At 71.7% G+C, this 54,799-nt stretch carries 53 protein-coding genes, 1 tRNA gene and 1 riboswitch (1 of these 55 cut by a window edge); of the genes, 23 read left to right on the forward strand and 31 right to left on the reverse strand.

All coding sequences use genetic code 11. The features are described from left to right. Nucleotides 1-110: 110 nt before the first annotated feature. Nucleotides 111-1,199 carry an ABC transporter ATP-binding protein gene (locus ACSLTV_RS13300; protein ID WP_432138864.1) on the reverse strand — a complete coding sequence of 363 codons (1,089 nt, stop codon included), beginning with the start codon at nucleotides 1,197-1,199 and terminating at the stop codon, nucleotides 111-113. 218 nt (nucleotides 1,200-1,417) lie between these two features. Between ACSLTV_RS13300 and ACSLTV_RS13305 the strand changes: the two genes are divergently transcribed. Continuing rightward, nucleotides 1,418-1,491: transfer RNA gene (locus ACSLTV_RS13305), tRNA-Thr, on the forward strand. Nucleotides 1,492-1,568: 77 nt separating this feature from the next. On the opposite strand, the gene ACSLTV_RS13310 is transcribed toward ACSLTV_RS13305, so the two are convergent. From ACSLTV_RS13310 to ACSLTV_RS13370, 13 genes are all read right to left on the reverse strand, one after another. Continuing rightward, complete coding sequence (locus ACSLTV_RS13310) at nucleotides 1,569-2,708, reverse strand: tyrosine-type recombinase/integrase (RefSeq protein ID WP_432158624.1); 1,140 nt, start codon at nucleotides 2,706-2,708, stop codon at nucleotides 1,569-1,571. Beyond that, nucleotides 2,708-2,908 carry a helix-turn-helix domain-containing protein gene (locus ACSLTV_RS13315; RefSeq protein WP_432158625.1) on the reverse strand — a complete coding sequence of 67 codons (201 nt, stop codon included), beginning with the start codon at nucleotides 2,906-2,908 and terminating at the stop codon, nucleotides 2,708-2,710. Before ACSLTV_RS13315 ends, ACSLTV_RS13310 begins: the two co-directional genes overlap by 1 nt. A gap of 176 nt (nucleotides 2,909-3,084) precedes the next feature. After that, complete coding sequence (locus tag ACSLTV_RS13320; RefSeq protein ID WP_435612177.1) at nucleotides 3,085-4,317, reverse strand: DUF3631 domain-containing protein; 1,233 nt, start codon at nucleotides 4,315-4,317, stop codon at nucleotides 3,085-3,087. Continuing rightward, nucleotides 4,314-4,655 (reverse strand): hypothetical protein, encoded by a 342-nt coding sequence (locus tag ACSLTV_RS13325; protein ID WP_435612178.1) that lies wholly within the window; start codon nucleotides 4,653-4,655, stop codon nucleotides 4,314-4,316. Before ACSLTV_RS13325 ends, ACSLTV_RS13320 begins: the two co-directional genes overlap by 4 nt. A gap of 80 nt (nucleotides 4,656-4,735) precedes the next feature. Next, nucleotides 4,736-5,632, reverse strand: coding sequence for a bifunctional DNA primase/polymerase (locus tag ACSLTV_RS13330; RefSeq protein WP_435612179.1), 897 nt, complete (start codon nucleotides 5,630-5,632; stop codon nucleotides 4,736-4,738). Beyond that, nucleotides 5,629-6,315, reverse strand: coding sequence for an SAM-dependent methyltransferase (locus ACSLTV_RS13335; RefSeq protein WP_435612180.1), 687 nt, complete (start codon nucleotides 6,313-6,315; stop codon nucleotides 5,629-5,631). The genes ACSLTV_RS13330 and ACSLTV_RS13335 overlap by 4 nt, the downstream gene beginning before the upstream one ends. Before the next feature lie 85 nt (nucleotides 6,316-6,400). After that, nucleotides 6,401-6,709, reverse strand: a complete 309-nt coding sequence (locus tag ACSLTV_RS13340; protein WP_435612181.1) for a hypothetical protein — start codon at nucleotides 6,707-6,709, stop codon at nucleotides 6,401-6,403. 242 nt (nucleotides 6,710-6,951) lie between these two features. Continuing rightward, a complete protein-coding gene (locus ACSLTV_RS13345) occupies nucleotides 6,952-9,078 on the reverse strand; it encodes a hypothetical protein (protein ID WP_435612182.1) in 2,127 nt (708 codons plus the stop codon). 1 nt (nucleotide 9,079) lies between these two features. Continuing rightward, a complete protein-coding gene (locus ACSLTV_RS13350) occupies nucleotides 9,080-10,639 on the reverse strand; it encodes a hypothetical protein (protein ID WP_435612183.1) in 1,560 nt (519 codons plus the stop codon). 77 nt (nucleotides 10,640-10,716) lie between these two features. Then, nucleotides 10,717-11,055 carry an RRQRL motif-containing zinc-binding protein gene (locus ACSLTV_RS13355; RefSeq protein WP_435612184.1) on the reverse strand — a complete coding sequence of 113 codons (339 nt, stop codon included), beginning with the start codon at nucleotides 11,053-11,055 and terminating at the stop codon, nucleotides 10,717-10,719. Then, entirely contained in the window at nucleotides 11,055-12,065 is a 1,011-nt protein-coding gene (locus tag ACSLTV_RS13360; RefSeq protein WP_435612185.1) for a DUF2637 domain-containing protein, read from the reverse strand. The genes ACSLTV_RS13355 and ACSLTV_RS13360 overlap by 1 nt, the downstream gene beginning before the upstream one ends. Beyond that, complete coding sequence (locus ACSLTV_RS13365) at nucleotides 12,062-12,352, reverse strand: DUF6303 family protein (protein WP_432138853.1); 291 nt, start codon at nucleotides 12,350-12,352, stop codon at nucleotides 12,062-12,064. The genes ACSLTV_RS13360 and ACSLTV_RS13365 overlap by 4 nt, the downstream gene beginning before the upstream one ends. After that, nucleotides 12,352-12,609, reverse strand: a complete 258-nt coding sequence (locus ACSLTV_RS13370; RefSeq protein ID WP_435612186.1) for a DUF6284 family protein — start codon at nucleotides 12,607-12,609, stop codon at nucleotides 12,352-12,354. The genes ACSLTV_RS13365 and ACSLTV_RS13370 overlap by 1 nt, the downstream gene beginning before the upstream one ends. Before the next feature lie 814 nt (nucleotides 12,610-13,423). On the opposite strand from ACSLTV_RS13370, the gene ACSLTV_RS13375 reads away from it, so the two are divergent. Together ACSLTV_RS13375 and ACSLTV_RS13380 are read left to right on the forward strand one after the other, a co-directional pair. Continuing rightward, nucleotides 13,424-14,185, forward strand: a complete 762-nt coding sequence (locus ACSLTV_RS13375) for a GntR family transcriptional regulator (RefSeq protein ID WP_432138851.1) — start codon at nucleotides 13,424-13,426, stop codon at nucleotides 14,183-14,185. Between the two features lie 25 nt (nucleotides 14,186-14,210). Continuing rightward, the gene (locus ACSLTV_RS13380) at nucleotides 14,211-14,879 is read left to right on the forward strand and encodes a histone deacetylase (protein WP_435612187.1); all 669 of its coding nucleotides are present in this window, start codon (nucleotides 14,211-14,213) and stop codon (nucleotides 14,877-14,879) included. 108 nt (nucleotides 14,880-14,987) lie between these two features. Here the strand turns inward: ACSLTV_RS13380 and ACSLTV_RS13385 are convergent, their stop codons facing one another. Together ACSLTV_RS13385 and ACSLTV_RS13390 are read right to left on the reverse strand one after the other, a co-directional pair. Beyond that, nucleotides 14,988-15,830: a hypothetical protein gene (locus ACSLTV_RS13385; RefSeq protein WP_435612188.1), complete on the reverse strand. Its 843-nt coding sequence runs from the start codon at nucleotides 15,828-15,830 to the stop codon at nucleotides 14,988-14,990. Further along, complete coding sequence (locus tag ACSLTV_RS13390) at nucleotides 15,787-16,782, reverse strand: hypothetical protein (RefSeq protein ID WP_435612189.1); 996 nt, start codon at nucleotides 16,780-16,782, stop codon at nucleotides 15,787-15,789. The genes ACSLTV_RS13385 and ACSLTV_RS13390 overlap by 44 nt, the downstream gene beginning before the upstream one ends. Nucleotides 16,783-17,361: 579 nt before the next feature. On the opposite strand from ACSLTV_RS13390, the gene ACSLTV_RS13395 reads away from it, so the two are divergent. Beyond that, entirely contained in the window at nucleotides 17,362-18,030 is a 669-nt protein-coding gene (locus ACSLTV_RS13395) for a histone deacetylase (protein WP_435612190.1), read from the forward strand. Between the two features lie 218 nt (nucleotides 18,031-18,248). Here the strand turns inward: ACSLTV_RS13395 and ACSLTV_RS13400 are convergent, their stop codons facing one another. Beyond that, entirely contained in the window at nucleotides 18,249-19,745 is a 1,497-nt protein-coding gene (locus tag ACSLTV_RS13400) for an NAD(P)/FAD-dependent oxidoreductase (RefSeq protein ID WP_432157560.1), read from the reverse strand. A gap of 105 nt (nucleotides 19,746-19,850) precedes the next feature. Here ACSLTV_RS13400 and ACSLTV_RS13405 point away from each other — a divergent pair, with 105 nt between their 5' ends. Next, the gene (locus ACSLTV_RS13405; protein WP_432138846.1) at nucleotides 19,851-20,321 is read left to right on the forward strand and encodes an N-acetyltransferase family protein; all 471 of its coding nucleotides are present in this window, start codon (nucleotides 19,851-19,853) and stop codon (nucleotides 20,319-20,321) included. Between the two features lie 99 nt (nucleotides 20,322-20,420). On the opposite strand, the gene ACSLTV_RS13410 is transcribed toward ACSLTV_RS13405, so the two are convergent. Further along, complete coding sequence (locus ACSLTV_RS13410; RefSeq protein WP_435612191.1) at nucleotides 20,421-21,923, reverse strand: MFS transporter; 1,503 nt, start codon at nucleotides 21,921-21,923, stop codon at nucleotides 20,421-20,423. A 167-nt stretch (nucleotides 21,924-22,090) separates the two neighbouring features. Beyond that, entirely contained in the window at nucleotides 22,091-23,071 is a 981-nt protein-coding gene (locus tag ACSLTV_RS13415) for a zinc-binding dehydrogenase (protein WP_435612240.1), read from the reverse strand. A gap of 447 nt (nucleotides 23,072-23,518) precedes the next feature. Between ACSLTV_RS13415 and ACSLTV_RS13420 the strand changes: the two genes are divergently transcribed. From ACSLTV_RS13420 to ACSLTV_RS13430, 3 genes are all read left to right on the forward strand, one after another. Next, nucleotides 23,519-24,190 carry a pentapeptide repeat-containing protein gene (locus ACSLTV_RS13420; protein ID WP_432138844.1) on the forward strand — a complete coding sequence of 224 codons (672 nt, stop codon included), beginning with the start codon at nucleotides 23,519-23,521 and terminating at the stop codon, nucleotides 24,188-24,190. A 120-nt stretch (nucleotides 24,191-24,310) separates the two neighbouring features. After that, complete coding sequence (locus ACSLTV_RS13425; protein ID WP_432157558.1) at nucleotides 24,311-24,820, forward strand: HIT family protein; 510 nt, start codon at nucleotides 24,311-24,313, stop codon at nucleotides 24,818-24,820. Nucleotides 24,821-25,497: 677 nt separating this feature from the next. Continuing rightward, nucleotides 25,498-27,069, forward strand: a complete 1,572-nt coding sequence (locus ACSLTV_RS13430) for a M4 family metallopeptidase (RefSeq protein ID WP_432138885.1) — start codon at nucleotides 25,498-25,500, stop codon at nucleotides 27,067-27,069. A 42-nt stretch (nucleotides 27,070-27,111) separates the two neighbouring features. Here the strand turns inward: ACSLTV_RS13430 and ACSLTV_RS13435 are convergent, their stop codons facing one another. Then, complete coding sequence (locus ACSLTV_RS13435) at nucleotides 27,112-28,539, reverse strand: M1 family metallopeptidase (protein ID WP_435612192.1); 1,428 nt, start codon at nucleotides 28,537-28,539, stop codon at nucleotides 27,112-27,114. A gap of 118 nt (nucleotides 28,540-28,657) precedes the next feature. Here ACSLTV_RS13435 and ACSLTV_RS13440 point away from each other — a divergent pair, with 118 nt between their 5' ends. Together ACSLTV_RS13440 and ACSLTV_RS13445 are read left to right on the forward strand one after the other, a co-directional pair. After that, on the forward strand, nucleotides 28,658-29,158 hold the full coding sequence (locus tag ACSLTV_RS13440) for a hypothetical protein (RefSeq protein WP_432138841.1): 501 nt from the start codon (nucleotides 28,658-28,660) through the stop codon (nucleotides 29,156-29,158). Between the two features lie 111 nt (nucleotides 29,159-29,269). After that, nucleotides 29,270-29,923 carry a DUF1326 domain-containing protein gene (locus ACSLTV_RS13445; protein WP_432138840.1) on the forward strand — a complete coding sequence of 218 codons (654 nt, stop codon included), beginning with the start codon at nucleotides 29,270-29,272 and terminating at the stop codon, nucleotides 29,921-29,923. A gap of 299 nt (nucleotides 29,924-30,222) precedes the next feature. Here the strand turns inward: ACSLTV_RS13445 and ACSLTV_RS13450 are convergent, their stop codons facing one another. Next, nucleotides 30,223-30,798: a TerD family protein gene (locus ACSLTV_RS13450; RefSeq protein ID WP_432138839.1), complete on the reverse strand. Its 576-nt coding sequence runs from the start codon at nucleotides 30,796-30,798 to the stop codon at nucleotides 30,223-30,225. Between the two features lie 143 nt (nucleotides 30,799-30,941). On the opposite strand from ACSLTV_RS13450, the gene arfB reads away from it, so the two are divergent. After that, nucleotides 30,942-31,379 (forward strand): alternative ribosome rescue aminoacyl-tRNA hydrolase ArfB, encoded by a 438-nt coding sequence (arfB, locus tag ACSLTV_RS13455; protein WP_432138838.1) that lies wholly within the window; start codon nucleotides 30,942-30,944, stop codon nucleotides 31,377-31,379. Between the two features lie 93 nt (nucleotides 31,380-31,472). Here arfB and ACSLTV_RS13460 read toward each other — a convergent pair whose 3' ends face one another. Further along, the gene (locus ACSLTV_RS13460) at nucleotides 31,473-31,964 is read right to left on the reverse strand and encodes a flavin reductase family protein (RefSeq protein WP_432138884.1); all 492 of its coding nucleotides are present in this window, start codon (nucleotides 31,962-31,964) and stop codon (nucleotides 31,473-31,475) included. A 506-nt stretch (nucleotides 31,965-32,470) separates the two neighbouring features. On the opposite strand from ACSLTV_RS13460, the gene cdgB reads away from it, so the two are divergent. After that, nucleotides 32,471-34,141 (forward strand): diguanylate cyclase CdgB, encoded by a 1,671-nt coding sequence (cdgB, locus tag ACSLTV_RS13465; RefSeq protein ID WP_432138837.1) that lies wholly within the window; start codon nucleotides 32,471-32,473, stop codon nucleotides 34,139-34,141. A 151-nt stretch (nucleotides 34,142-34,292) separates the two neighbouring features. Beyond that, entirely contained in the window at nucleotides 34,293-35,252 is a 960-nt protein-coding gene (locus tag ACSLTV_RS13470) for a carbohydrate-binding protein (protein WP_435612193.1), read from the forward strand. A 12-nt stretch (nucleotides 35,253-35,264) separates the two neighbouring features. Here the strand turns inward: ACSLTV_RS13470 and ACSLTV_RS13475 are convergent, their stop codons facing one another. From ACSLTV_RS13475 to ACSLTV_RS13485, 3 genes are all read right to left on the reverse strand, one after another. Continuing rightward, on the reverse strand, nucleotides 35,265-36,203 hold the full coding sequence (locus tag ACSLTV_RS13475) for a 1-phosphofructokinase family hexose kinase (protein WP_432157553.1): 939 nt from the start codon (nucleotides 36,201-36,203) through the stop codon (nucleotides 35,265-35,267). Between the two features lie 151 nt (nucleotides 36,204-36,354). After that, on the reverse strand, nucleotides 36,355-37,587 hold the full coding sequence (gene nagA, locus ACSLTV_RS13480) for an N-acetylglucosamine-6-phosphate deacetylase (RefSeq protein ID WP_432138834.1): 1,233 nt from the start codon (nucleotides 37,585-37,587) through the stop codon (nucleotides 36,355-36,357). Next, nucleotides 37,587-38,531 carry an ROK family protein gene (locus tag ACSLTV_RS13485; RefSeq protein ID WP_432138833.1) on the reverse strand — a complete coding sequence of 315 codons (945 nt, stop codon included), beginning with the start codon at nucleotides 38,529-38,531 and terminating at the stop codon, nucleotides 37,587-37,589. The genes nagA and ACSLTV_RS13485 overlap by 1 nt, the downstream gene beginning before the upstream one ends. Nucleotides 38,532-38,701: 170 nt before the next feature. Between ACSLTV_RS13485 and ACSLTV_RS13490 the strand changes: the two genes are divergently transcribed. Genes ACSLTV_RS13490 through otsB form a run of 3 tightly spaced genes read left to right on the forward strand, consistent with a single transcriptional unit; the run spans nucleotide 38,702 to nucleotide 41,096 of the window. Next, nucleotides 38,702-39,979: an extracellular solute-binding protein gene (locus tag ACSLTV_RS13490; protein ID WP_435612241.1), complete on the forward strand. Its 1,278-nt coding sequence runs from the start codon at nucleotides 38,702-38,704 to the stop codon at nucleotides 39,977-39,979. Between the two features lie 22 nt (nucleotides 39,980-40,001). Next, on the forward strand, nucleotides 40,002-40,220 hold the full coding sequence (locus ACSLTV_RS13495) for a DUF3263 domain-containing protein (RefSeq protein WP_432138832.1): 219 nt from the start codon (nucleotides 40,002-40,004) through the stop codon (nucleotides 40,218-40,220). An 18-nt stretch (nucleotides 40,221-40,238) separates the two neighbouring features. Continuing rightward, the gene (gene otsB / locus ACSLTV_RS13500) at nucleotides 40,239-41,096 is read left to right on the forward strand and encodes a trehalose-phosphatase (RefSeq protein WP_435612194.1); all 858 of its coding nucleotides are present in this window, start codon (nucleotides 40,239-40,241) and stop codon (nucleotides 41,094-41,096) included. Here the strand turns inward: otsB and ACSLTV_RS13505 are convergent. Further along, nucleotides 41,081-42,481 carry an alpha,alpha-trehalose-phosphate synthase (UDP-forming) gene (locus ACSLTV_RS13505; protein ID WP_435612195.1) on the reverse strand — a complete coding sequence of 467 codons (1,401 nt, stop codon included), beginning with the start codon at nucleotides 42,479-42,481 and terminating at the stop codon, nucleotides 41,081-41,083. The two genes, otsB and ACSLTV_RS13505, sit on opposite strands and share 16 nt — an antisense overlap. A 148-nt stretch (nucleotides 42,482-42,629) precedes the next feature. Between ACSLTV_RS13505 and ACSLTV_RS13510 the strand changes: the two genes are divergently transcribed. Further along, entirely contained in the window at nucleotides 42,630-43,379 is a 750-nt protein-coding gene (locus tag ACSLTV_RS13510) for a hypothetical protein (RefSeq protein ID WP_432138829.1), read from the forward strand. A 92-nt stretch (nucleotides 43,380-43,471) separates the two neighbouring features. On the opposite strand, the gene ACSLTV_RS13515 is transcribed toward ACSLTV_RS13510, so the two are convergent. After that, nucleotides 43,472-44,416, reverse strand: a complete 945-nt coding sequence (locus tag ACSLTV_RS13515; protein ID WP_432138828.1) for a glucosyl-3-phosphoglycerate synthase — start codon at nucleotides 44,414-44,416, stop codon at nucleotides 43,472-43,474. 148 nt (nucleotides 44,417-44,564) lie between these two features. Continuing rightward, nucleotides 44,565-44,712: riboswitch (SAM riboswitch) on the forward strand. An 18-nt stretch (nucleotides 44,713-44,730) separates the two neighbouring features. Between ACSLTV_RS13515 and thrC the strand changes: the two genes are divergently transcribed. The 5 genes from thrC to ACSLTV_RS13540 all read left to right on the forward strand — a co-directional run bounded on the left by thrC (nucleotide 44,731) and on the right by ACSLTV_RS13540 (nucleotide 50,154). Then, entirely contained in the window at nucleotides 44,731-46,014 is a 1,284-nt protein-coding gene (thrC, locus tag ACSLTV_RS13520) for a threonine synthase (RefSeq protein ID WP_432138827.1), read from the forward strand. Beyond that, nucleotides 46,011-46,286, forward strand: a complete 276-nt coding sequence (locus tag ACSLTV_RS13525) for a MoaD/ThiS family protein (RefSeq protein ID WP_432138826.1) — start codon at nucleotides 46,011-46,013, stop codon at nucleotides 46,284-46,286. The genes thrC and ACSLTV_RS13525 overlap by 4 nt, the downstream gene beginning before the upstream one ends. Nucleotides 46,287-46,716: 430 nt before the next feature. Continuing rightward, complete coding sequence (locus tag ACSLTV_RS13530) at nucleotides 46,717-46,920, forward strand: cold-shock protein (RefSeq protein WP_004986573.1); 204 nt, start codon at nucleotides 46,717-46,719, stop codon at nucleotides 46,918-46,920. A gap of 285 nt (nucleotides 46,921-47,205) precedes the next feature. After that, a complete protein-coding gene (groL, locus tag ACSLTV_RS13535) occupies nucleotides 47,206-48,828 on the forward strand; it encodes a chaperonin GroEL (protein WP_432138825.1) in 1,623 nt (540 codons plus the stop codon). Between the two features lie 192 nt (nucleotides 48,829-49,020). After that, nucleotides 49,021-50,154 (forward strand): NADH:flavin oxidoreductase, encoded by a 1,134-nt coding sequence (locus tag ACSLTV_RS13540; protein ID WP_432138824.1) that lies wholly within the window; start codon nucleotides 49,021-49,023, stop codon nucleotides 50,152-50,154. 155 nt (nucleotides 50,155-50,309) lie between these two features. Here the strand turns inward: ACSLTV_RS13540 and ACSLTV_RS13545 are convergent, their stop codons facing one another. The 4 genes from ACSLTV_RS13545 to ACSLTV_RS13560 are packed head-to-tail and all read right to left on the reverse strand — an operon-like array spanning nucleotide 50,310 to nucleotide 54,504. Continuing rightward, on the reverse strand, nucleotides 50,310-50,888 hold the full coding sequence (locus ACSLTV_RS13545) for a hypothetical protein (RefSeq protein ID WP_432138823.1): 579 nt from the start codon (nucleotides 50,886-50,888) through the stop codon (nucleotides 50,310-50,312). A gap of 4 nt (nucleotides 50,889-50,892) precedes the next feature. After that, entirely contained in the window at nucleotides 50,893-52,491 is a 1,599-nt protein-coding gene (locus tag ACSLTV_RS13550; protein ID WP_435612196.1) for a PTS transporter subunit EIIC, read from the reverse strand. A 16-nt stretch (nucleotides 52,492-52,507) separates the two neighbouring features. Continuing rightward, nucleotides 52,508-53,566 (reverse strand): N-acetylmuramic acid 6-phosphate etherase, encoded by a 1,059-nt coding sequence (gene murQ / locus ACSLTV_RS13555; RefSeq protein ID WP_435612197.1) that lies wholly within the window; start codon nucleotides 53,564-53,566, stop codon nucleotides 52,508-52,510. Nucleotides 53,567-53,616: 50 nt separating this feature from the next. Continuing rightward, complete coding sequence (locus tag ACSLTV_RS13560) at nucleotides 53,617-54,504, reverse strand: MurR/RpiR family transcriptional regulator (protein WP_432138820.1); 888 nt, start codon at nucleotides 54,502-54,504, stop codon at nucleotides 53,617-53,619. A 56-nt stretch (nucleotides 54,505-54,560) separates the two neighbouring features. On the opposite strand from ACSLTV_RS13560, the gene ACSLTV_RS13565 reads away from it, so the two are divergent. Next, nucleotides 54,561-54,799, forward strand: the 5' portion of a protein-coding gene (locus ACSLTV_RS13565) for a hypothetical protein (RefSeq protein ID WP_432138819.1). The gene runs 160 nt beyond the window's last position; 239 of the gene's 399 nt are visible here — the first part of the coding sequence; its start codon is at nucleotides 54,561-54,563; its stop codon lies off the right edge, out of view.

The raw sequence follows: 54,799 nt of genomic DNA on the forward strand, positions 1-54,799 counted from the left end.
GTAATGCCGGGGTATTCCGGTGCGTTGAAAAGGGCCCCGCAGTTCTCTGCGGGGCCCTGATCGTCAACCTGGGTGAATTACCCGGGATTCTTCCCGGGGTGTCCCGGTCCTCAGTCGGACAGGCGGGCGCCCGTCGACGTGGCGAACACGTGGGTCTCACCGGCGCGCGGCACGACGTGCAGCGAGCTGCCCTTCTCCGGGACGTCACGGCCGCCGACGCGGACCACGAGGTCCTTGGCCTCGCCGCCGACCTGGGCGGTGCCGTAGATGAACGCGTCGGAGCCCAGCTCCTCCACGACGTTGACGGTGACCTCGACGCCCTGGTCGGAGCCGGCGCCGGCCACGTCGAAGTGCTCGGGGCGGACGCCGACGGTGACCGTCTTGTCGGTGGCGGCGGAGAGCGCCTCACGCTCGACCGGCACGACCGAGTTGCCGAACTTCACGCCGCCGTCGGCGATCGGCACCTCGATCAGGTTCATCGCCGGGGAGCCGATGAAGCCGGCCACGAACAGGTTGGCGGGCTTGTCGTACATGTTGCGCGGAGTGTCGACCTGCTGGAGCAGACCGTCCTTGAGGACCGCGACGCGGTCGCCCATGGTGAGAGCCTCGACCTGGTCGTGGGTGACGTAGACCGTGGTGATGCCGAGGCGGCGCTGCAGCGAGGCGATCTGCGTACGGGTCGAGACGCGGAGCTTGGCGTCCAGGTTGGACAGCGGCTCGTCCATGAGGAAGACCTGCGGCTCACGCACGATGGCGCGGCCCATCGCGACACGCTGGCGCTGACCGCCGGAGAGGGCCTTGGGCTTGCGGTCCAGGTACTCCGTGAGGTCGAGGATCTTCGCGGCCTCCTCGACCTTCTTGCGGATCTCCGCCTTGTTGACGCCGGCGATCTTGAGCGCGAAGCCCATGTTGTCGGCGACCGTCATGTGCGGGTAGAGCGCGTAGTTCTGGAACACCATGGCGATGTCCCGGTCCTTGGGCGGCAGGTGGGTCACGTCGCGGTCGCCGATGCGGATGGCGCCGCCGTTGACGTCCTCCAGGCCCGCGAGCATCCGCAGGGAGGTGGACTTGCCGCAGCCGGACGGGCCGACCAGGACGAGGAACTCGCCGTCCGCGATCTCGATGTCCAGGGCGTCGACGGCGGGCTTCTCGGAACCCGGGTAGATGCGGGTCGCCTTGTCGAACGTAACAGTGGCCATGGTGAATGGGCCCCCTTCTACCGGCAGGAACGTGCCGGACGATCCGTTGTAGGAAGGTGGTTGGTGTAGTCCACACGGGTGAACTCGATCAGGACGGTACCTTCCGTTCACCCGCCCTGTCAGTACCTGGGGGACTGTGAACTTCGCGGAAATTTTCGACGGGACCGACCGGCGACCTGGGTACACTGCTCGGGCGCGCGGGTGACAGACCCGTGCGGGCCTCCTTAGCTCAGCTGGTCAGAGCACCGCTCTTGTAAAGCGAAGGTCGTCGGTTCGAATCCGACAGGGGGCTCTGTGTCTACCTGCATCAGCGTCCCCGCGATCATGGACCGGGGGGATGCTGACGGCAGGATTTGACGGCAGTCGCGCCTATCGGCGCCGCTTGAGCAGGCGATCCATGTGACCCATGGCCTCCCTGCGGTGGTCGTCGCTCACGTGGGTGTACACGTTCATCGTGACCGCGATCTGCGAGTGCCCCAAAATCTCCATCACGGTGCGGGGCGCGACGCCGGCGGCGAAGAGCAGCGACGCGCACCCGTGGCGGGTGTCGTGCAACCGCACCTTCGGCAGGCTGGCGGACTCGGAGATCCGCAGGAACGACCGGTAGAGGTTCCGCGGCTCGATGGGCCGACCGCTGCGCGTCGTGAACACGTGATCGCTTTCGTGCCACTCAGCTCCGGCCGCCGCTCGGCGGTCCGCCTGCCGCAGACGCTGCCACCGGAGCGGCGCCACGCACATCAGCGGAATCGGGACGACGCGGGCCCGCCGGTTCTTCGTCGTGTCCAGGTACAGCTCATTGCCGCCCCGGTGCAGCGTCGTGCGGACCGTGAGGGTGCGCCGGTCAAGGTCGACGTCCTTCCACTGCAACCCCAGGATCTCGCCCCGCCGCAGCCCCAGGGCGACGGCCAGGACGAATGCCGCGTAAAGCCCGTCTGTGCGCGCGGCCTCCAGGAAGGTCAGGGTCTCGTCCAGCGTCCACGGCCGGAGCTCCCGCGGCTCGACGCGCGGCGCCGGCACCAATTGGACGACGTTGCGGCTGATCAGTTCCTCACGGCAGGCAGCGGTGAGGGCGGTGCGCAGCACGCGGTGCGCCTCCTTCGCGGTCGCGGCGGACGCCTGTGCAGTCACCTTGGAGAGCATCTGCCGGACGTTGGCGGTGGTCAGCGACTCCAGCCGACGGCTCCCCAGCAGCGGCACCAGGTACAGCCGGACGTGCATCTCGTACTTCACGTACGTCGTGCGCTTCCGGTGCGGCCGGATGTACTCCTCCAGCCAGTACGGCAGCCACTCGGAGAGCTTGGCCGACCGCGACGGGGTCGGGATGCCCTGCCGGTCGCGGCGCACCAGCTCCTGCCGCTTCTCGTCGCACTCCTCCCAGGTGGCGCCGTAGACCGTCTTGCGCTTGCGGGTGCCGTCGGGCTGCGGGACGTAGACGCGCGCCTCATAGCGTCCGTCCTTGCGCTGCCAGATGCTGCCGGCGCCGTTCGGGTTCCTCTTGCGGGGTGCCATCAGGCTGCGTTCTCCTCCAGTCGGTCTTGCATGTAGCGGCGAACGGCATCGACGGGGATGCGGCGGGCCCGGCCGGACGTGTAGCTCGGGAGCTGTTTCGAGCGGATCAGGTCGTAGACCTTGCTGCGGCTGAGGCGCAGGGCGACCACGACTTCCGCGACGGTGAGGGCTTGAGGCTCTGTCGGGACGACGGTGAGCACGTCGGAACCTCCAAGACGGGGTGGGGCCTTCCTCGGCTTCCTTCTGGGAAATCCGCCACGTCCGCCACGCCGCCACAGCGCAGGTCAAAGCCTTGATCGTGTGGCGGGTAGCGGTTCTGTGGCGGATGGGCGCCGCCACACCGTGGCGGGTGTGGCGGCGAGGGAGGGGCGGTCGGCTATCCGGCGAGGATGGGCTGTGTGGCGCCTTCGGCCGGCGTGTGGCGGATGCCGGTGGCGGTTTCCGCCACGGATTCGCCCCCGCTGACCTGCGGTGTGGCGGACGTGGCGGACGTGGCGGATTCTCCGGAGGGAGGGGGGCAGTACCGGGTCCACGCGTCCGTGAGGTCTTCCGCGTAGTAGCCCTTGGGGAAGCCCGACGGGGTGCGGATACCGCGCGGCTTGATGGGCTTGTTGGCGGGGGTGACGTACTGGCCGAGCAGCTTGGACAGCATCCGGGCGTTGAGCGGCTTGTCGTCCACATCGCCCCACGGGGCGTCGTCCAGGGCGAGCAGCATTTCGAGGATGACGGCGGTGGGCATGCGGTCGGCGCCGCAGAACACCTTGTCGCGCAGGTCGGTCAGGAGACGGACACCGAGGGATGCTTCGTTGCCTTCGTCGCTGGCCGCCTTGATGAGTTCGACGCAGGCGGCGCGGGCGCGGTCGGGCCAGTGGCCGCCGGCCGCGTCGGCGACCGCGAGCAGCGGTTCCCACACGTCTGCGGGCCGGTCCGTGACGCCCTCGGGCATCGCGGGCCAGGCTTCGGCGACCTGGTCGTGAACGGTTGCGGTCCACTCGGCGAGCCGGTCGCGCAGGGCGTGTCCCTGCTTCTCGTGGACGCGTCGGCGGTAGGGCTCGACCGTCTCGTTGGGTGCGCGCTTGCGCATCCGGATGATGACGGAGCGGGTCAGGATGGTGTCGGGCAGGGAGCCGAGCCCGGCCATGGCGACCGCGCAGAACGAGGCGAACCACGCGGCGGTCTGGTTCGAGCCGTCCCCGACGCAGCGCAGGGACTTGGCGCCGCGCCGGTATCCGGAGTTCAGGAACCCGCGGACCTCTTCGTTGCCGCCGGCCTTCGGCCCGAAGACGGTGTCGATCTCGTCGAAGAGGAGCGTGGGCTTGCCTTCCTCGGCTTCCACGAGTCGGAAGAGGGCGTTGGCGGAGGCGTTGACGGTGGTGGCCGCGCGGGGGGTGAGGGTTTCCACGATCTCCAGCGCGCGGGACTTGCCCGACCCCGGCTCCGGGGACAGGAACGCCAGCCGGGCCGTGCCGTCGAACGCGTCGATCAGGTGGGCGTGCGCGTCCCACAGGGTGACGGCGACGTAGGCGGCCTCGGTGGGGAAGACGTTGAAGCGGCGGTGGAAGGCTTCCACCTCGTTGAGCAGCGCAGCCCCGTCGATGGTGGGGGTCATGCGGCGTTCCTCCGTTCGGTGTGCTCGGCGGGGGTGCCGGTGCAGAGGTGCTTGTGGTCGGTGTAGTCGGCGACCAGGGCGGTCACGGCGGCCGGGCCGCGGGCGGTGCGGGCACGGCCGCAGGGGCAGGCGTAGGCGGCGGTGGGGGTCTCGCCGTGCCGCTTGGACCAGCGGGCACCGTCGTCGGGGTGGCGGTAGACCGGCGGGGCGCTGATGCGGATGCCGGGCCGGTCGGGCGTCGGGTCGTCCGTGCGGTGGCGTGCGCTGTCGGCGGGGAACCGGTCAGAGCGAAGGACAGTTCGGACGCCCTGACGGGCGGCGCCTGTCGGCTCGCCCACGGATGCGGTGTCCACAGGCTGTGGAGCGGCCGGCGGCCCGGCGGCGGTGGTGGGCAGGCTCTTAGTAGGCGGTGGGCTGGTCATGCCACCCGCCTGTCGGCCGCGTTGCGGGCGATGGACCAGTCCAGTCCGCGCCGGATCACGTCGTCGTAGTAGCGCTGGGACTGGGTGGCGTTGCCCGCCGCCGCCCTACTAAGAGCCTCCTCGACCTCCCCGCGGGTGAGGTCGCCGGATGCGACCAGCCGACCGAGGGCGCGCGAGGCCCGCAGCAGGGTGGCGTTGCGGGTGCCGTCCGCGGCGGTGGCCACGTTGCGCACCTCGCCGTGCAGCGCTGCTGAGGCGTATCCGCTCGCGCGGGTCGTCACCGGCACGGTGCGGCCGTGGGTGGGCCGCTGGCGGGGTTTGAGGGCGTCGTGCAGCCACTCGGGCAGCACGACGGGCGGGCGGCCGTCGAGAACGGTGTAGGTGCCGTCTGTGGTGGTGCTGCCGGGGGCGACGACGTAGCCGCCCCAGCCCCGGGTGTCGATCTTCTTGGCGAGCCGTCCGGCGGTGTTGTGCAGGCGAGTGCCGGGCGGCTGGGTGAAGTACAGGTGCTCACCGCCGCGCGCGGTCCGCACCCGGTAGGTGTCGGGGACGGGGTGTCCGGCGCGCTCGCAGAGCGCCTGAAAGCTGGTCACGCCGTCAGGCATTCCTTCTCGCTCTTGAGGCTTGAGCGTGTCCAGGTCAATGACCAGCAGCCCGGACGGGCCGGTCGCGATACCAACGTTGTACGGCTTGTGTGCCCACGCTTCGCTCAGCAGGCCGGGGTCGGTGGTGGCGCGTTCCTCCGGGGTCTTGTGACCGTCGGCGCAGCGGCCGGTGCCGGGGCAGTACTGCTCGGCGTGCCCGGCGGGCCGCTTGTCGTGGGGGCGCAGCGGGATGACGTGCCAGCCGCGCGCGGCGGCGTTCAAGGCAGCGCGGAGAAGGTGCTCGTTCACGCCGCCTCCAGCACGGTTGAAGCGGCGAGCCATGCGCGGCCAATCCACTGGGTGTAGGCGGGCGGGATGCATTCGCGGATGCCGTCGCGGTTCATCCAGGGCACGCCCATCGCCTTGCGGGCGAGGTCGACGCCGGAGAAGTTGCCGACGAACTGCCCGTAGTAGCCCGGCGGGACGGGGCGGCCCATCTTTGCCTGCGGCGCGGTGTGGGCGGGGTGGTCCGGCTGGCCGAGGGCGAAGCCGCCGCCGGTCTCGAAGAACCGGTGCCGGTACGTTTCCACGCCGAACATGGGCCCGCACAGCATCACCGGAGCACGCAACTTGGGCACCGCCCCGCCCACGTTCTCGATCACCCACGGCCGCCCCGTCGTCTCCAGGGCGGCGCGGGTGGGGGCGATCAGGTCCGGGTGGGTGTTGCCCTGGATGCGCTGGCAGTCGCTGTCGTGCTGGCACGGCGGCGACGCATGGATGAACTCGAACTGCGCCCCATGCTCCAGCACGAACGCGATCGCGTCCGCCTGAACGAACCGGTAGGGGTAGCGGGGCTGGGGGGCGAGGTCGACGCCGGTCACGTCGAACCCGGCGTCGGCGTAACCCTTGCCGGCGCCGCCCTGGCAGCAGAACAGATCCAGCAGACGCGGTCGACGGCCGCGCACTCGCCGGTTGGCGATGGGATGGGTCATCCTGAAGGTCTCCAGTTCCTTGACGGGTTCTGGCTGACAAGGGCGGCCCCGGACTTTGGCGAGACGGGGGCCGCCCTTGGCGTAGCTAGGCGCCCTTGTGGCGGGCGAGTTTGAGGGTGATGCCGCCGATACCGATGGGTCCGGCGGCGCCGGCGATGACGGTGGCGGTGTGGGCGGCGGTGTCGAGCAGGACGCACAGGGCGGCGACCAGCCCCCAGCCGCCGGCGACGACCGCGCCGGCGATGGCGAAGGGGATGAGCACGCGCCGCCACTCGGTCCGGGCCGGGGCCTGGTCGTGGACGACGATGACGACGGGCTGTCCGGTGGCCTGTGCGCGGTGGAAGGTGTCGGCGGGTATGTGCGGGGCGATATGGCCCGGCGGGGTGTGATTCATCAGGGCTCCCTCGGGGTGAGCCGCGGGCCCGCGCCGGCGGTGGCGCGGGCCCGTGTGGGTGGGTGTGGTGGTGGGGTGTGGCTTGTCGCGTTGCTTGTCGTCTCACTTGTCGTGCTGCTTGTCGTCCTGCTTGTCGCTTGTCTTGTCTTGTCGCTTGTCGCCTTGCAGGTCACAGGCCGTTTTCGGGCCCTCGGGGCGGCCCGGACGCGCATGTGTTCTCGCGGGCGACAAGCGACAAGTGATCAGTTCGCGTCGGGCTGTTCGGGGGCGTGGCGGTGGTGGACGTAGCGGGCTTTGGTGCCCTCCCCGACGCGCACGGCGGTGCCGTCCTGCACCCATGTCTTGAGCCAGCCGACGACGGTCTGCCGGGTGGTGCCGTACTCGTCGGCGAGGGCGCGGGCGATGGCGGATGCTCCGGTGCCCTCCGGGCCGGCGGCGAGCAGCGCGGCGAGCGCGGCCTGCTGCGCGGGGTTGTCCTGCTCGCCCCGCAGCGCCGACAGGTTCAGCCCGATCGTCCCGGTGGCCGGCGGTTCGGCGTCCGGGGTGTGGGGGTCGGGCGTGGTGGCGAACTCGGCGTCGATCTGCTCGCGGAAGCGGCGCAGCATCTCGTCTTCCGGCGAGACCTGTCCGGCCGCCTGCTCGCGCAGCGCGGACAGGTTCAGCCCCGCCCCGGCCTGCCGCCCGCCCGGGCCGCCGTTGTCGTGCTCGGGTGCGGGCTGGTCGCGCATCCAGGCTGTGCGCTCGGCGTCCCACCGTCGCGCGTACGCGGGTCCGGCCGCCTTGGCGGACACGGCGTCCAGGACGGGGTGGCGGTCGGAGGTGGCGGCGATGATCTCGCGGATCTGGTTGGGCAGGATCCGCCACGCCTTGAACAGCGCGGCCGGCGACTCCGGGGTGCCCATGAACCCGGCCCCCTTGTACGGGGCCTGGTCGACGCGCAGTCCGCGCGAGCCGGGGAACATCTTGGACAGGTCCATGCCCTCCGTCTCGCCGCCGGTGAGGGCGACGCGGACCTTGGCTTCCCGGCGGATCATCAGGTTGCCCAGCACCGCCCCGGTGGCGCCGAGGGCGGTCAGGATGGTGCGCAGGCCCATGGCGCGGGCGATCCGGATGACTTCCAGGATCTTCTCCGCGAGCTTGCGCATGGCCCGGTCCGGGCTGGCCAGGATCTCGGCGCCCTCGTCGATGACGAGCATGATCTGAGGGATGCGCGGGCCGACCGGAAGCAGGTCGGTGTTCTCCCGGGCGAGGAGATCCTGGTAGGCCATCTTGCGCTGCTTGGCGACCTTCACGGCGGTGTCGAGCATGGTCAGCGCTTCGTCGTAGGTGCCGGCGAGCCAGTCGACGCCGGGCCGTACCGGCGTGCCGTCGGTGCGGGTGAGGTCGCCGGTCAGGGCGGGCAGCACCCAGGGGAGGCCGGCGGATCCGGCGTTGAGGTCGATGACCCAGGTCAGGACGTCGTCGGCGCGGGCGAACCCGGCAAGGATCGTGTGGACCATGTTGGTCTTGCCTGATCCGGTCGGCCCGACGACCAGCGCGCATTGCTCGCGCAGGTGGGCCAGGACGTGCTCCGCGTTCGTCCGGTACCCCCACGGGATCCCTGCGGTGAGGGAGAGCGGGCCGTAGTCGGTGGGGTAGGTGCGCTGTTCGGCGAGGACGTTGACGGTGGTGACGTCGATGATGACGCGGCCCTGGTCGATGCCGGGGGAGGCGGCGACGGTGCAGCCGTGCGGGAGGCGGGCGTCGGCGGACAGCCGCCCCGACTCGGCGGCGATCTTGGTGTAGGTGGCGCCGCCGGGCGGGAGTTCAGCGTCCAGGGAGAACCCGGCCCCCGTCTCCCACCGCTCCACCCCCACGATGCGCACCGTGATGCCGCACACCCGCTGGATGCGGTCGATCCATTCCGCGGCGATGGCGCGGCGTTCGGCGGACAGCTCCGCTGCGATCTGCCGCTGCTCGACGGCCAGCGTCTCCGCCTCCCGCGCTTCCTCGTAGAGGGCGGTGGAGCGAGCGGCGGCGCCGATCCCGACGCCGATGGTGGCGAGCGATCCGAGCGCGGCCCAGGTCAGCGGGCCGTGGGTCATGGCCCATGTGGTCCAGCCGGCGCCGATGAGCCAGGACGCGGCGCGGGTGGCAAGGGTGCGGCCGGCGTTGCGCACGCGCAGCCCGATCACGGTGTGTCCCAGGGCGCCGGCGGTGCCGACGGCGAGTGCCCAGCCCGGGGGCATGTGGGTGGCGGCGCCGGTGGTGGCGATGGCGAAGGCTCCGGTGGTGGCGGACAGGGCGCCGGTCACGGACCCGTGACCGGCGGCCCAGTCCAGCACCGGGCCACTGCCGGCGTTCTGCTTGGCGGTGGCGGTGCTGCTCATCTCAGACGTTCCAGCCCTTCTCGGCCTCGGTGCCGTTGCGGGGGTCCTCGTGGCGGGCGATGTCCTGCTCGTGGGCCTGCCGGAACAGCGGGCCCATGTCCTCCGCGACGGCGACGGCGCTCATCAGGGCGCCGAAAATGTCGTTGAAGCCGTCCGCAACCTCCTTCTCCAGCGGAAACTCACTGTCGGAGCGCTCGGCGAGAATCTTCATCACGTTCGCGACGCTGGTCAGCGCGGCGGGCAGTCCCTCGACCATGGCCAGGATCTCCATGGCGTTCTCGGGGTCGTACTGGGTGGCGGCCTGCTCCATCTCGGCCGCGACCTCTTCGAACCGGAAACCGGACACACTCTCTCCTTCACTCACAGAGACATTCGGGCTGGTCGGTGCAGGGGTGGCGGGCCGCTCGACGGTTTCGGCGATGCCGTCCGTGCCGTCCGTGGCTGCTTCCGCGTCCGCAGCGGCTTCGGCGTCGCGCTGCTGCTCGCGGATCCCTTCATCGCGCTCGGCGCGCTGCTCGGCCGCCGTACGGGACAGCCGCCGATACAAGCGGCGCCCCGGATGCATCAGCGCCGGGATGCCGAACTTGCGTCCCACCCAGGAGGACAGGCAGCTCAGCAGCCCGACCGGCAGGGCGAGCAGGGCGGCCAGCAGACGGCGCCCGTGGAACCGGGCCGCCGAGCGGCGCAGCGCCTTGCGGGCGGCCCGCCGCGCCGGAGCCTTCCGCACCGCCGCCCGCTGCGCCGCCACGGTCCCGGCGGTCTTGGCGTCGCGCTGGGCACGGCTCCGGGTGACCGCCGCATCCCGCGCACCGCGAGCCTTCCGAGCCGCGCCACTCGACAGGCGGCCCCCGGAACGCCCGCCGCTACCGGGCCTACTGCCAGCGGATCCGGCGCGGGAGGCGCGGCGGGCATCAGCGACCGCCCGCCGGGCCGCAGTCGTCTGCGCCCGCCGCTCAGCACGCGAGCCGGCCGCAGCATGCTGCGCGGACCGCAGCGCCCTGACCTGCCCCACCCGGGCCGCAGCCCTGCCGACAACGCCAGCTGGCCGCGGGGACGCGCTGCGGGAGGCGTTCCCCGGGGTCTTGGTGCGGGTGTTGGTGCTGCCATTCCGCGCGGCCGGGCCGGTGCGCCGGCGGTGCTGAGCGGGCACCCGGTTGGACCGGCCGCCGCTCCGACCGGCGCGGGCGCTCGGCGGGGTGGCTCCGCTGCGGTTCGTGCTGGCCTGGCGGGCCGCCGTACGGCCGGCGGCGCGGGCCGCGGACCGGCGGCCATCGCGGCGCGGGTTGGGCTTGTGAGAGCGGGTGGCGGCGACGGTGCCGAGGACGACGGCGCCGGTCGCGGCCACCATCGCGGCGACCGGGCCGCCGGCCAGGGATGCGGCGGCGAGCATGCCGACGGTGGAGTTGGCGCCCGACAGGGCGAGCGGCAGGACCGGCCAGCCGCCGGGCGTGTGCTCCACCTCCACCGGGGCCGGGGCCGAAGGTGTCGTGGTCGGTGCGGGCGGCGGCTGGGGTGTGGCCGGCGCCTCGACGGTTACCGGCTCGATGCTGACTTCCGTCATGCTGAGAGCACTCCTCTTCGGGGAGTAGGGCCCGGCCAGGGCCGTGGAAAGTTGCTGGCCGGGCCTGCCAACAGGGCTTATGCGGCGCGCTGTTCCTCGGAATGGGCGCAGGTGGCACACATGCCGAGTGAGGGCGGGATGACGTATCCGGCGTCCCGGCGGCACTCGGGGCAGATACGGCGGACGGCGTTCGCTCTGGCCAGCGCCGCCCACTTGGCGGGCGTCATCGGCCGGACCGGTTTGGCCTGGTCGATCCGGTAGAGGTAGGCGACCAGCGGGCCGCGCCGACGGCGCGGACGCTCGACCTGCGCGACCACATCCTGACCGCCCGGCCGCAGCCCCAGCGCACGCAGTTGGCGGCGCGTGGCCAGCCCGTCAGGGGCCAGCCGCCACCGGTAGACCGGGAGCGCGGCCATCAGCGGCCCGCGATGGCCAGCTCAGCGCCGCCACCGGCGGCCGGGTCGCGGTGTTCGGCGTAGCGGGAGGACACCCAGCCGACCGACCAGCCGCACAGCTCCGCAGCCGACCGCACCGACAGCCCCGCCGTGAACGCGGCGGCCACGACCGCGCGCGCTTCGTCCTCGGGCAGCTTGCTGGTGGCCGGGCCGCGCGCCAGCAGCGCGGCGCGTTCACGCTCGGCCCGCTCCTCCCGCTCGCGCTGTTCACGGCGTTCACGCTCGGCCGCCTCATGGCGCTCGCGTTCGCGCCGCTCGGCTGCTTCCTGCTCGGCGCGTTCACGCTCCCGCTCGCGCTGTTCACGCTCGCGTTCACGGCGTTCACGCTCCGCCAGCTCTGCAGCCTCCCGGACCGCCTGCCGCTCCTGCTCCTCACGGTGGCGCCGCTCCTCGCGCTCCGCCTGCTCGCGCGCCAACGCGGCCTCGTGTTCACGCTGTTCACGCGCCAGCAACGCGGCATGCTCGCGCTCCTCCCGCGCTTGCCGACGGGCGGCCTCGGCACGCTCCCGGGCAGCCTGCTCCGCCCGCTCACGCTCCGCCCGCTGTGCTTCCTTCAGCGCGGTCACGGCCGTCGTGATGGCGCGCCGGTAGGCGAGCCCGGTCTCGGCCGTAACGATCAGCAGCAAGGGCGCCACCGAGTGGACGGCGACGCCGACCATGTCCTTGTGCAGGGCGGAGTCGGCGACGTTCAGGGCCAACGTCATGCAGCCGGTCATCCACCGCAGCGCGATCGGCCAGGCCCCGCCGTGACCGCCGAGGCGGGCCAACACCGAGTCCAGCCGGACCACGATGACCACTGCTGCGTCCACGACCAGGGGCAGGATCGGGGACGTCCAGTCCCACTTGTCGGGCGTGTGCGCGGCGGCGAGCGGCGTCACGGTCAGGATCGAGTACAGCATCGCCCCGGCCACGATCAGCCACGTGCCGACCGACAGGGCGCGCTCGGCTGAACGGACCTGAACGGCGTTCATGCCACCGCCCCCGTCCATGAACGCACCCGGACGGCGGCGAGTAGCGTCACCGGCGACGACGGGTCGTCAAGGTCGGCGCTGTACTCCGTCCACTCCCACTCGGCCCCCGGCACCGGTTCGAAGCCCAGCACGCTGAGCGCTTCCGAGCGCTCCGTGAACGTCGGCACCGGCTCAGCCCGGCCGAAGCTGAACTCCGGCCACCGCGTCGTAGTGCCGTCCAGCAGGACGACATACAGCCGCCACCGCCCCTTGGATACGGACATCTGCGCCGCGAACTCCCGCGCCATCAGGCAACCTCCCGCACCGCAGCACGGTTGGCGACCATCGCCCGCTCGACCAGCACCCGGTGCCGCTCGCGCCGCGCCCGGCGCGTGTCCAGCTCACCCGGCACCCGGTCCAGCAGCGCGATACGCACGTCCAGCTCCTCGACGTCCGCCAGAATCGCGGGCATCTCGGCGTCGATGGCGTCCAGCTCCGCGTCCGTCGGTTCCATCCAGTCCGCGAACGCGGTAACAGCCTCCTGAACAGTCACGATGTGACTCATTGGGTCGTCTTCCTCTCACACGGTGGAACGGCCCGCACAGCGGCTCCCGGGGATGCGCCCCCGGGAGCCGCGCGCCGTTGAAGCCGGCATCTCGGCTCCCCGCACCCCGCCCGTACGACCACCGCACACACGGCGCGGGCCGGACGGGCGAGGGAGGCAACCGGCCGCAGCGCCGGCGACGCTGCGGCATCACCCCGCGCACGACCACGCCACCGGCAACACCGGGACGCCCGCACACGGAGGATCTGGAAGGGACTCGGTGGGCAAGCCGCGCGCATGGTCCGACACGGCGGCGCCCTAGGTATGTCGTCGGTTCACACCGAACTCCCGCAGGTCGCAGGGACACGGCTTCACCGGTACGCCGTTGCCACGGAGCACCGGTCCCGAGCCGGGACAGTCGGGCGCGTCATCGTCACTGCTCTGACGCCAGCAGGGCGGCGCGCACCGGGTGGCACCCCTGGGGTTGACCTCCAGAAATGAAGGGATGATCCCCAGGACTGTTCTCCAGAGCCGGTACGCGGGGCAGGACGTGTTCTCCTGCCGCAAAGTGGCCGCCGGCGGCCGTGACCCGGGCCGCTACGGGGACGGGGACTTCCACCCCGTCGCTTCACACCCTGTTGAGTTCTCAAAGAACGCCCAGTTCAGGACCACGAGGTTCCGTGGACAGCACCTGTCCGGCATAAAGACTGACTCAACGGTGTTGGTGGTGTTGTACCAACAACCGACGCCCTGAGTGTTGCCTCAACCGCTTGGGATCGTCAAGGCAATCGGCGTATGTTGTTGGCACAAGTCAGCCAACCGTCGGGAGGGAACCGTGAGGGAGCAACGCCCCAGGTATCACCGCATCGCCGATGACCTGCGAGGACAGATCGAGCGGGGGGAGCTGGAGCCCGGTGAACAGCTTCCGACGGAGTTCGAGTTGGTGGACCGCTACGAGGCGAGCCGGAACACAGTGCGGCTCGCTCTGCGCCGGCTGACCGAAGAAGGGCTCATCATCGCTGGTCAGGGCCGAGGAAGCTTCGTGCGGCGCAGCCTCACGCCAGCGGTGTGGGACTGGTCGGTACTGGAGTCCCGCTCCCGTCACCAGAGCGACCAACAGGGCGACCAGTGGTCCAGCATCGTGGCCGAAAGTGGTCGTCAGCCGCGACAGGAAGTGCGCGTATCCATCCGGCGCCCGCCTAAGGTCGTGGCCGAGCGGTTGGGGCTGGACCCCGAGAACGCGCTGACGGTCGTACGGGAGCGCGTGCGCATAGTCGACCAGGACCCGTACGCACTGGCTGACTCGTACTTCCCTGAGGAACTTGTACGGGGCACACCCCTGATGCTTCCTGAGGACGTCTCCGCTCCGGGCGGTGTACTGGCCAGCGTGGGGCTCGTTCAGGCCCGGTACCGCGACGAGATCACAGTCCGGATGCCGACCCGCGCCGAGATCGAAAAGCTGTCGTTGCCGTCGGCCACGCCCGTGGCTGTCCACATGCGCACCGGATACGACAAGGACGACCGTCCGCTACGAGTAATGGTCACGATCCTTCCGGGGGACCGACATGTCATCGCGTACGACGTTTCCGCAGACTGAGTCCCCTAGCCAGGAGCGAGCAGGCGTGAAAGCCCTCAACGCCATTGACCCGACGTTGCCGACCGACCTGAAACCGGAACGGGTCTGGTACACGTCGTACGGCTCGAACATGGATCTCGACCGGCTCGCCTACTACATCCGCGGCGGTCGGCCGCCTGGTGCCGCCAGGACCTACCCGGGGTGCCGCGACCAGCAGATGCCTTCGCGATCCATCCCGGTTGAACTGCAAGGGGCGATGTACTTCGCCACCGAGTCTCCCGTGTGGGGAGGTGGCCGGGCCTTCTATGACCCGCAGGCGGACGGGCGGGTCTTGGGCCGTGCCCACCTGGTGTCGGTTGAGCAGTTCTCCGACATTGCCGCTCAGGAGATGTACCGCGAGCCTGGCAGGAACCTCGATCTCGGTGAGGCACTGACAACCGGGCGCGTCATGCTGGGCGATGGGCGCTACGAGACTCTTATCTGTTCAGGCCAGGTCGACCGGGCGCCAGTGCTCACATTTACCGCCCCGTGGAGCATGCATGACGTGAGGTGGAACCCTCCCTCGGCCGCTTACGTCCGCTTCCTTGCGACTGGTCTACTAGCTGCAGGTGCATGGGACGCGGAAGCAGTCGCGGAGTATGTCGCTGCCTGCCCCGGAGCGATTGACCACTGGTCGGAGCAGACCATCCGGGAGCTCCTTGGATCCGAGACCTAGGTGTGCTTCCAGCCTTCCCAACAGGGGTAAGGCTGCTTGCTCCGCTCTCCGCGCCGACTCGGACCCTCCCCCCGGCCTGCGCTCTTACTTATGGCGCGGTAATTAGATTCAAGCGCTTTGCAGCACGGGAACGCCTAGAGCATCAGCAACATTCTCCGCTGCACGCCGATCTCTCACGTTGACCGTGTGCGAAAAACGCTCTATGGCGCGAAGATAACTGTCAACTGGGCCGGACTCTCTAGTCTTCCCAAGGTCGTAAAGTGTAACGAAATTCGGCTGCTTGACTTTTAGGTCTTCACGCACGTGCTCTATACGGAAAAGCAGATCATGGACCTTCTGTCGAATGATCCTATCCTGCGGGGAAAGAGTGATCTTATCCAGGAGAGTGGTGCGCCCGTTCTCGTAACGGTAATCGAATCCAACGTCATGCGGCTCGCCGTTCAACTCCACCGTATACACAACATTGCGCTCTATGCGGTGGCCCTGGGGAACTTTCAATCGCCGGTACAGGAGAGTGTTCGCTATTTCGTCTATCGACGGCTCATCGGAAGACGTAGACTCGCCCACAAGCTCCTGGAATAGCCCTTCGGCGATTTCTTTTATCGTTGCATCCGGGGCATTGAGGAGCACGCCTCGCGGCTCGATCAAATAGTTTTGCCCACTTCGTCCGGAAAGCCTTTCAAGCTGTTCTCGGAACGAGCCGGATTCGAGGTGGTATTCGAGGTACTCAAGCCACGCCCGAAGGGTTCGAGAGCTCCGAACTATGCCCCGGACGCGGCGACCGTCCAGAATGTCCCCCTTCTGCCCGACCAGACGGACTGCCCCTCGCCCCTCAGCTTCAACAACGACGCCAATATTCTTGGGCTCGTTCCTGAAAGGGTCAGGGACGTACTTCACCAGATACCAGTTAATTGCCACCATCCACCCCCTCAAGATCAAGAGTCCATTCATCAGCGCTAATGAACTGGTCCTTAGTCCTATCAATGAAAGACCGGATCCTGGACTGGCGATATTCAATAAATTCGATCAAGGCGTCGCGCACATGAGCGTCAATCAAACCTGCAGAATGACAACGCCCCACGATCTGCAAAATTTCCCGACGAGTAACAGAAGAGATTCGATCAAACCATTCCGGGAAGTGTGACACATCCTTCACGTGACGGATCAGGCAATGAGTTTTGTAGGCTATGTCTTTTCCGCTGGACAGCGATGCAATCGCATCTCCGTCGGGCGGCTGATTGATCAAGGTGCGATCATGGTCGAATACTGAAACCCCGACATCAGGCAGGTATGCGAGGTTTTCGTCATGTCGATCAGTATTCAGAATCCAGTGATCAAAAGCGATGATTCCACAGGCCTCCCAAGGTCGCTCAGCGCAAAACTTGGGTGGGATTACGGGTGGAGGGCGGTCACCTCGATCACCGAAGGCCAGGGAGACGTATCCATGCTTGCCGCCGTACAAGCCCACCAAATTACCCGGAGGTACCGGGAGGCCTGCCGCCATGCCTAGTGAACTCGCTACAAAGTCATTGACGACAGCGAACGGCTTAGCGGACGTGTCTTGGCGTGCGTAAGCGTTGAGTTTTACGTGGTAAACTCCGCCAGTGGAATTCTCGATTGCCGCACCATAATGGGCAATATCAAAATATCCGACGTCGTTCTTCGTCGGCTTATTTGCCCGCGGCGGCATGGAACCTCCCGCGGCTGCCTTGGGGATACATGCACCAAAGCGTAGAGGATCGGTCTGCAGCGTGCTGCCGGTAGAGCCGCGGCGACCCCAGCTTCCAGCGCGAATCATGGCCTTATGCGAAGAATGACCAGGTTTTTCTCTGGTGAGCAGGCGTGGGCTGGGGAGGCCCGGCGAAATCGCCCGCCTCATCCCCGGTGCTGCGACAGCTTGCATGCTCCGACCTTAGGTTCCGCCTGTGACATCAGTTCCTCGCTGTGACCTAACGACCACAGTGAGTGTCAGTTATTCACTCCACTGCCACGACCAGGGTTCCCTTACCCACTCATGAGCAAGCCTGATCGTAAATGATCAACAGCGACAGCTTGTGTCATCTAAAGCAAAATATACTTGCCGGTAGGTGTAAGGAGAGTAACAACTCCCGGTTGCTGTCAGTGATCAGCACGGTAACCATCTAGCGACGCCGTGCGGCGCGGGGTTCCCGGACCCAGCACCGGGGAGCGTGCTTGCGAACGGCCTAGCGGCTCGCGCAGAGCGGATGAGAAGAGGGCCGCAGGCATCCGCAGGGCGGTGCGCTACCGAGGTTCATGGGGGCAGTGACGGCAGCCTTTGACGGCAACGTCAGCACACAGACGCGGCCCGGAGTGATCGTTCAGGTGCTCGCCGAGACCTCCAAGAGGCCCAGCCGAGCAGGCCAGCCGCCCCCCTGGACGAACTTGTAAAGCGAAGGTCGTCGGTTCGAATCCGACAGGGGGCTCTGTGGGTGGTTTTTGCGGCGGGCGGGAGCCGGTCGGGGTGAAGGCGCTCGGTGTCATTGATCCGGCGTTGCCGGCCGACCGGCGGCCCGACCGGGTCTGGTACGCGGCCTACGGGTCCAACACGGACCTCGACCGGCTCGCCTTCTACCTCCGCGGCGGCCGGCCTCCCGGTGCCGCGCGGGCCTGTCCGGGGTGCCGCGACCCGCGGATGCCTTCCCGGTCGGTCCCGGTCGAACTGGCCGGGGTGCTGTACTTCGCCACCGAGTCGCCGGTGTGGGGAGGCGGCAGGGCCTTCTACGACCCGCGGGCCGACGGGCGGGTCCTGGCGCGGGCGCACCTGCTGTCGGCCGGGCAGTTCTCCGACATCGCCGCTCAGGAGATGTACCGCGCGGCCGGCGTGGACCTCGATCTGGGCGCGGTGCTCACCGACGGCCGAGCCGTCCTCGGCGAAGGGCACCACGAGACCCTTGTCTGCGCCGGGCAGATCGACGGGGTGCCGTTGCTCACCTTCACGGCCCCGTGGGGTGTGCGCGACGTGAGGTGGGTCGCGCCGTCGGCCGCCTACCTTCGCCTGCTGGCCGTCGGGCTGCTCGCCGCGGGAGCGTGGGACACGGAGGCGGTCGCCGAGTACCTCGCCGCCTGCCCGGGAGCTGCCGGCCACTGGTCGGAGCAGGCGGTGCGAGAGCTCCTTGGGCGCGAGACCTGAGCGCGCTCCGGGAGCGGGCTCGTCGCCCGCCAGGAGCCGCCTGTCGCTGGTCGCCCGCCACGAGCCGCGCCCGCTGCCGTCGCGGGCCGGGACGGCGCTCCCGGCGGGGTTCTCTCGCGGACGACGCCGGTCACGCGCAGGTCGGCCACGGCTCAGGTGCGGCTCGGGAGCGGAGCGGGCCCGGGCCGGTGTGAGGAGCGGCCCGGGCCCGCGGGTTCTCAGTGGCGGCCCGCGATCAGGTCCGCGGCGCGGGCCAGCCGGGAAGAGCCGGTGGTGCGCAGTTCGCTCTCCCGGCGGTCGGCCGCGCGGTAGGTGGCGTACAGGCCCTGCACGCCCAGCCAGCGCAGCGGCTCCGGCTCCCAGCGGCGCACCCGGTGCCCCACCCACGGCAGCCCGGTCAGCTCGGTGGGACCGTCCTCGCCCGCGTCGAGGCGGACCAGGTCGCGCAGGGTGCGGGCGGCGAGGTTGGCGGTGGCGACGCCGGAGCCGACGTAGCCGCCCGCCCAGCCGAGGCCGGTCGCGCGGTCCAGGGTGACGGTCGCGCACCAGTCGCGCGGTACGCCGAGGACGCCCGACCAGGCGTGCGTGACACGCACCCCCGACAGGGCCGGGAAGAAGTCCGTGAGGATGCGGCGCAGCGCCGCCACCGTCTCCGGCTGGGTGCGGCCGTCGTGGTCGGTGCGCGAGCCGAAGCGGTACGGCACGCCGCGCCCGCCCAGCGCGATCCGGCCGTCGGCGGTGCGCTGGGCGTACATGTACGCGTGCGCCATGTCGCCCAGGGTGGCCCGGTCCTCCCAGCCGATGTCCGCCCACTGGCCGGCGGTCAGCGGCTCGGTGGCGATCATCGAGGAGTTCATGGGCAGCCAGGTGCGCTTCTGGCCCTTGAGGGCGGCGGTGAAGCCCTCGGTGCAGCGCAGGACGTACGGCGCGCGGACGGTGCCGTACGGCGTGACCGCCCGGCCCGGGTGGATCTGCGTCACCGGTGTCGACTCGTGCACCCGCACCCCGAGCGCCTCGACCGCCGCCGCGAGGCCGCGTACCAGCTTCGCCGGGTGCACGCGGGCGCCGTGCGGGGTCCAGCTCGCGCCGAGCGCGTCCGCGATCCGGATCCGCTCGGCGGTCTCCGCGGCGTCGTACAGCCTGCGGTCGTGCTCCCCGTAGGTCAGTTCGTGCGCGTGGAAGGCGTGCAGCCGGGACAGCTGGGCGGGGGTGCGGGCCACCTCCAGAACGCCGCCCCGGTGGACGTCGGCGTCGATGCCCTCCTCGCGGGCCGCGCGCACGACCTCGTCGACGGTGGCGTTCATCGCCTTCTGCAGGCGTACGGCGGCCTCGTGGCCGTGGCGGCGGGCGTACCGGTCCCGGCCGGCGATGCCGTTGTAGAGCCAGCCGCCGTTGCGGCCCGAGGCGCCGTACCCGCAGAACCGCTGCTCCAGCACCGTGATCCGCAGGTCGGGGGCGGCCTTCTTGAGGTAGTACGCGGTCCACAGGCCGGTGTACCCGCCGCCCACGACGGCGATGTCGGCGGCCGTGTCGCCGGGCAGCGGCGGGCGGGGGGCCGGGAGGCCGTCCGAGGCGTACCAGAAGGAGACGCCGCCGTTGACGGGATCGTCGGGGCCGGTGCGGTGGGCCGGTACAGGAGAGTGGGCCGGTGCGGGGGAGTCGGTCGGTGCGGGGGAGTCGGTCGGATCGACGGGATCGGTGGTGGGGCTGGTCATGGGCGGACGGTAACCCGACTGGGAGGGGGGTGTCTCCTTCGGATTCCGTCGTTTTCCGGGGAATTCCGCAGGCTGTGCTCACCGGGGCCGGGATACGCTTCCGGGGTGATTCGTGTCGCCACGCCTGACGATGTGCCCGTCATCCACGCCCTGATCCGCGAGCTCGCCGAGTACGAGAAGGCCCCGGACGAGGCGCGGGCGACGCCCGAGCAGTTGCGGGAGGCGTTGTTCGGGGCGCGGCCCGCGGTCTTCGCGCACGTCGCGCAGGACGGCGACGGGGAGGTCGTCGGTTTCGCGCTGTGGTTCCTGAACTTCTCCACCTGGCGCGGCACGCACGGTGTCCACCTGGAGGACCTGTACGTGCGTCCCGCCGCGCGGGGCGGCGGGTACGGCAAGGCCCTGCTGACGGAGCTGGCGCGGCTGTGCGTGGCGCGCGGCTACCAGCGGCTGGAGTGGTCGGTGCTGGACTGGAACCGGCCCGCGATCGACTTCTACGAGCGGCTGGGCGCCGTACCGCAGGACGAGTGGCGCGGCTACCGGCTCACGGACGAGGCACTGGCCGCGCTGGGCGGCTGACCGTCCGCCGCCCGACGCGCGGGCCGGGCAGGACAGGGCAGCCAGGGCCGGTGTCCGGTGTCCGGTGTCCGATGTCCGGTGTCCGGGGCCCGCGGGCCCTCAGGCCACCGACTCCGGTACCGCCTGACGGGCGTGCGCGCCCTGCTTCGGCGGCGGCTTGGCGGTGACCATCGTCGCCGCGACGACGCCCGCCAGGAGCATGATGCCGGCGGCCCACCAGATGGCGACGGTGTAGCCGTGCACCGTGCCCTCGGCGACGACCTGGGCTTTGCGGGCGGGGTTGCTCAGGTGGGCGGCGATGTAGGCGCTGCTGCTGGTGGTGGCGATGGTGTTGAGCAGGGCCGTGCCGATGGAGCCGCCGACCTGCTGCGAGGTGTTGACGGTCGCGGAGGTCACGCCGGAGTCCTGCGGGGCGACGCCCGCGGTGGCGGTGGAGAACACCGGCATGAAGGTGAGACCCATGCCGAGGCCCATCAGGATCAGGGCGGGCAGGATGTCCGTCGTGTAGGAGGAATCCACGGTCATCCGGGTGAGGAGCAGCATGCCGCCGGCGGCCAGCACCATGCCCGGAGCCATCAGCATGCGCGGCTGGACCCGGCTGAGCAGCCGCGCCGAGATCTGGGTCGAGCCGATGACGATCGCCACCGTGAGCGGCAGGAACGCGAGGCCGGTGCGGACCGGCGAGTACTGGAGGATGCCCTGCAGGTAGTACGTCATGAACAGGAACAGGCCGAACATGCCGATCACGGCGAGGCCCATGGTCAGGAAGCAGCCGGCCCGGTCGCGGTCCCGGATGATGTGCAGCGGCAGGAGGGGCATCGGGGCCCGGGTCTGCCACCACACGAACACCGCCAGGAGGGCGACCCCGCCCCCGAGCAGGCCGAGCACCAGCGGGTCGGTCCAGCCGCGGGGCTGGGCCTCGCTGAAGCCGTAGACGATCGCGACGAGGCCGCCGCAGCCCAGTACCGCGCCCGGCACGTCTAGGCGGGCGCCGGCGTGGCCGGGGCGGTCGTGCAGCAGGGCCAGGGCGCCGAAGACGGCGACGGCCGCGATGGGCACGTTGACGTAGAGGCACCAACGCCAGTCGAGGTACTCCGTCAGCAGCCCGCCCACGATGAAGCCGATCGCGGAGCCGCTGCCGGCCAGCGCGCCGTAGATGCCGAACGCCTTCCCGCGCTCCTTCGGGTCGGTGAAGGTGGTGGTGAGCAGGGAGAGCGCGGAGGGCGCCAGGAGGGCCGCGAAGACGCCTTGCAGCGCGCGGGCGCCGAAGAGCATGCCCGGGCCGACGGCGGCGCCCCCCAGCGCGGAGGCGCCGGCGAAGCCGATCAGGCCGATGACGAAGGTGCGTTTGCGGCCCACCAGGTCGGCGACGCGGCCGCCGAGCAGGAGCAGGCCGCCGAAGGCCAGCGTGTACGCGGTGATCACCCATTGGCGGTTGCCGTCGGACATGCCCAGCTCCCGCTGGGCGGACGGCAGGGCGATGTTCACGATGGTCGCGTCGAGGACGACCATCAGCTGGGCCAGTGCGATGATCACGAGCCCCCACCAGCGGTGGGGGTCGGCGGTCTGGGGCCGGGCCTCACCCGGTGGGGTGACACTCACGGGCCCAGAACAGCATGGTTCGGGATGTGTCGCATTCTCGGTGGGTTGCCAGGGACGGGGGCGGTCATTCCCACGAGTTCTGTTCCGGCTGCCCGGGTCACTCGGGTGGCCGCTTTCCCTCGGGTGCCTCGGGCGGCGCCGGGGGCGGGGGCGGGGGCGGGGGCGGGTCAGGGCTCCAGGACCACCTTCCCCGTCGTGCGGCGGGTCTCCAGGGCGTGGTGTGCGGCGGCGGCCTCGCTGAGCGGGAAGCGCTGGACGGCCGGGGTGAGACGGCCGGCGGCGGCCTCGGCGAGGGCGCGCAGTTCGAGGGTGCGGACCGGATCGGGGCCGCCCGCCTTCCGCATCATCACCGGGCCGAGGACCTGCTCGGTGACGCCTTCGACGACGTAGGGGCCGCCGTCCCGGATGCCGTCGGCCGACCAGCCGAACACCAGGTGCCGGCCGCCGGGCCCGAGGAGGGCGACGGCCTCGCGGGCCACTTCGCCGCCGACGCCGTCGAGGACGACGGTGGCCGTCCGTCCGCCCAGGTGGGTGCGGACCTCGGCGGGCCACGAGGGGGCGGTGTAGTCGACGGCGAGGTCGGCGCCGTTCGCCCGGACGCGGGCGGTCTTGTCCGGGCCCCCGGCCAGGCCGACGACCGTGGCGCCGGCGTTGCGGGCGTACTGGACCAGAAGCGTGCCGAGGCCTCCGGCGGCGGCGGGGACGACGACCACCGAGTCGGGGCCGAGATCGGTGAACTGCACGATCCCCATCGCCGTGCGTCCGGTACCGATCATGGCTACCGCCTCGGCGAAGTCCAGGTTCCCGGGGATCTCGTGGAGGCGGCCGGTGTCCGTGACGGCGAGTTCGGCGTAGCCGCCGGGCGCGAAGCCGAGGTGGGCGACGACGCGTTTGCCGAGCCAGTGGCCGTCGACGCCCTCGCCGAGCGACTCGACGACCCCGGCGATCTCCCGTCCGGGCACGGTCGGCAGGTCCGGCAGCCGGGGCAGAGGGCCCTGGACGCCCTGCCGTATCGCGGTGTCGAGCAGGTGCACGCCGGCCGCGGCCACGGCGACGCGGACCTGACCCGGGGCGGGTACGGGAGCGTCGATCCGCTCGTGGAGCAGGTTCTCGGCGGGGCCGAAGGCGTGGAGGCGGATGGCGTGCATGGGGTGGGTGGTCTTCACGGGTCCCCCGTTGTGGTCGTCCGGTGTGGTCCTGCGGGGTTGCGTCCGGTGTGGTCCTGCGGTGCTGCGTTCGGTGGGCTTGCGGTGTGGCTGTCGGGCGCCGTCGTCGCCGGGTGTCGCCGGGTGTCGTCGGGTGTCGTCGGGCGTTTCCGGCGGGCGTGGTGCTCGGGTGCCTTCCGGTGCCGTCCTCGGGTGCCTTCCGACGGAGAACAGCCTCCGACCTCAAGCGGGATTGAGGTCAAGGGGCGGGGCGGCCGCCGCCGGGAGCGAGGCACGGCGGGTGGCAGGGGCGGCCGGTGGGGCGGCCGGTGGGGCGAAGGCACGGCGGGTGGGGAGCGGGGGCGTGGTCGGTGGGGCGAAGGCACGGCGGGTGGGGAGCGGGGGCGTGGTCGGGGGGCGTTGTCAGTGGTGAGGTGGAGGATGGACGGTATGGCGAAGAGCGGTGGCGGCAAGGTGAAGGGGGCGCGGCGGCCGGAGGTGCGCCTGCCGGCGCTGGAGGCGTACGGGGGCGGCGGGCTGGAGCCGGACGGGGACTACGACGGGGTGGAGTTCGCGGGGTCCGACCTCTCCGGGCAGGGCGGTGCCGGGGCCCGGTTCATGGACTGCGCGCTGCGGGGGTGCGCGCTGGACGGGACGGGGCTGGCGGGGGCCCGGATCCTGGACTCGGTGCTGAGCGATGTACGGGGGGTCGGGACCGGCCTCGCGAAGGCGACTCTGCGAGACGTCGAGCTGACCGACGCACGGCTGGGCGGGACGCAGTTGCACGGCGCGGTTCTGGAGCGGGTCCTGGTCCGTGGCGGCAAGATCGACTACCTGAACCTGCGTCAGGCCCGCTTGAGAGACGTTGTCTTCGAGGGCTGTGTCCTGGTCGAGCCGGACTTCGGGGGAGCCACGCTGGAGCGGGTGGAGTTCCTGAACTGTGCGCTGAGGGAGGCGGACTTGCACGGGGCCACCCTCCGCGACGTCGACCTGCGCGGCGCGAGCGAGCTGACCGTCGCGGGCGGGCTGGACCGGCTCTCCGGGGCGGTGATCAGCGTGGCGCAACTGATGGACCTGGCGCCGGTTCTGGCCGCGGAGTGGGGCATCCGGGTGGAGGGGTAGCGGCGGGGGTGGTGAGGGTGCCGGTGGTGGAGGACTGGAGGGGGAGGAGGAAAGGACTGGAGGGGGAGGGAAGGGCGAAGGGGAAGGAGAGGGGGAAAGGCGAGGGAGGAAGGGCGAGGCATGGGACGTGCGACGCCGGCAGCGGATGACGCCCGGGCAGGGGAGGCGTGGCGCCGGGACCGGATCGGCAGCGCACTGCGGGGTGACAATCCCACGGTGCTGCGGAGACTGGAAGCGGGGTTCGCCGTCATCGGGGACGTCCAGTTCCTGCCGGGGTACTCGCTGCTCCTGGTGGACGACCCCGCGGTGCGGCGGCTCTCCGAGTTGCCGAGGAGCAGGAGGCTGGCCTTCTTGTCCGGTATGGACCGGCTCGGCGAGGCCGTCGAACGGGCCTGTGCGCGGCTGGACCCGGCCTTCCGGCGGGTCAACCTGGAGATCCTGGGGAACACCGAGCCCTTTCTGCACGCCCACGTCTGGCCGCGGTTCGACTGGGAGCCCCCCGACCTGGTGGGCCGGCCGGTGTGGCTGTACCCGCGGGAGCGATGGACCGACGGGCGGTACGCGCTCGGCCCGCGGCACGACCCGCTCCGGGCGGCGATCGCGGGGGAACTGGACCGCCTGACACCGTGACCGGATGCCGTGGCAGAGCGTGCCGCGGTGATCACCGGGTCTCCTCGCCTCGTCGGCGAGCGCCGGGTTCCGGACGAGTCGCTCGCCGGGTTGGTCAGGGTCCCCTGGACCGGGCTGCTGAAGTGGACGCGGCGGTGCGGGGGCAGAGGTTCGGGCGTCGGCTCGCGGAGGCGGTGGAGGCACGGCTCCGTGAGGCGGGGCGAAGTGGTGTCCGACTTGCCGTGCCGGACGCCGATCCGAAGGGGCTCGCGTTCTGCTCGGCCCTCGGGTGGGAGGCGCGAGGCGATCGACCGGCGGGGCGACCCGGAACGCCCCTCCTTGCACGCGGTGTTGCGCAGGTCGCCCGCCGGGTGACGTCCGGGCGGGTAACTGCGCTGTGTTGTAAGGGGGTTGGTGCTTCGGCCGGTCGTCCGGATAGCGGATCCGCAGTAACGGCTTTCGGAAACGAACACGTAAAGTCTTGACGGCGCTCTGTCAAACAGGGGCCTGGGGATGTCAGTCTCTCCTCGCTCGCCGCAACCCTGTGCCCCACATGTGGCCTCCCCCCACGAGGCCCGTCCTGCGCCTCGAAACCCGAGGCCGGCGAAGAAGGAGACCGAGTGAGACTGCAGTCCCGCGTCACCCGCACTCCCCGCACCACCGCTCTGCGCGCCGCCGCTCTGATCGGCTCGGCCGCGATGGTCGTGCTGGCGGTCCAGAACGGCCCCGCCACCGCGGTCCCCGAGCAGGCGAACGGCGCCGCCGCCCTCCCCGTGAACGCCTCCGCCCGAGCCGCCGCCATCGCCTCGGCCCAGGACGCCGCTCCGGCCGCCGCCCGCCGGCTCGGCCTGGGTGCCCGGGAGAAGCTCGTCGTGCGCGACGTCGTCAAGGACCGCGACGGCACGGTCCACACCCGCTACGAGCGCACCTACGCCGGTCTGCCCGTACTCGGCGGCGACCTCGTCACCCACGTCACCGGGAACGGCACCCTGAAGGGCGTCAGCAAGGCGACGCGGGCCCGGATATCGGTGCCGTCGACCGAGGCCGCCGTGTCCGTCGCGGGCGTGAAGAAGTCCGCGCTCGCCGCCGCGGCGGCGGACGGCGCCACGGCCGGGGACGCCGGTGTCGCCTCCGCCCGCAAGGTCGTCTGGGCCGCCGGCGCCAAGCCGGTCCTCGCCTACGAGTCGGTCGTCAAGGGCCTGCGGCACGACGGCACCCCGAGCGAGCTGCACGTCATCACCGACGCCACCAGCGGCAAGGAGCTGTTCTCCTACGAGGCCGTCGAGACCGGCGCCGGCACCAGCCAGTACAGCGGCACCGTGCAGCTGGGCACCACCGCCTCCGCCTCCGGCGGCTACGACCTGGTCGACTCGGGTCGCGGCGGCCACCGGACGTACGACCTGAACGGCGGCACGTCCGGCACCGGCACCCTCTTCCACGACGCCGACGACGCCTGGGGCGACGGCACGCCGGTCAACCGGCAGACCGCCGCCGTGGACGCCGCCTACGGCGCCCAGGTCACCTGGGACTTCTACCAGAACGCGCTGGGCCGCAACGGCATCCGCAACGACGGCAAGGCCGCCTACTCCCGCGTCCACTACGGCGACGCCTACGTCAACGCCTTCTGGTCCGACCAGTGCTTCTGCATGACGTACGGCGACGGCGCGAACAACCTCAAGCCGCTCACCTCGCTCGACGTCGCCGGCCACGAGATGAGCCACGGCCTGACCGCGTCCACCGCCGGCCTGCGCTACAACCGGGAGTCCGGCGGCCTGAACGAGGCCACCTCCGACATCTTCGGCACCTCGGTGGAGTTCTTCGCCAACAACTCCTCCGACGTCGGCGACTACCTCATCGGCGAGAAGATCGACATCCGGGGCAACGGCACCCCGCTGCGTTACATGGACCGGCCCAGCCGGGACGGCAACTCCGCCGACTACTGGTCGCGCTCGGTCGGCCGGCTCGACGTGCACTACTCGTCCGGGCCCGCCAACCACTTCTTCTACCTGCTGAGCGAGGGCAGCGGCGCGAAGACCGTCAACGGAGTCTCCTACAACTCCCCGACGTACGACGGCTCCACGGTCACCGGCATCGGGAGGGCCAAGGCCTACCAGATCTGGTACAAGGCCCTGAGTACCTACTTCACCTCGTCGACCGACTACGCGGACGCCCGCGTCGGTACCCTGCAGGCGGCCGCCGACCTCTACGGCTCCGGCAGCGCGGAGTACACCGCGGTGGCGGCGGCCTGGAAGGCCGTCAACGTCAACTGACGCCGCCACCTCGGCAGCGCCGTGGGCCGGGCCGTCCGTTCCCTACGGGCGGTCCGGCTTTCCCTCGCCGTACAGCCAGTCCTCCCAGAGCGACGTGAAGTCCTCGTCCGGGAAGGCCTTCTCCACGTACGCCGTGAAGTCGTCGGTGCCGGCGTTGCCGTGCCGGTGCTCGGCCGCCCAGCCCTGGACGAGGTCGTAGAACGCGTCGTCGCCGACCGTCCGGCGGATCCGGTGCAGCACCATCGCGCCGCGCTGGTAGACGGGCTCGCCGGAGATGTCCGAGGCGGTCGGCGGCTCGGCGGGCGGGAAGTCCCAGAGGTCCTCGAACACCTCGTCGCCGTGGCGCCCGTGCTCGTACAGCTCGGTGAAGATCTCCTCCGCGTCGTCGCCGCCGTGGTCCTCCTCCCACAGCCACTCCGCGTAGGTCGCGAAGCCCTCGTTGAGCCACATGTCCCGCCAGGACTCAGGGCTGACCGAGTCGCCGTACCACTGGTGGGCCAGCTCGTGGACCAGGAGTTCCACGGTGGGCGGGCCGGGGAAGACCGGGCGGTTCTGGGTCTCCAGGGCGTAACCGGCGTCGCCCGGGCGGTCGACGATCGCGCCGGTGGAGGAGAAGGGGTAGGGGCCGAAGTTCTCCGTCGCCCAGTCGACGACCTCGGGGAGCCGGCCGAGGACGTCCCGGCTCGCCTCGTCGACCTCCGGGTCGACGGCCGTGTACACCGGCAGCCCGTCCTCGGTGGTGGACTCGCTGACCCGGTAGCGCCCGATGGCGAGAGTGGCGAGATAGCCCGCCATCGGTTCTCCGGTGTGCCAGGTGAAGACGGTCCGCCCACCGCTCTCCCGGCGTTCCGTCAACTCCCCGTTCGACACGGCCGTCAGGCCCTCGGGCACGGTGACGGCGAGATCGTACGTCGCCTTGTCGGACGGGTGGTGGTTGCCCGGGAACCACGCCATGGAGCCCGTCGGTTCGCCGAGCGCCAGCGCGCCCTCGGCGGTGGGCAGCCAGCCCTCCTCGGAACCGTCGGGGTCGGTGAGGGTGCGCGGCCGGCCCGAGTAGCGGACGGTGACCTCGAAGGTCTCCCCGGCGGTGAGTTCGTCCTGCGGCCGGACGGTCAGTTCCTGCCCGTCGCGGCTGGTGCGCGCCGGGCGCCCCTCGACGGTGACCCCCGCCACGTCCAGGCCCGCCAGGTCCAGGTCGAAGGCGGACAGGGCCTGGGTGGCGCGTGCGGTGATGACGGCCGTGCCGGTCAGGCGGGTGGTGGCCGGGTCGTAGGAGAGGGTCAGGCCGTAGTGGGAGACGTCGTATCCGCCGTTGCCCGCCCGCGGGAAGTACGGGTCGCGCACGCCGGGGGCGCCGGGACGCGCCGAGTCGCCGCCGCTGCCACCGCCGCTGCCGCTGTCGCAGGCGGTCAGGGCGAGGGCCAGGGAGAGCAGAGCGGCCACGGGCGCGAGCCGTGCGGATCTGGACATGTCAGTGATCTTAGGGTTGTGGGGGTACGTCGTGGCCGGGTGTGCGGGCTCGGGGCGCGTCGGGGGCGGGTCGTGGCCGGTACGGAGGGTGGCGCCGCCGCGTGACACCATCACGTACGTGCTCGACATCGGCTACGCCCTCTCCAACCGCTTCCCGGACCCGCCGCAGACGGACTACCGCCGCGCGGACGTCCACACCCTGCGGCATGACCTGTTCTGCGGGGACGTCTACCTCGCCGACACCGAGAAGGACCGGGAGCTGTCCACAGCCTGGGGATGGGTGCCGGTGCTGGACTTCGCGTGGGCACTGTGCGACATCGTGGAGCGCGTGGACCGGGACCCGGCGGGTTCCCGCGCCTCGCGCCCCCAGCGCGCGGAGCTGGACTTCACCGAGTCCACCGACCGCATGCTCTTCGAGCGCCGCTTCGGCTGGGTGGACGTCGAGGCCGACTGGATGCCGGCCGAGGAACCGCCGCTGACCTTCTCCCATGCCGAGCTGCGCCGCGAGGCCCGGGACTTCCTGCACGACCTGCTGGCCGATCTGATCGACCTGCACGAGGATCTGGGCGACAACCCGGCGATCTGGACGCTCCAGGCCCGCTTTCCCCGCGTGGGCTGACTCCCCGCCGGGCGGGGGCGGAGCCGGCCCCCGGGTGCCGACTCGCCTCGTCGTGCGATCACCGGGTTGCGCGACGAGAATGAACGGGGTACGGCGTGAGGAGGTGACGACATGTCGCAGACGGCGCCGGTGATACCCGAGTGGCATGTGTCCGGAGACTGGTTCGACACCTGCAAGTGCGCCATCCCGTGCCCGTGCTCGTTCGCCCAGCCGCCCACCTACGGTGACTGCGAGGGCGTGCTGGCCTGGCATGTACGGGAGGGAAACTACGGGGACGTCCCCCTGGACGGGCTCAACGTGCTGATGGTGGCCTCGTTCGTCGGGAACGTCTGGGGAGAGCACTCGGACGCGTACGGGGCGGTCTTCCTCGACGAGCGGGCGGACGACGCGCAGCGCGAAGCCCTTCAGATGATCTTCGGCGGGCAGGCGGGCAGCTGGCCCACGCAGATGTTCACCATGTTCGCGGCCGAGATGCGGGGGATGGAGGTCGCCCCCATCCGGTTCGAGGCCGACGACGACCTCGGCGGCTGGCGGGTCACCGTGCCCGGCAAGGTCGAGGCGAGCGCCGAGGCGCTGACCGGGCCGACCACGCCGGAGGGTGCCCGGGTGCAGACGGTGAACCTGCCCGGCTCGGAGACGGGCCCCGGCCAGGTGGCGACCTGGGGCCGCGCCACCGCCGACCGGGTGGACGCCTTCGGCTTCCGGTGGGGCCGGGAGGGCAAGTCCAGCAAGCACATCACCTTCGACTGGAGCGGCCCGGACTGAGGGTGGTGACGGCACGCGACCAGGGACGGGGCGGACCGTTCCGTCCCGGACCGCGGGACCGTCGTGCCCCGGACCGGCCGGGCCGGCCGCACGGTCCCGGACCGCGACAGACGGCAAGCGGAACGGCGCCCCGGCCGAACGGGGCCGTCCGGAGCGACTGCCGACCACCGTGCCGACCGCCGGCCCGACTGCCGACCGCCGGCCCGCATGACGTCCGCGGGGACGTCCGAGGGACCGGCGGTGCGGCAGCCGGGTTCCGGGAATCGTGTCGCTCGGCGACGGACCGCCCGGACTCGTTCTCAGACGTTGACGCCGAAGTCCTGGGCGATGCCGACCAGGCCGGAGGCGTAGCCCTGGCCGACCGCGCGGAACTTCCACTCGGCGCCGTTGCGGTACAGCTCGCCGAAGACCATGGCCGTCTCCGTGGCCGCGTCCTCGGAGAGGTCGTAGCGGGCGATCTCGGCGCCGCCGGCCTGGTTGACGATGCGGATGTAGGCGTTGCGGACCTGGCCGAAGTTCTGCGAGCGGTTCTCCGCGTCGTAGATCGAGACCGGGAAGACGATCTTCTCGATGTCGGCGGGGAGGGCGGCGAGGTTGACGTTGATCGCCTCGTCGTCGCCGGCGCCCTCGCCGGTGCGGTTGTCGCCGGTGTGGACGATGGAGCTGTCCGGCGTCTGCTTGTTGTTGAAGAAGACGAAGTGGGCGTCGGAGTAGACCTTGCCCTGGGAGTTGACCGCGATCGCGGAGGCGTCGAGGTCGAAGTCCGTCCCGGTGGTGGTGCGGACGTCCCAGCCGAGGCCCACGGTGACGGCGGTCAGGCCCGGAGCCTCCTTGGTGAGCGAGACGTTGCCACCCTTGGACAGGCTTACAGCCATTGTTGGGAGTCCCTTCCCTCGGTGCGTTACGGCAAGAAGCTACTACCTCTATGAACGCGGCGAGGGGTGCGGGAGGTTCCAGCTCGCTTTACTTTCTTTACCCACGGATATTCGCGTGACGTGAACCGGACAGAGCCGGGAACATGGACGGCATGTCCGGTCCCTATCCCATCCGCGGCTCGGTCGCCCTTCCCGAGGCCGAGCTCATGTGGCGTTTCTCCCGGTCGTCGGGGCCGGGCGGCCAGCACGTCAACACCAGCGACTCCCAGGTGGAGCTGCGCTTCGACCTCGCCCGCACCGAGGCGCTGCCCGAGGTGTGGAAGCGGCGCGCGCTGGACCGGCTGGCCGGCCGGCTCGTCGGCGGCGTCGTCACCGTACGGGCCTCCGAGCACCGGTCCCAGTGGCGCAACCGTGAGGCCGCCGCGGTACGCCTGGCCGCGCTCCTGGCCGAGGCCACCGCGCCCCCTCCCAAGCCGCGCAGACCCACCCGCATCCCGCGCGGCATCAACGAACGCCGGCTCCGGGAGAAGAAGCAGCGCTCCGAGACGAAACGGGGGCGCTCCGCGCGGGACTGGGGTTAGAGACCGATGCCGGTGAAGTCGCCGGCATCGGGGTGAGCGCCCTCCGGCGGAGTTCCGCGGCGCCGGCTGACGTGGAGGTGGAGGTGGGTGGGTTCACCCCAACTGCCGGTACCGCCCCCGGAAGTACACCAGCGGGCCGCCCTCCACGCCCGGCAGGTGGGTGGCCCGCACGCGGCCGATCACCAGGGTGTGGTCGCCCGCCGTGACCCGCTGTTCGGTGCTGCACTCCAGGGCGGCGAGCGCGCCGCCCACCAGGGGCGCGCCGGACACCTCGCCCCGGGTCCAGGCGATGTCCTCGAACAGCAGCCGGTCGCTGATCCGCCCCTTCATCGCGAACCGGCCCGCGATGTGGCGCTGGTTCTGGGCGAGGACCGACACCGCCCACCGGGGCTGCTCGTCGAGCAGGTCGTCCATGCGGGAGCCGGTGCGCAGGCTGACCATGACCAGCGGCGGCTCCAGGGAGACCGAGACGAAGGAGGTGGCCGTCATGCCGATGTCCTCGCCGGGCGGCGCGTCCGGGTCGTCGGGGTCCAGCGACGGCTCCTGCGCGGTCACCAGGACCACGCCGCCGGCAAGCCGGGACATGGCGGCCCGGAACGCGTCGTCGCTCACCCCCTCAGCATGCCCGGCGCGGGCGGCGGGTGACGGGGAAGGCGCGGTGGAAGAAGTCGTCAGCACCCTGGGAACGCTAGTGTCCGTCGTCGGCGGCGCACATCGGACCCCCGCCCGAGACGGGGCCGAGGAAGGTGGGCGAAGAGTCCTAGGACCGTGGTCCGAGCGGGGTGCCGCATACTCGGTCGGGCGCCTTCGGTAAACGCGCGGGGAATTGCGGGGAAGGTGCGGGAGAAGCGCAAGAGGCGGAGAAGTGGCAGGCACGGCCGGTTCTGAAGACGTAGAAAGCGCGGAATCTCCACGCAATTGTTCACGTTTCGCTGTGACTTGAGTCACAAGGGGCAGGAATTGTTGACCCTGTGTACCGAGTGGGGAGCGCGCTGTGATTCAGTGGCGGAGACGCTGCACCGGACACCACCGAGAAGATAGCGCCGAAGACAACCCTTGATTCGCTGCGAAGTCTCGGGGGGAGGGCGAGCATGGAGACCGAGTCGGAGCCGTACGTCCGCCTTGCGTCCCTGCGACAGCTGCATCAGGTCATGGCCGACATGAACACGGCCCGCAGCCTGGCGGACACCTTGCAGACGGTCGCCGACGGCGTGGTCACCGCGCTCGGCTACGAACTGGCCTGCGTCAACCTGGTGCGCCCCGACGGCGACCTCGTCGTCGCCGCGCTCTCCGGCAACCCCGCGGCCGAGGCGCTGATCACCGGCCGGGTCGGATCCCGCGAGTCCTGGGAGCGGCGGCTGAACATGGGCGAGCACTGGGGCGGCCTGGTGTTCATACCGCACACCGAGGGCTGGGTCCTCGACGACGACGACGTCCCCCAGTGGTACACCGACGGGCCCGCCCCCCGCTTCGAGGACGAGTGGCACCCCAGCGACCGCCTGTTCGCCCCGATGTACACGCCGGCCGTGCCGGGCGGCTCCGGCGGCGAGCTGATAGGCGTCCTGTCCGTGGACCGGCCGCGCAACGGACGGCTGCCCGGCGCCTGGGGCCGCGAGGCGCTGCAGATGTACGCGTTCCAGGCGGCCATCGCGATCAGCAACGCGCGGCTGCGCGCCAACATGCAGCGGGCCCTGGTCCGGCTGGAGCGCGAGCAGCAGGCGCTGCGCGCCAGCGAGGAGTCGTTCCGGCAGGCCTTCGAGTACGCCCCCTCCGGCATGGCGATAGCCGAGATGGGCGGCGACCAGCACGGGCGCATACTCCGCACCAACGACGCCCTGTGCCGGCTGCTCGGCCGCCCGGCCTCCGTGATGCGCCGCTACTCCTTCTCCGACCTCGTACACCCCGAGGACATAGGCACCCTGCTGCGCACCTCCGCGGAGGGCGGCCGCGCGGAACTCCGCCTGGGCCGCCGGGACGGCACCTACGTCTGGGTGTCCCTGCGCAACTCGGTCGTCGCCGACGCCGCCGACGGCCCCCGCTTCCTCCTCACCCACGTCGAGGACATCGAGGAGCGCAAGCGCCGCGAGCTGCAGCTCGCCCACCGTGCCTCGCACGACTCCCTGACCGGCCTGCCGAACTCCGCCGAACTGCGCTCCCGCCTCGCCGCCCGCCTCTGCCGGCGCCCGCAGTCCGCGCACCCGGCCGCCGTGGACGCCTACGACTCCCACGACCCCGTGCACGGGCAGGCCGCGCACGACGCCAACGGCCACGGCTTCGACTTCCGGCCCGGCGGCTTCGACACCTACGACGCCTTCGACCACCACGTGCACACCGTGGCGCCCGAGGAGGGCCGCGACGACGGCACCAAGGGCCTCGCGGTGCTCTTCTGCGACCTCGACGGCTTCAAGTCGATCAACGACCGGTTCGGGCACAACGCGGGTGACGCCGTCCTCATCGAGGTGGCCCGGCGGCTGTCCGACGGCGTGCGCGACGGCGACACCGTGGCCCGGCTCGGCGGCGACGAGTTCGTGATCCTCGCCGACGGCCTCGGCCGCGCCGACGCCCAGGACCTCGCCGTACGCCTGCGCAACGAGATCATCCAGCCGATCCGCGCCGAGGGCCGGGCGGTCCGGGTGGGCGCCAGTTTCGGCATCGGGTGGGCGCACTGCGGCATGACCGCGGACGAAGTCCTCAAGTCAGCCGACGAACGTATGTACGTCGAGAAACGATCTCGTCCCAAACAGCACAGACGTGCGGGATAAGGCGCAGGTCAGCGAGTTGGTGCGATCCGAGTCACCCGTTTGGGCCCCAGGGAACGGGTAGGCTCGCAGTTCGCCACCCTTATTTCAGACCTGGATCGCACGCTTCAGAACGGCACCGCATCCGCCCCGCACTGTTGAGGAGTACGAAGGGATGACGCCCGGCAACAACGGCGCGAGCACGCCCGAGGACGACGACCCGTTCGGCTACCTCTACGCCGACGGACAGGCCAACGGAGCCCAGCCGCCCTCCGGCGGCTACGGCTACCCGAACTCGGTGAGCAGGGTGCGTGCCGTCGGCGAGCGCCAGTACGGCCAGCCGCAGTACGGCGGGCAGTCGACCGTGCCCCAGCAGCAGCAGCCGTACGGCCAGCCGCAGGGCGCCTACGGCCAGCCGAACCCGCACTACGCGGCACCGGAGAGCCTTCCCGGCGGCGCGCCCGTCCGGCAGCAGCCGGCGCCCGCCGGCGGCGGTGGCGGCCGGGGCGGCGGGCCCAACACCAAGGGGCTGCTGATCGGCGCGGTCGCGGTGGTCGCGGCGGTGGTCGTCGGCATCGCCGTCGCCATGTCGCAGGGCGACACCGGTGACGAGAGCAAGGGCGGTGACCAGCCGACGGCCTCGGCGTCCGCCTCCCCGAGCCCCACACCCAGCGAGTCCAGCACCAGCGAGGCCACCGAGGTCGAGCTGCCGACCATCGACGCCAAGGCCCTGCGCCTCGGCGGCACCGCCAACATCGCCTCCGACATCCCGGGCGCCCAGTCCGAGGGCGGCGTCTACGTCGGCAACCTCAACCAGGTCGGCAACTCGGTGACCTGGACGGTGAACGGGATCCCGGAGGAGGGGGCGTACACCCTCTTCAGCCGTTTCAGCACGGTCGGTGAGGACCAGGAGATGACCCTCACCGTGAACGGCAAGCCCTTCGGCAGCAAGATCAACTACGGCAACTTCACGCACACGTCGGACGGCGACTTCTCCAAGGGCTGGACCCAGACCTACACCTGGCCCACCCTCGCCAAGGGCACCAACACCATCACCGTCTCCTGCGAGCAGGGCGACAAGTGCAACGTCCTCCTCGACCAGTTCTGGCTGAAGAAGGGCCAGGTGAAGGGTTAGCCCCTCGGTGGGTCAGCGCGCCTGGGCGGCGCTCGCCTCCCCCGTCACCGACACCCGGTTCACCAGCGCCTCGTAGTCCCGCCGGTCGAAGTCGCCGGCGGTGGGGGAGAGGACCGTGGCGGCGGAGAGGGCCACCGCGTGGGCGAGGCGGTCGGGCCAGGGGCGGTGGGTGACCAGGCCGGCCAGGAGGGCGGCGGAGACCGCGTCACCGGCGCCGGTGGGGTTGCCGCGCACCCGGGCCGGCGGAGTGGCCCGCCAGCGGCCCTCCGGGGTCGCCGCGACCAGGCCGGACGCGCCCAGCGTGGCCACCACGGAGTGCGCCCCGCGCCGCCGGGCGTCCTGCGAGGCGCGCGTCGGCTCGTGGAAGCCGGTCAGTTCGGCCAGTTCGTCCGCGTTCGGCTTGACGATGTCCGGGCGGGCGGCGACGGCCCGCCGCAGCGCCTCACCGCCGGTGTCCAGCAGCACCGGCACCCCCGCGGCGCGCGCGGTGCGGATCAGGCTCGCGTACGCCCCCACCGGTACCCCCGGCGGCAGGCTCCCGCACAGGGCCACCGCGTCCGCGCCGGCCACCAGCGCCTCGTACGACCGCTGGAAGGCGGACCACTCGGCGGGCCGGACCATCGGACCCGGCTCGTTGAACCGGGTGCTGTCACCGGTGCGTTCGTCGGTGACGCAGACCGTGCGGCGGGTCGCACCGGCCACCGGGAGCAGGGCGTCCGTCAGCCCGGGGAGGGTCCTCAGCCCCTCGCGGACCATCTCGCCGGTGGCGCCGCCCGCGAAGCCGGTGACCGTCACCGGCCGGCCGAGCGCCGCCAGCACCCGCGCCACGTTCAGCCCCTTGCCGCCGGGCCGCTCGCAGACCTCCGAGACCCGGTGCGAGGTGTGCGGTCGCAGGGACCGCACGCGGTAGGTGATGTCGAGAGCGGTGTTCAGCGTGACCGTGAGGATCACCGGGCCGACCTCCCCCGATTGCGTGTGTTGCCGTCAGTCCTGTGCCGCTTCCCGGAGCTCGCGGGCGATCCCCGGGGGACACGATCATGCCAAACGGACGGCGGCCGGCGCAGTCCCGGCGCCGGTCACCATCTCGCAACGAACGGACTTCTCAGGCCAGTCGGGGATCCACCACCCACGTGCCGCGCCGCATCACGCCCCGCACGTCGAAGTTCTCGTCGAGCAGCACCAGGTCGGCGTCCTTGCCGGGCTCCAGCGAGCCGATCCGGTCGGCCATGCCCAGGAGCCGGGCCGGGTTGACGGACAGGGCGGTCACGGCGTCCTCGACCGACAGCCCGTCCACGGTCACCGCCCGCTTGAAGGCGCGGTCCAGGGTCAGCGTCGAGCCCGCGATGGCCCCGCCCTCCACCAGCCGCGCGACGCCGTCGGCGACCTCCACCGCCAGCGGGCCGAGCTTGTAGAGGCCGTCGCCGAAGCCGGCCGCGTCCATCGCGTCGGTGATGAAGGCGACACGGCCCGGGCCCGCGTGGTGGAACGCCAGTTGCAGGGCGGCCGGGTGCAGATGCGTGCCGTCGTTGATCAGCTCGACGGTGATCCGCTCGTCCTCCAGGAGGGCGGCGATCGGGCCGGGGGCCCGGTGGCCGAGGGCGGGCATCGCGTTGAAGAGGTGGGTGGCGACGGTCGCGCCCGCGTCGATGGCCTCGCGGGTCTGCTCGTACGTCGCGTCCGTGTGGCCGATCGCCGCGATCACGCCGCGCTCGGCCAGCAGCCGCACCGAGTCGACGCCGCCGGGCAGCTCGGTGGCCAGGGTGACCATCTTCGCGTGGCCGCGCGCGGCGTCGATCAGCCTGCGCACCTCCGCCGGGTCCGGGTCGCGCAGCAGTGCCTCGGAGTGGGCCCCCTTGCGGCAGGGGGAGATGAACGGCCCCTCGAAGTGGATGCCCGCGATGTCGCCCTGCTCGGCCAGTTCGGACAGGAGTCCGGCGCGCCGGGTCAGGAAGTCCATGTCACCGGTGACGGTGGAGGCGACGAGGGTGGTGGTGCCGTGCCGGCGGTGGGTGTCGATGCCGGTGAGGACGTCCTCGACCGTTCCGGAGGTGAAGGAGGCGCCGCCGCCGCCGTGGTTGTGGAGGTCGACGAAGCCGGGGACCAGCCAGCCGGTGAGGTTGACGACCTGTGCCTCGGGGGACGGTTCGGCGACGATGCGGGTGCCCTCAATGGCGACGCGGCCGCCGTGGACCACGCCGGTGGGGAGGACGACTTCGGCGCCGGAGAGCACCAGAGGGGTGCCGGCCGGAGCGGGGTGCGGGTGGGTGGTCGCTTCTCGCGCTCCGCGGCGGAGCCGCACGTCGGCGCTGTCCCGCGTCCCTGAGGGGGTTGCCATCAGGCCGGTTCCTCCTGAGTCCGAGTGGTGGTGAGCAGATCCCAGGCCATCAGGCCCGCGCCCAGGCATCCCGCCGCGTCGCCCAGAGCCGCCGGGACGATCGCCGGCAGCTTCTGGAAGGTGATCCGCCGCCGGACGGCCTCCCGCAGCGGTGTGAACAAGGTTTCCCCCGCCTCGGCGAGGCCGCCACCGATGACGAGGGTGCGGGGGTCCAGCAGGGTGAGGGCGGTGACCAGGCCGTCGGCGAGGGCGTCGACCGCCTCCTGCCAGACCCGGACGGCGTTCGGGTCGCCGGACGCGACGGCCCCGGCGCAGTCGGCCGCGTCCGCCTCCGGGTTCCCGCTCGCCGCCGCCCACGCCTCGGTGACGGCGGCGGCGGACGCGTAGCGCTCCAGGCAGCCGTGCTGCCCGCAGGGGCAGGCGGGGCCGCCGTGCCGTACGACGATGTGCCCGATCTCGCCCGCGAAACCGTGCGCGCCCGCCTCGACCCGGCCGTCGACGCCGATGGCGCCCGCGATGCCGGTGCCCAGGGCGACGAAGAGGAACCGGTCGGCGTCCCGGGCCGCGCCGACGCGGCCCTCCGCCAGACCGCCGGTGCGCACGTCGTGGCCCAGGGCGACCGGGACGCCGCCGAGGCGGTCGGCGAGCAGGGCGCGCAGGGGTACGTCGCGCCAGCCGAGGTTGGCCGAGTAGGCGGCGATGCCGCCGGGCTCGTCGACGATGCCGGGGACGGCGACGCCGGCGGCGGCCGCGGGCCCGCCGAGGTGCTCGGCGCCGTACTGCCGCAGCTCGGCGGCGAAGTCGAGGATGCCGGCGACGACCGCGTCCGGGCCGCGCTCGCGCCCGGTGGCCCGGCGGGCCTGGTGCAGCAGAGCGCCGTCCGGCCCCGCCAGGGCGGCCTTCATCCCGGTGCCGCCCACGTCGAGGGCGATGACATGTCTCACGGGGGACAGTGTGGCCCCACTACCCTCAAGAGGTCTAGTCCACTTGCGTGGTGTAGACCTGAATCCTTGTGGTGTAGACCTCAATCCGGTATTCGGATGGTGGTCCAGACGACCCAGTCGCGGGACATCGCGGAACAAAGCGGAATATGTCGTACAACTCGGGAGTGACAGTGCAGCGGCGCGCATGGCGTACGGGAGTGATCGCGGTGGGGGCCGCGCTGGGGATGACGGGAGCCGTCGCCGGCTGCGGGCTCGGCGGCGGCTCGGACGAGGTGACGCTGCGGCTGGTCGCCGCCGACTACGGCGACAGCGCGGCCAACACCTCCGAGAAGTACTGGAGCGAGCTGGTCCAGCGCTACGAGGAGAAGCACCCCGACGTGCACGTCGAGGTCACCGTCTACTCGTGGAACGACGTCGACCGCAAGGTCAAGGAGATGGTCGACGCGGGCGAGGCGCCCGACATGGCGCAGATCGGCGCGTACTCCGACTACGCGGCCGCGGACAAGCTCTACAAGGCCGGCGACGTGCTCTCCATCCCCGTCCAGGCCGACTTCGTCTCCCAGCTGTCCAAGGCCGGCGAGGTCAACGGCGTCCAGTACGGCATGCCGTTCGCCGCGTCGACCCGCGTGCTGTTCTACAACAAGTCCCTCTTCACCAAGGCCGGCATCAAGCCGCCCACCACCTGGGCCGAGCTAGCCTCCGACGCCGAGGCGCTGAAGGAGGAGGGCGTGAAGTACCCGTTCGCGCTGCCGCTCGGGCCGGAGGAGGCGCAGGCCGAGACCATGCAGTGGCTGCTCAGCGGCGGGGGCGGCTACACCTCGATGGTCGGCGGCTACACCCTCGACTCCACCGAGAACGTCGCCACCTTCGGCTGGCTGAAGAACGAGCTGGTCGGCAAGGGGCTGACCGGTCCCGTCCCGCCCGGCAAGCTGAACCGCGCCGACGCCTTCGCGGCGTTCGCCGACGGGGACGTCGGCATGCTCAACGGGCATCCGTCGCTGATGAAGGCCGCCTCGGCGAAGGGCGTGAAGTACGGCATGGTGCCGATGCCCGGCAAGGACGGCGCGAGCAAGTCCACGATGGGCGTCGCCGACTGGATGATGGCGTTCAAGCAGAACGGGCACGCCGACGAGATAGGCGACTTCCTCAACTTCGTCTACAGCGAGGAGAACGTGCTCGACTTCTCCCGGCGCTACGACCTGCTGCCGGTGACGACGTCCGCGAGCGAGGTCATGGACTCCTCGCCGGAGGACCGGGACCTCAAGCCGTTCCTCGACGAGCTGCCGCTGTCCGAGCTGTACCCCGTCGGGCGCACCTCCTGGGCCGCGGTCAGCGCGGTGGTGAAGCAGCGGATCGGCGCCGCGGTGGCACCGGTCGGCAACCCGGCCTCCGTCCTCGGCGAGCTGCAGACCAAGGCGATCACGGCGGACAGCAAGGTGTCGGACTGAACCGCTGGGTTACGGTCGGGGCATGGAGCAACGGGAGCGGGCGATTCTCGGCCTGGAGCGGCGCGGCTTCTCCGGGCCCGGCGCGAAGGAGCGGGCGATCCGCGAGGAGCTGGGACTGTCGCCGGTGCGCTACTACCAGCTGCTGAACGCGCTCCTGGACGACCCCGAGGCGCTGGCCGAGGACCCGGTGACCGTCAACCGGCTGCGCAGGGTGCGCGAGGCCCGCCGCTCGGAGCGGTGACACCGCTAGGGTCGTCGTATGGGAACCCACGAGACGCACTCCACGGAACCCCTTCCCGCTCCGCGCACCCCCGCCGGCCGGGACGCGCTCGAAACGATCCTGCGCAAGCCCGGCGAGACCCTGGTCGCCCTCGACTTCGACGGGACGCTCGCGCCCATCGTCGAGGACCCGGAGCGGGCGCGGGCGCACGCCGACGCCGTGCCCGCGCTGGCCGCCCTCGCGCCCCGGGTGGCGTCCGTCGCCGTGGTCACCGGGCGCCCCGCCGAGGTGGCCGTACGGTACGGCGGATTCGCCGGGGTCAGTGGTCTGGACCACCTGGCCGTGCTGGGGCACTACGGCGCCGAACGGTGGGACGCGCGCACCGGCGAGGTGAGCGCGCCGGAGCCGCACCCGGGCGTCGCCGCCGCGCGGGGCGAGCTGCCCGGGCTGCTGGAGCGGTCCGGCCGGTCCGGGCTCTGGGTGGAGGAGAAGGGGCGGGCCGTCGCCGTGCACACCCGCCGGGCCGCGGACCCGCAGGGCGCCTTCGAGGCGCTGCGCGGGCCGCTGGACGCCCTCGCCGCCCGGCACGGACTGGTCCTCGAACCGGGGCGCATGGTCCTTGAGCTGCGCCCGCCCGGCATGGACAAGGGCGTGGCGCTGACGGCGTACGTACGGGAGACCGGCGCCCGGGCCGTCCTCTACGCGGGAGACGACCTCGGTGACCTGCCCGCCTTCGCCGCCGTGGAGGAACTCCGCTCCGAGGGGGTCCCCGGGCTGCTGGTGTGCAGCGGCAGCGCCGAGGTCACCGAGCTGGCGGACCGGGCCGACCTCGTCGTGCCCGGCCCGCAGGGCGTCGTACGGCTGCTGCGGGCGCTGGCCGCTCAGCTCGCCGGCTGAGCCCGCAGCGCGGTCAGCTGGTCCAGGAACCACTGCGCCGGCGGCAGCGCGGTCGCCGCTTCCGCCAAGCGCTTGGAGCGCTCGGCGCGCTCCTCCGGGGACAGGGTGAGCGCCTCGTGCAGGGCGCGGGCGGTGCCCGTCACGTCGTAGGGGTTCACCCCGATCGCGTCCTCGCCCAGCTCCTCGTACGCCCCCGCCTCCCGGGACAGCACCAGGGCGCAGCCGTCGTCGGCCAGCAGCGGCACCTCCTTGGCGACCAGGTTCATGCCGTCCCGGATCGGGTTCACCAGGGCCACGTCGGCGAGCCGGTAGGCGGCCAGGGAGCGCGCGAAGTCGTCCTTGACGTGCAGCACCACCGGGGTCCAGCCGGGGGTTCCGTAGCGGGCGTTGACCTCGTCGGCGACCCGCTGCACCTCGGCCGTGTAGGCGCGGTAGACCTCCAGGTCCTGCCGGGAGGGGTAGGCGAAGGCGACGTGCACCACGCGCTCGCGCCACTCGGGGTGGTCCGCCAGCAGCTGGGCGTAGGCCAGCAGCCCGCGCACGATGTTCTTCGACAGCTCGGTCCGGTCGACCCGGACGACCGTCCTGCGGCCGGGGCCGATCTCCTCGCGCAGGGCCGCCATCCGCTCCGCCACATCGGGCCGGTGGGCTCGCTCGCGCAGGAAGTCGGCGTCCGCGCCGAGCCCGTGCACCCCGATCCGGGTGGTGCCGACGCCGCCGACGACGGCGTCGCAGCACGCGGTGAACGCGTCCGCCCAGCGCCGGGTCAGGAAGCCCAGCCGGTCCGCGCCGAGCATGCCGGTCAGCAGCTGCCGGGCGATGTCGTCGGGCAGCATCCGGAAGTACTCGGGCGGCGCCCAGGGCGTGTGCGAGAAGTGGCCGATCCGCAGGTCGGGGCGCAGCTCGCGCAGCATCCCCGGGACCAGGGTCAGGTGGTAGTCCTGGACGAGCACCGACGCGCCCTCGGCGGCCTCCTCGGCCAGTGCCTCGGCGAAGGCGCGGTTGTACGTCTCGTACGACGCCCACTGCCGCCGGAACTCCGCGTCGAAGACCGGCTCCAGCGGGGTCTGGTACAGCATGTGGTGGACGAACCAGAGCACCGAGTTGGCGATGCCGTTGTAGGCGTCGGCGTGCACGTCGGCCGGGATGTCCAGCATCCGGGTGCCCGGCTCGGCGACCCCGTGCCGCACCGCCTCCCGGTCACCGTCGGACAGGGCCGAGCAGACCCACAGGGCCCCGGCGTCCGAGCCGATGGCGGACAGGCCCGAGACCAGTCCGCCGCCGCCGCGCTTGGCGGTCAGTGATCCGTCCGTCTCCCGTGTGTACGAGACCGGGCCGCGGTTGGAGGCGACCAGGACCTGGGCAGCACCGTGCGTGGAAGCCATACGCCACAACCTAGCCCGCCCGGTAAACGCTCAAACGTACGGTTCCACTCGACCCGTTGTGAACATTGTGTGAAGAGGGGATGATGTGCCGCGCACATGCCATGCGTGGCAAGGAGCGCGTGGCGCGCACGGCCGGGGGTGGGCATTCGTGATCGATTTCCGCAGACGTCTCCTGGGCGACCGCAGAGCCACCGGGCTCGCCGCGCTGTTCGCCGCGTCCGTACTCGCCCTGGCCGGCTGCGAGGGCGGTGACGACGGCGCGGCGGCGGACACGAGCGTCACCCAGGTGGCCGTCACGGACAGCCCCGCCGGCCCCACGCCCGAGCCCTCACCGACCCGCGCGGAGCCCACGCCGCCCCCGACCCCCACCCCGGCTCCCGCCCTCGCCACGCTCGCCGACCACACCGGGCAGGCCGTCGGGAAGGCCGCCGCCGACGCGAAGGCCGCCGGTCTGGCGTACGCCGTGTACCTCCAGGGCACCGGTGCCCCGCTCGGCGGCGGCGGCCGGACCGCCTCCTCCTGGGGCGCGGCCGAGAAGGTCTGCGAGCAGATCGACGATCCCGACGACGCCGCCGCCTCCTTCGACGTGGCCTTCGTCGTCGCGCGGGACGGCCGTGACTGCTCCGGCCGGCTGCTGCACACGCCCACCCCGACCCCGCGGGCGGCGCAGACCTCCGGCGGCTCGTCGGGCGGCTCGTCCGGCGGGTCCTCCGGCGGCACGTCCGGTACCGACAAGAGCTGCGCCATCACCAGCCCCGCCGGGAACTGCTACGCCGACGGCCAGTTCTGCGCCAAGCGGCACCACGGGCTGAGCACCTACGGCAGGGGCGGCGAGTACCTCACCTGCGAGCAGGACTCCTCCGGCACCTGGCGCTGGTCGGACGGGCATCCGGGCTGACGGGTATCCGGGCTGACGGGTATCCGGGCTGACTGTCCGGGCCGACGTGCCCCCGCGCCGACGGGCCGCCCGTCGGCCCGGGGCGCCGCCCGTCACGCCACCTTGCGGGCCGCGTACTCCGCGATCTCCACCATCGGCGGCCGCTCCTCCGTGTCCACGGAGTACGTCCGCGGCTCGAACCCCTCATCGGTGCGCTCGAACTGCGTGAGGGAGGGCCGGACGAGGTGGCCGCGGGCCAGCCGCAGCTGGGCGGTGCGGTAGATGGCCGCCGCCATCCGGCCGAGGGCCTGGCCGTCCTGGTGGCGGTGGATGCGCACCCCCAGGTCGACCTGGGCGAGCGCGTCCAGGCCCACCAGGTGCAGGGCGTCGACCAGCATGCCCAGCTCCACCCCGTAGCCCACCGGGAACGGCAGCTGTTCCAGCAGGGAGCGGCGGGCCGCGTACTCGCCGCCCAGCGGCTGCACGAACCCGGCCAGCTGCGGCCAGTGCATGTTCAGCAGCGGGCGGGCCATCAGCTCGGTGACCCGGCCGCCCTGCCCCGCCGCCCCGGCCAGCGGACGGTCGTACATGCCCTTGACCAGGGCGACACCGGGTTCGGTGAGCAGCGGGCCGACGATGCCGGTGACGAAGTCGGAGGAGAACTCCCTGAGGTCCGCGTCGACGAAGCACACGATGTCCCCGCCGGTCACCAGCAGGGAGCGCCAGAGCACCTCGCCCTTGCCGGGCAGGGCGGGCAGGCGGGGCAGGATGTCGTCGCGGTGGACGACCCGGGCGCCCGCGGCGGCGGCCACCTCGGAGGTGCGGTCGGTCGACCCGGAGTCGACGACCACGATCTCGTCGACGAGCGGGATCTGCTGCATGAGGTCGTGGCGGATCACGGCGACGATGTCGCCGACGGTCTCCTCCTCGTTCAGCGCGGGCAGCACGACGGAGACCGTCTGGCCGGTCGCGCGCTTGGCGGCCAGGACGCGGTGCGGCGGGCGGTCGCTCACGGACCAGGAGCGGGTGGTCAGCCAGCGCTCGACTTCTTCCAGCACGCCTGCGGCTCCTCACGGTGTCTCGGCGGTGTCCGCGGGTGTCTCGCGGTTCGGACGACTATCTCAACTGTCCTGGTCGTCGGTTACAGTCTTGAACAACGCTGATGACCATCGCATGTCGGGGGTTGTTGCGCTTACAACTACATACCGCTCATCCAGAGGGGCAGAGGGATACGGCCCGATGAAGCCCCGGCAACCCTCCAGTCGGTTCCCGTCACGTCGGCGTGGCGAGGCTCCCGGCTAGGGAAGGTGCCAAATCCGTCTCACGGCGAGATGCGTCGTGAGGAAGATGAGGAGAAAGGGCCTCGCCTCACATGGCTGTGCAGACAGTTGCAAACTCCGGCAATCCCACCGTCGACCTCGGTCCCGCCGCGGCCCTGAGCTGTCGCGAGTGCGGTCACCGCGTCCCCCTCGGCCCGGTCTTCGCGTGCCAGGAGTGTTTCGGCCCGCTGGAGATCGCCTACGACTTCTCCTCCTACGACACGGAGGAACTGCGCAAGCGGATCGAGGCCGGACCCGCCAACATCTGGCGCTACGCCCCGCTGCTCCCGGTCCCCGCCGACGTCGCCGACAAGCCCAACCTGAACCCGGGCTGGACCAAGCTGGTCAAGGCCGACAACCTGGCGCGCGAACTGGGCGTCACCGGCGGGCTGTACATCAAGGACGACTCCGGCAACCCGACGCACTCGTTCAAGGACCGCGTGGTCGCACAGGCGCTGGAGGCCGCGCGCGCCTTCGGCTTCACCACCCTGTCGTGCTCCTCCACCGGCAACCTCGCCGGTGCCGTCGGCGCCGCCGCCGCCCGGGCCGGCTTCCGCTCCTGCGTGTTCATCCCGCACGACCTGGAGCAGGGCAAGGTCGTCATGGCCGCGGTCTACGGCGGCGAGCTCGTCGGCATCGAGGGCAACTACGACGACGTGAACCGCTTCTGCTCCGAGCTGATCGGCGACCCGGCCGGCGAGGGCTGGGGCTTCGTCAACGTCAACCTGCGGCCCTACTACGCCGAGGGGTCCAAGACCCTGGCCTACGAGATCTGCGAGCAGCTCGGCTGGCGGCTCCCGGACCAGATCGTCGTCCCCATCGCCTCCGGCTCGCAGCTCACGAAGATCGACAAGGGTCTGCAGGAGCTGATCGGGCTGGGGCTGGTCGAGGACCGGCCGTACAAGATCTTCGGCGCGCAGGCGCTCGGCTGCTCGCCGGTCTCCACCGCGTTCAAGGCCGGCCACGACGTCGTACGCCCGCAGAAGCCGGACACCATCGCCAAGTCCCTGGCGATCGGCAACCCCGCCGACGGGCCGTACGTGCTGGACATCGCGCGCCGGACCGGTGGCGCCGTGGAGGACGTCACCGACGAGCAGGTCGTGGACGCGATCAAGGTGCTGGCCCGGACCGAGGGCATCTTCGCGGAGACCGCCGGCGGTGTGACGGTCGGCGTGACGAGGAAGCTGATCGAGAACGGCGTGCTCGACCCGGCGAAGACCACGGTCGTCCTGAACACCGGAGACGGCCTGAAGACCCTCGACGCGGTGGCCGGCACCGGCCTCACCGCCACCATCCGCCCGAACCTGGACTCCTTCCGAGAGGCTGGCCTCGCATGAGCGTGACCGTTCGCATCCCCACCATCCTGCGCACCTACACCGGTGGGCGGGCCGAGGTGCCGGCCGAGGGCGCGACCCTCGCCGACGTCATCGCCGACCTGGAGAAGAACCACACGGGGATCGCCGCGCGCGTGCTGGACGACCAGGGCAAGCTGCGCCGTTTCGTGAACGTGTACGTGAACGACGACGACGTCCGTTTCGAGCAGGGCCTGGCCACCGCGACCCCCGACGGCGCGGGAGTCTCCATCATTCCGGCGGTCGCCGGCGGCTGATCATTACCTTCGGTAATCACGGTTACCGAGCGTTCATGGAATTGCCTCCTCCGTGAGAGAAACGGAGGGGGCAATTCTATGTGATTGAGCGCGGTAGAGTTGGGGAACGTGGTCCCGGCCGACGAGCCGGGAGCCGCGTGTTTCTGCCGCGCTGCCGTCGAGAAGCAGCCAAAGTGCGCCTTGCATTCGCGGCATTTGTTCCTTTTGTGGGGCCCGACTTGGCCTGAATTCCGCCTATTCGCCCCCTCTTTCCGGGCTTGGTGCGTCCAGATTTCTCGTCCGATTGACCTGTTGCAGACGGCAGTTGGACAGATACATTCAGCCGCGGTCGACGCGTTCCGGCGCACGCCCCCGACGACTGGGGGGTGAGGTCTGACCCGGATCCGCGAAGTGTGGATCTGTGCAAGGGCCAGTAATAGGGGAGTTAGGCATGGCTCAGGGCACCGTCAAGTGGTTCAACGCGGAGAAGGGGTACGGCTTCATCGCGGTCGACGGTGGTGCGGACGTCTTCGTCCACTACAGCGCGATCCAGATGGACGGCTACCGCACCCTGGAAGAGGGCCAGCGGGTCGAGTTCGAGATCTCGCAGGGCCAGAAGGGCCCGCAGGCCGACATGGTTCGCGTCACCGCCTGAACGTCCTTTTCGCCGAAGGGCCCGCACCCGTCCCGGGTGCGGGCCCTTCGTCCTGTCCGTCCCCGGCTGATCCCCGTTCCTCCCCCCTGGAGGCGCTTGCACTCGACGGTGCCGAGTGCTAATCATTGGCGTTAGCACTCTGAAGGTGAGAGTGACAGCGAAGGACCGGGTCGGTGAGGCCCGCAGGCCGGGTGGGGCAAGGAACCACGAGGCCCGCGAGCCGTCCGTCGCGGGCGCGGGCGCGGTCCGAAGGAATCACCCCCAGTCCTGGAGGGACCACTTCACATGGCCAAGATCATCGCGTTCGACGAAGAGGCGCGGCGCGGCCTTGAGCGCGGCATGAACCAGCTCGCGGACGCCGTCAAGGTGACCCTCGGCCCCAAGGGTCGCAACGTCGTCCTGGAGAAGAAGTGGGGCGCCCCCACGATCACCAACGACGGTGTCTCCATCGCCAAGGAGATCGAGCTGGAGGACCCGTACGAGAAGATCGGCGCCGAGCTGGTCAAGGAAGTCGCCAAGAAGACGGACGACGTCGCCGGTGACGGTACGACCACCGCCACCGTCCTCGCCCAGGCGCTGGTCCGCGAGGGTCTGCGCAACGTGGCCGCCGGCGCCAACCCGATGGCCCTCAAGCGGGGTATCGAGAAGGCCGTCGAGGCCGTCTCCGCCGCCCTGCTGGAGCAGGCGAAGGATGTCGAGACCAAGGAGCAGATCGCCTCCACGGCCTCCATCTCCGCCGCCGACACCCAGATCGGCGAGCTGATCGCCGAGGCCATGGACAAGGTCGGCAAGGAAGGCGTCATCACCGTCGAGGAGTCGCAGACCTTCGGTCTGGAGCTCGAGCTCACCGAGGGCATGCGCTTCGACAAGGGCTACATCTCCGCCTACTTCGCGACCGACATGGAGCGTATGGAGGCCGTCCTCGACGACCCGTACATCCTCATCGCGAACTCCAAGATCTCCAACGTCAAGGACCTGCTCCCGCTGCTGGAGAAGGTCATGCAGTCGGGCAAGCCGCTGCTGATCATCGCCGAGGACGTCGAGGGCGAGGCCCTGTCGACCCTGGTCGTGAACAAGATCCGCGGCACCTTCAAGTCCGTCGCGGTCAAGGCCCCGGGCTTCGGCGACCGCCGCAAGGCGATGCTGAACGACATCGCCATCCTCACCGGCGGCGAGGTCATCTCCGAGGAGGTCGGTCTCAAGCTCGAGAACACGAGCCTCGACCTGCTGGGCAAGGCCCGCAAGGTCGTCATCACCAAGGACGAGACCACCATCGTCGACGGCGCCGGCTCCTCCGAGCAGGTGCAGGGCCGCGTGAACCAGATCCGCGCCGAGATCGAGAACAGCGACTCCGACTATGACCGCGAGAAGCTGCAGGAGCGCCTGGCGAAGCTCGCCGGCGGTGTCGCGGTCATCAAGGCCGGCGCCGCCACCGAGGTGGAGCTCAAGGAGCGCAAGCACCGCATCGAGGACGCCGTGCGCAACGCCAAGGCGGCCGTCGAGGAGGGCATCGTCGCCGGTGGTGGCGTGGCCCTGCTGCAGGCCTCCCAGGTCTTCGAGAAGCTGGAGCTGGACGGTGACGAGGCGACCGGCGCCAACGCCGTGAAGCTCGCGCTGGAGGCCCCGCTGAAGCAGATCGCCGTCAACGGTGGTCTCGAGGGCGGCGTCGTCGTGGAGAAGGTCCGCAACCTCCAGGTCGGCCACGGCCTGAACGCCGCGACCGGCGAGTACGTCGACATGATCGCCGAGGGCATCATCGACCCGGCCAAGGTGACGCGCTCCGCGCTGCAGAACGCCGCCTCCATCGCGGCCCTGTTCCTCACCACCGAGGCCGTCATCGCCGACAAGCCGGAGAAGGCCGCGGCCCCGGCCGGCGGCGGCATGCCGGGCGGTGACATGGACTTCTGATCGACCTCAGGGTTGATCGACCGTCCAGCGGACCGAGGGCGGCACTCCTTGCGCGGCAGGGGGTGCCGCCCTCGGGCGTGTCCGGAGTCACAGACGGGGCGGACGGGGAATGCGCGGCGGGGTATCGGCAGTTGCTTCATCAGGTGCAACGATGCGTATGCACATACCAGCTGGTCGATCCGAGGAGTCCCCGTGACCGCCACCACCGCCGAGTCCGCCGCGTCCCGCGCGGCCGAGCTGCTCTCCCGTCCCGTCGAGATCAACGGGATGACCGTCCCGAACCGCATCGTGATGGCGCCGATGACGCGGATGTTCTCCCCGGGCGGTGTCCCCGGTGAGGACGTGCGGTCCTACTACGCCCGCCGGGCCGCCGCCGGGGTCGGGCTGATCGTCACCGAGGGGACCTACGTCGGGCACGAGTCGGCCGGCGACCAGGACCGGGTGCCCCGGTTCCACGGGGAGGAGCAGCTGGCCGGCTGGGCGAAGGTCGCCGACGCGGTGCACGCGGCCGGCGGGAAGATCGTGCCCCAGCTGTGGCACATCGGCATGGTCCGCGAGACCGGCAGGCCCCCCTACGCCGACGCGCCCGCCGTCGGCCCCTCCGGCATCCGCCTCGACGGCACCGAGGGCGCCGGCAAGCCCATGACGAGCGGCGACCTGGACGACGTCGTCGCCGCGTTCGCGCGGGCCGCGGCGGACGCCGCGCGCATCGGCTTCGACGGTGTCGAACTGCACGGCGCCCACGGCTACCTGATCGACCAGTTCCTGTGGGAGCGCACCAACCGCCGCACCGACGGCTACGGCGGCGACCCCGTCGCCCGGACCCGGTTCGCCGCCGAGATCGTGGCCGCCGTGCGCGCCGCCGTCCCGGCCGACTTCCCGGTGGTCTTCCGGTACTCGCAGTGGAAGGCCGACGCCTTCGACGCGAAGCTCGCCGAGACCCCGCAGCAGCTGGAGGCGATCCTCGCGCCGCTCGCCGCGGCCGGCGTCGACGCCTTCCACGCCTCCACCCGCCGCTACTGGCTGCCCGAGTTCGACGGCTCCGACCTCAACCTGGCCGGCTGGACCAGGAAGCTCACCGGCAAGCCGGTCGTCACCGTCGGCTCGGTCGGTCTGAACGGCGACTTCGTGCGGGCCTTCGCCGGCGAGGGCGCGCCGCTCGGCGGCCTCGACAACCTTCTCGACCGGCTGGAGCGCGCCGAGTTCGACCTCGTCGCCGTCGGCCGTGCGCTGCTGCAGGACCCGCGGTGGGCGGAGAAGGTGCTGGCGGGCCGCTTCGACGAGCTGACGCCGTACGACGGTGCGGCGCTGCGCACGCTCAGCTGACACCGCGGCCTGCCCTCCGGGCCGCGCCGGGCCGCGCCGGGCCGCGCCGGGCCGCGCCGGGCCGCGCCGGGCCGCGCCGGTCCGGGCCGCGCCGCGCCGGGCCGGAGGTCAGAGGGCCAGCGGTCAGAGGGCGATGGCGGGCCGGAGGCCGGAGGTCAGAGGTTGCCGAGGGGTTCGATGTCGACCCTGACCGGGGTGCCCCAGACCCGCAGCACCTCGTAGTCCGTGAACTCGTGCACCAGCCGGTACGCCATCGCCGGCCGCGATCCGCGGCGCAGCGCCGCCAGGTACAGCTCGGCCTCGTGACGGTCGCGGCGCGGGGTGCCGCACAGCTGCCACTCCTGGCCGTTCCACAGCTCCGGCAGCCAGCGCTGCTGGGGCTGCGGGCGGTCGGCGCGGACGCCGTAGCGGGACGGCGCCGGGTCGGTGTGGTCCCGGGGGAGCGGCTGGGGCGCGGGGCCGGCGTACTCGGCGCGACGGGCGGCGCGCCGCCGGGTCTCGCAGAGCAGGCACAGGTCGGGGGCGCTCTCGTCGACCGGCCCGTTGGGGTGCTCGGCGCACCGGGTGGTCCGCGCGGCCGTGCCGACACTCTCGTCCAGGAGGTCGAGGGCACGCCGCAGATCGGCCTTCACCTCGTGCAACGCGGCGTCCGTGGTGTCGGCGGTCAGGGCCTCGCCGTGCTCCCCGAGAAGGCGCAGGGCACGGCCCAGAGCGTTCAGCTGGGCGTGATTCACCCTCCTACCGTCGCACACGCCCGGGTCCGGCCGCGTCGCCGCCGGAGACATCGCTCGCCGGGACGGCCTCCGCCGCCGGCCGGTCGCCCCCGGTCGCGGCCGGGGCCCGCAGCCGGGATTCGGGGATGCCCGCCAGGTAGGTCGCGGCGAACCCGGTCGTGTAGGCGGTCAGGAGACCGCCCGCGTAGACCGCCGCCGTGACGGTGAGGCTCGCGGTGCCGGACAGGAGGGGGAAGAGGGCCCAGCCGGACGGGCCGATGGCGGTGGCGCCGACCTGGTCGCCGAGGGTCGCGAAGAAGCCGACGAAGGCTCCGCCGGCCGCGCCGCCCGCGCAGGCGGTCACGAAGGGGCGCCCCAGGGGCAGGGACACGCCGTAGATGAGCGGTTCGCCGACGCCGAGGAGACCGGCGGGCAGCGCCGAGCGGATGGTGGCGCGCAGCGAGGCGTCGTGTCGCAGCCGTACGTACACCGCGCAGGCCGCGCCGACCTGGCCGGCCCCGGCCATCGCGAGGACCGGCAGGAGCACCGTGTACCCCTGCTGTTCGATGAGGGTGGCGTGCAGCGGGATCAGCGCCTGGTGCAGGCCGAGCATCACCAGCGGCAGGAACAGCCCGCCGAGAACCAGACCGGCGAGCGCCCCGGTGGTGGTCAGCAGCCAGGTCGCCGCGGTGCCGATGGCGGAGGAGACCGCGCCGGCCGCGTACATCAGCCCGTACAGGGTGGCGAGGCCGGCGACCAGGACGGTCACGGTCGGCGTGAGCAGGACGTCCAGCGTCGCCGGGAACCGGCCCCGGCACGCCTTCTCCACGTACGTCCCCAGCAGCGCGGCGGCCAGCGCCCCGAGCACCCCGCCCTGGCCGGGGGAGAGGGCCACACCGAACGCGGTGACCTTCGCGACCCCCGGGTACACGACGACCGCCGCGACCGCGCCGCCCAGCACCGGCGTCCCGCCGAACTCCTTCGCCGTGTTCACGCCGACGAACACCGCGATCAGCGCCATGAACGCGGACGACACGGCGGTCAGGGCGGGCGTCAGGCCGGTCAGCCGGCCGGTGTTGACCAGCAGCCCGTTCAGCCCGGCGAGGACGCCGCAGCCGATCAGCGCGGGGATGAGCGGCACGAAGACGGCGGCGAGGCGGCGCAGCGCCCGTTTGACCGGGGTGGCGTTGCGCCGCCGGGCGGCCTCCCTCAGCTCGGCGCCCCGCGAGGCCAGCCCGTCGGCGACCGTGGGCGGGACCGCGGTCGTCTCCCCGGCGGCGTCGGCAGGGCCGGCGGCGTCGGGGACATGGGCAGGGCCGGCGGCGTCGGGGACGTGGGCAGGGCCGGTGGCGTCGGCGATGCCTGCCGCCGCCCGGACCAGTCCCTCGAACTCCGCGGTCACCCGCCCGACGACCCCCGGCCCCAGCACGACCTGGCATCCGTCGGCAGCCGTCACCAGGCCCAGGACACCCGGGACCGCCCGCACCGCCTCCGTGTCCACCCGTGCCGGGTCGGTGAGGGTGAGCCGCAGGCGGGTCACGCAGTGGGCGACGGAGGTGATGTTGGCGGGGCCGCCGACCAGGGGGAGGAGGGCGGCGGCCGTGTGGCGGGGGTCGGTGCGCATGCCCCGAGCGTGCGGCTCAGCGGCGGGCGGCGGCCAGCGCGGCGCGCAGATGGCCGCCGGACTCCTCCAGAAGGCGGGCGGCGGCGGGTCCGTCCACACCGGCGAGGACGACCAGGATCGCGTTCTTCACCTCGCCCCCGGCGGCGTGGAGCGCGGCCTCGGCCTCCGCGTCCCCGGCGCCCGTGGCGAGGGCGACGATCCGCCGGGAGCGGGCGCGCAGCTTCTCGTTGGACGCCCGCACGTCGACCATCAGGTTCCCGTACGTCTTGCCCAGGCGGATCATCGTGATCGTCGACAGCATGTTGAGCACCAGCTTCTGCGCGGTGCCGGCCTTCAGCCGCGTCGACCCGGTGATCAGCTCGGGCCCGACGACCACCTCGATGCCGTACGCGGCGGCCGCCGCCAGCGCGCTCCCCGGGTTGCACACCACCCCGACGGTCAGCGCCCCGGCCGCCCGGGCGTGCTCGACGGCCCCGACGGCGTACGGGGTGCGGCCGGAGGCGGAGACACCGACCACGGTGTCGGCGGGGGTCAGACCGAGCGCGTCCAGGTCGCTCACCGCCAGCTCCCGGGAGTCCTCGGCGCCCTCCACCGAGCTGACCACGGCCTCGGGCCCGCCGGCGATCAGCCCCACGACCTGCCCGGGCGCGGTGTCGAAGGTGGGCGGGCACTCCGAGGCGTCCAGTACGCCGAGCCGCCCGGCGGTCCCGGCACCCGCGTAGACGAGCCGCCCGCCGCGCGCCATCCGCTCGGCGATGGCGTCGACGGCGGCGGCGATGGCGGGCAGCTGGGTCGCCACGGCGGCCGGTACGGCGGAGTCCTCGCCGTTCATCAGGCGGGCGATGTCGAGGGTGGGCAGCCGGTCGATGTCGGCGAGGTCGGCGCGGAACGCCTCGGTCGGCAGGGCGGACAGCTGGGCGAGGAGATCGCCGCCGTCGCTGCCGGCGCCCCCGGCAGACCGGGCGAGGCTCGGGGTGCTGGGGGTGCTGGGGGTGCTGGAGGTGTCTGGGCTGTCGGTGTCGGTGGTGTCGGTGGTGTCGGCGGTGTCGGGGCGGCGCGCGGAGGATGCAGTCATGACGGGGTGGCTCTTTCGGTGCGAGGGCGGTCGGTCCGGCTCACCCGGTCCTACCGGTGCCGGTGCGCCAGCGCCTCGTACGACGCGGCCAGGGCGGGTGCGGCCGACTCGTACGTCCGCTGCGCCACGCCCACGAACAGGCAGTCCACCACCAGCAGCTGGCCGGTGCGGGACGACATCGCGGCCGGCCGCAGCTCGCTCTCCCGGGCCGTGGACGTGGTCAGCACGAGGTCCGCGTACTGGGTGACCGCTCCCTCGGGCCGCCCGGTGATGACGACGGTGGTGGCCCCGCCCTCGAAGGCCACCCGCAGCGGTTCGATGACGTCGCCGGTGGCGCCCGAGTGGGTGATCGCGACCGCGGCGTCGCCCTCGCGCAGCTGCACGGCGTTGGTGACCGCGAGGTGCGGATCGCTGTGCGCGTGCGCGACCAGCCCGATCCGCAGCAGCTTCTGCGCCAGGTCCTGGGCGACCAGCCCGGACGCCCCGACCCCGTACACGTCGGTGCGCCGCGCCCCGGCGACGGCGGCGACGGCCGCGCCGAGCTGTGCGGTGTCGAGCCCGGCGGCGGTGTCGGCGAGGGTGCGCTGCTCGTCGAGGGCGAGCTTGGCGACGACGTCGGCGAGCGGGTCGTCCACGGCGATGTCGGTGGTGATGGCGGGTGCCCGCCCCGACCGCTGCTGGGCGGCGAGGCCGGCGAGCGCCAGCCGCAGATCGCGGTAGCCCGGATAGCCGAGGAGGCGGGCGGTGCGCACGACGGTGGCCTCGCTGGTGCCGGTGCGCTCGGCGAGGCCCGTGACGGTCAGGGCGGCGCACCCGGCCGGATCACCCGCGACGGCCTCGGCGACGCGCCGCATGGAGCGGGTCATGGTGGGGGCGAGCGTGCGCACCTTGGCGGTCAGTGCGGCGGGGGCGAAAGTTTCCTTCGCGTCCTGGGTCACGTACTGAAAGTTATTTTCATGTCGAGGAGGCCGTCAAGAGTGCGCACAATGGGGGCATGGAAGCCCCGAAGACCCCCCTGAGCCCCCTGGAACAGGCGCTGCACGCGGCGCGCGCCCTCGTGCTGGCCGACCTCATGGCGGGGCGGGTCGCGGACGCCGACGTGGTGTCGCTGGTGGAGGAGTCCCTCGTGCAGCGGCGCTGGTGGGTGGAGCAGTGGCCGGACGGGGCGGCGTACGTGACCGGCCTGGTGGCGCAGGACGTGCAGGACGCCCTGCTGGAGCGGTACGGCCGCTG

The organism is Streptomyces sp. bgisy159, from assembly GCF_965341775.1.
In the GTDB taxonomy this organism is placed as follows: Bacteria; Actinomycetota; Actinomycetes; order Streptomycetales; family Streptomycetaceae; genus Streptomyces.

What these genes read in the sequence shown, in the direction of transcription:
- ACSLTV_RS13300 (WP_432138864.1), bottom strand. Translation starts at nt 1,199, where the DNA reads ATGGCCACTGTTACGTTCGACAAGGCGACCCGCATCTACCCGGGTTCC.
- ACSLTV_RS13310 (WP_432158624.1), bottom strand. Translation starts at nt 2,708, where the DNA reads ATGGCACCCCGCAAGAGGAACCCGAACGGCGCCGGCAGCATCTGGCAG.
- ACSLTV_RS13320 (WP_435612177.1), bottom strand. Translation starts at nt 4,317, where the DNA reads ATGACCCCCACCATCGACGGGGCTGCGCTGCTCAACGAGGTGGAAGCC.
- ACSLTV_RS13335 (WP_435612180.1), bottom strand. Translation starts at nt 6,315, where the DNA reads ATGACCCATCCCATCGCCAACCGGCGAGTGCGCGGCCGTCGACCGCGT.
- ACSLTV_RS13340 (WP_435612181.1), bottom strand. Translation starts at nt 6,709, where the DNA reads ATGAATCACACCCCGCCGGGCCATATCGCCCCGCACATACCCGCCGAC.
- ACSLTV_RS13345 (WP_435612182.1), bottom strand. Translation starts at nt 9,078, where the DNA reads ATGAGCAGCACCGCCACCGCCAAGCAGAACGCCGGCAGTGGCCCGGTG.
- ACSLTV_RS13350 (WP_435612183.1), bottom strand. Translation starts at nt 10,639, where the DNA reads ATGACGGAAGTCAGCATCGAGCCGGTAACCGTCGAGGCGCCGGCCACA.
- ACSLTV_RS13355 (WP_435612184.1), bottom strand. Translation starts at nt 11,055, where the DNA reads ATGGCCGCGCTCCCGGTCTACCGGTGGCGGCTGGCCCCTGACGGGCTG.
- ACSLTV_RS13360 (WP_435612185.1), bottom strand. Translation starts at nt 12,065, where the DNA reads ATGAACGCCGTTCAGGTCCGTTCAGCCGAGCGCGCCCTGTCGGTCGGC.
- ACSLTV_RS13365 (WP_432138853.1), bottom strand. Translation starts at nt 12,352, where the DNA reads ATGGCGCGGGAGTTCGCGGCGCAGATGTCCGTATCCAAGGGGCGGTGG.
- ACSLTV_RS13370 (WP_435612186.1), bottom strand. Translation starts at nt 12,609, where the DNA reads ATGAGTCACATCGTGACTGTTCAGGAGGCTGTTACCGCGTTCGCGGAC.
- ACSLTV_RS13385 (WP_435612188.1), bottom strand. Translation starts at nt 15,830, where the DNA reads ATGAATGGACTCTTGATCTTGAGGGGGTGGATGGTGGCAATTAACTGG.
- ACSLTV_RS13390 (WP_435612189.1), bottom strand. Translation starts at nt 16,782, where the DNA reads ATGCAAGCTGTCGCAGCACCGGGGATGAGGCGGGCGATTTCGCCGGGC.
- ACSLTV_RS13400 (WP_432157560.1), bottom strand. Translation starts at nt 19,745, where the DNA reads ATGACCAGCCCCACCACCGATCCCGTCGATCCGACCGACTCCCCCGCA.
- ACSLTV_RS13415 (WP_435612240.1), bottom strand. Translation starts at nt 23,071, where the DNA reads ATGCACGCCATCCGCCTCCACGCCTTCGGCCCCGCCGAGAACCTGCTC.
- ACSLTV_RS13420 (WP_432138844.1), top strand. Translation starts at nt 23,519, where the DNA reads ATGGCGAAGAGCGGTGGCGGCAAGGTGAAGGGGGCGCGGCGGCCGGAG.
- ACSLTV_RS13425 (WP_432157558.1), top strand. Translation starts at nt 24,311, where the DNA reads ATGGGACGTGCGACGCCGGCAGCGGATGACGCCCGGGCAGGGGAGGCG.
- ACSLTV_RS13430 (WP_432138885.1), top strand. Translation starts at nt 25,498, where the DNA reads ATGGTCGTGCTGGCGGTCCAGAACGGCCCCGCCACCGCGGTCCCCGAG.
- ACSLTV_RS13435 (WP_435612192.1), bottom strand. Translation starts at nt 28,539, where the DNA reads ATGTCCAGATCCGCACGGCTCGCGCCCGTGGCCGCTCTGCTCTCCCTG.
- ACSLTV_RS13445 (WP_432138840.1), top strand. Translation starts at nt 29,270, where the DNA reads ATGTCGCAGACGGCGCCGGTGATACCCGAGTGGCATGTGTCCGGAGAC.
- ACSLTV_RS13450 (WP_432138839.1), bottom strand. Translation starts at nt 30,798, where the DNA reads ATGGCTGTAAGCCTGTCCAAGGGTGGCAACGTCTCGCTCACCAAGGAG.
- arfB (WP_432138838.1), top strand. Translation starts at nt 30,942, where the DNA reads ATGGACGGCATGTCCGGTCCCTATCCCATCCGCGGCTCGGTCGCCCTT.
- ACSLTV_RS13460 (WP_432138884.1), bottom strand. Translation starts at nt 31,964, where the DNA reads ATGTCCCGGCTTGCCGGCGGCGTGGTCCTGGTGACCGCGCAGGAGCCG.
- cdgB (WP_432138837.1), top strand. Translation starts at nt 32,471, where the DNA reads ATGGAGACCGAGTCGGAGCCGTACGTCCGCCTTGCGTCCCTGCGACAG.
- ACSLTV_RS13470 (WP_435612193.1), top strand. Translation starts at nt 34,293, where the DNA reads ATGACGCCCGGCAACAACGGCGCGAGCACGCCCGAGGACGACGACCCG.
- nagA (WP_432138834.1), bottom strand. Translation starts at nt 37,587, where the DNA reads ATGGCAACCCCCTCAGGGACGCGGGACAGCGCCGACGTGCGGCTCCGC.
- ACSLTV_RS13495 (WP_432138832.1), top strand. Translation starts at nt 40,002, where the DNA reads ATGGAGCAACGGGAGCGGGCGATTCTCGGCCTGGAGCGGCGCGGCTTC.
- otsB (WP_435612194.1), top strand. Translation starts at nt 40,239, where the DNA reads ATGGGAACCCACGAGACGCACTCCACGGAACCCCTTCCCGCTCCGCGC.
- ACSLTV_RS13505 (WP_435612195.1), bottom strand. Translation starts at nt 42,481, where the DNA reads ATGGCTTCCACGCACGGTGCTGCCCAGGTCCTGGTCGCCTCCAACCGC.
- thrC (WP_432138827.1), top strand. Translation starts at nt 44,731, where the DNA reads ATGGCTGTGCAGACAGTTGCAAACTCCGGCAATCCCACCGTCGACCTC.
- ACSLTV_RS13525 (WP_432138826.1), top strand. Translation starts at nt 46,011, where the DNA reads ATGAGCGTGACCGTTCGCATCCCCACCATCCTGCGCACCTACACCGGT.
- ACSLTV_RS13530 (WP_004986573.1), top strand. Translation starts at nt 46,717, where the DNA reads ATGGCTCAGGGCACCGTCAAGTGGTTCAACGCGGAGAAGGGGTACGGC.
- groL (WP_432138825.1), top strand. Translation starts at nt 47,206, where the DNA reads ATGGCCAAGATCATCGCGTTCGACGAAGAGGCGCGGCGCGGCCTTGAG.
- ACSLTV_RS13550 (WP_435612196.1), bottom strand. Translation starts at nt 52,491, where the DNA reads ATGCGCACCGACCCCCGCCACACGGCCGCCGCCCTCCTCCCCCTGGTC.
- murQ (WP_435612197.1), bottom strand. Translation starts at nt 53,566, where the DNA reads ATGACTGCATCCTCCGCGCGCCGCCCCGACACCGCCGACACCACCGAC.